Source organism: Micromonospora sp. WMMB235 (assembly GCF_001855515.1).
Lineage (GTDB): Bacteria > Actinomycetota > Actinomycetes > Mycobacteriales > Micromonosporaceae > Micromonospora > Micromonospora aurantiaca.
The window spans coordinates 971,961-1,026,007 of record NZ_MDRX01000001.1; the positions used below are offsets into that span (position 1 = coordinate 971,961).

At 72.4% G+C, this 54,047-nt stretch carries 61 protein-coding genes and 1 riboswitch (2 of these 62 cut by a window edge); of the genes, 36 read left to right on the forward strand and 25 right to left on the reverse strand.

Translation table 11 applies throughout. The features are described 5' to 3' along the window. Both BFV98_RS04070 and BFV98_RS04075 read left to right on the forward strand, forming a co-directional pair. On the forward strand, nucleotides 1-1,028 hold the 3' portion of the coding sequence (locus BFV98_RS04070) for a hemolysin family protein (RefSeq protein ID WP_071094975.1). Its footprint begins 250 nt before the window's first position; 1,028 of the gene's 1,278 nt are visible here — the last part of the coding sequence; the start codon falls outside the window, past its left edge; it ends in the stop codon at nucleotides 1,026-1,028. A gap of 66 nt (nucleotides 1,029-1,094) precedes the next feature. Continuing rightward, entirely contained in the window at nucleotides 1,095-1,277 is a 183-nt protein-coding gene (locus BFV98_RS04075; RefSeq protein WP_013286385.1) for a hypothetical protein, read from the forward strand. A gap of 6 nt (nucleotides 1,278-1,283) precedes the next feature. On the opposite strand, the gene BFV98_RS04080 is transcribed toward BFV98_RS04075, so the two are convergent. Continuing rightward, nucleotides 1,284-1,940 carry a hypothetical protein gene (locus BFV98_RS04080; protein WP_071094977.1) on the reverse strand — a complete coding sequence of 219 codons (657 nt, stop codon included), beginning with the start codon at nucleotides 1,938-1,940 and terminating at the stop codon, nucleotides 1,284-1,286. A 126-nt stretch (nucleotides 1,941-2,066) separates the two neighbouring features. Between BFV98_RS04080 and BFV98_RS04085 the strand changes: the two genes are divergently transcribed. Continuing rightward, the gene (locus BFV98_RS04085) at nucleotides 2,067-2,267 is read left to right on the forward strand and encodes a hypothetical protein (protein WP_013286383.1); all 201 of its coding nucleotides are present in this window, start codon (nucleotides 2,067-2,069) and stop codon (nucleotides 2,265-2,267) included. Here BFV98_RS04085 and BFV98_RS04090 read toward each other — a convergent pair. The 3 genes from BFV98_RS04090 to BFV98_RS04100 all read right to left on the reverse strand — a co-directional run bounded on the left by BFV98_RS04090 (nucleotide 2,264) and on the right by BFV98_RS04100 (nucleotide 3,937). After that, the gene (locus BFV98_RS04090; RefSeq protein WP_071094979.1) at nucleotides 2,264-2,737 is read right to left on the reverse strand and encodes a hypothetical protein; all 474 of its coding nucleotides are present in this window, start codon (nucleotides 2,735-2,737) and stop codon (nucleotides 2,264-2,266) included. The genes BFV98_RS04085 and BFV98_RS04090 overlap by 4 nt on opposite strands. After that, complete coding sequence (locus BFV98_RS04095) at nucleotides 2,734-2,943, reverse strand: hypothetical protein (protein ID WP_013286381.1); 210 nt, start codon at nucleotides 2,941-2,943, stop codon at nucleotides 2,734-2,736. The genes BFV98_RS04090 and BFV98_RS04095 overlap by 4 nt, the downstream gene beginning before the upstream one ends. Nucleotides 2,944-3,091: 148 nt before the next feature. Beyond that, nucleotides 3,092-3,937 carry a universal stress protein gene (locus tag BFV98_RS04100; RefSeq protein WP_071094981.1) on the reverse strand — a complete coding sequence of 282 codons (846 nt, stop codon included), beginning with the start codon at nucleotides 3,935-3,937 and terminating at the stop codon, nucleotides 3,092-3,094. A gap of 128 nt (nucleotides 3,938-4,065) precedes the next feature. Here BFV98_RS04100 and BFV98_RS04105 point away from each other — a divergent pair, with 128 nt between their 5' ends. From BFV98_RS04105 to BFV98_RS04175, 15 genes are all read left to right on the forward strand, one after another. Continuing rightward, the gene (locus BFV98_RS04105) at nucleotides 4,066-4,812 is read left to right on the forward strand and encodes an SAM-dependent methyltransferase (RefSeq protein ID WP_013286379.1); all 747 of its coding nucleotides are present in this window, start codon (nucleotides 4,066-4,068) and stop codon (nucleotides 4,810-4,812) included. Between the two features lie 98 nt (nucleotides 4,813-4,910). Beyond that, complete coding sequence (locus BFV98_RS04110; RefSeq protein WP_030272213.1) at nucleotides 4,911-6,098, forward strand: PP2C family protein-serine/threonine phosphatase; 1,188 nt, start codon at nucleotides 4,911-4,913, stop codon at nucleotides 6,096-6,098. Between the two features lie 48 nt (nucleotides 6,099-6,146). Continuing rightward, nucleotides 6,147-6,617, forward strand: coding sequence for a MarR family transcriptional regulator (locus BFV98_RS04115; RefSeq protein WP_013286377.1), 471 nt, complete (start codon nucleotides 6,147-6,149; stop codon nucleotides 6,615-6,617). A 307-nt stretch (nucleotides 6,618-6,924) separates the two neighbouring features. Continuing rightward, nucleotides 6,925-7,563, forward strand: a complete 639-nt coding sequence (locus tag BFV98_RS04120; protein ID WP_013286376.1) for a CDP-alcohol phosphatidyltransferase family protein — start codon at nucleotides 6,925-6,927, stop codon at nucleotides 7,561-7,563. After that, nucleotides 7,560-8,525, forward strand: coding sequence for a DUF881 domain-containing protein (locus BFV98_RS04125; protein ID WP_013286375.1), 966 nt, complete (start codon nucleotides 7,560-7,562; stop codon nucleotides 8,523-8,525). The genes BFV98_RS04120 and BFV98_RS04125 overlap by 4 nt, the downstream gene beginning before the upstream one ends. Further along, the gene (locus BFV98_RS04130) at nucleotides 8,522-8,854 is read left to right on the forward strand and encodes a small basic family protein (RefSeq protein WP_007071104.1); all 333 of its coding nucleotides are present in this window, start codon (nucleotides 8,522-8,524) and stop codon (nucleotides 8,852-8,854) included. The genes BFV98_RS04125 and BFV98_RS04130 overlap by 4 nt, the downstream gene beginning before the upstream one ends. 10 nt (nucleotides 8,855-8,864) lie before the next feature. After that, the gene (locus BFV98_RS04135; protein ID WP_013286374.1) at nucleotides 8,865-9,803 is read left to right on the forward strand and encodes a DUF881 domain-containing protein; all 939 of its coding nucleotides are present in this window, start codon (nucleotides 8,865-8,867) and stop codon (nucleotides 9,801-9,803) included. Between the two features lie 54 nt (nucleotides 9,804-9,857). Continuing rightward, nucleotides 9,858-10,238, forward strand: coding sequence for a glycine cleavage system protein GcvH (gene gcvH, locus BFV98_RS04140; RefSeq protein ID WP_013286373.1), 381 nt, complete (start codon nucleotides 9,858-9,860; stop codon nucleotides 10,236-10,238). A gap of 216 nt (nucleotides 10,239-10,454) precedes the next feature. After that, nucleotides 10,455-10,907, forward strand: a complete 453-nt coding sequence (locus tag BFV98_RS04145) for an FHA domain-containing protein (RefSeq protein WP_007071101.1) — start codon at nucleotides 10,455-10,457, stop codon at nucleotides 10,905-10,907. A gap of 50 nt (nucleotides 10,908-10,957) precedes the next feature. Then, nucleotides 10,958-11,659: a MerR family transcriptional regulator gene (locus BFV98_RS04150; protein ID WP_174361714.1), complete on the forward strand. Its 702-nt coding sequence runs from the start codon at nucleotides 10,958-10,960 to the stop codon at nucleotides 11,657-11,659. A 211-nt stretch (nucleotides 11,660-11,870) separates the two neighbouring features. Beyond that, entirely contained in the window at nucleotides 11,871-12,335 is a 465-nt protein-coding gene (locus tag BFV98_RS04155; RefSeq protein WP_036311069.1) for a bifunctional nuclease family protein, read from the forward strand. A 216-nt stretch (nucleotides 12,336-12,551) separates the two neighbouring features. After that, nucleotides 12,552-13,145 carry a MerR family transcriptional regulator gene (locus BFV98_RS04160; RefSeq protein WP_083395227.1) on the forward strand — a complete coding sequence of 198 codons (594 nt, stop codon included), beginning with the start codon at nucleotides 12,552-12,554 and terminating at the stop codon, nucleotides 13,143-13,145. A 436-nt stretch (nucleotides 13,146-13,581) separates the two neighbouring features. After that, nucleotides 13,582-13,971: a group 1 truncated hemoglobin gene (locus BFV98_RS04165; protein ID WP_013286369.1), complete on the forward strand. Its 390-nt coding sequence runs from the start codon at nucleotides 13,582-13,584 to the stop codon at nucleotides 13,969-13,971. A 2-nt stretch (nucleotides 13,972-13,973) separates the two neighbouring features. Further along, nucleotides 13,974-15,140, forward strand: a complete 1,167-nt coding sequence (locus tag BFV98_RS04170) for a globin domain-containing protein (RefSeq protein ID WP_071094985.1) — start codon at nucleotides 13,974-13,976, stop codon at nucleotides 15,138-15,140. Next, nucleotides 15,137-15,817 (forward strand): DivIVA domain-containing protein, encoded by a 681-nt coding sequence (locus BFV98_RS04175; protein ID WP_013286367.1) that lies wholly within the window; start codon nucleotides 15,137-15,139, stop codon nucleotides 15,815-15,817. The genes BFV98_RS04170 and BFV98_RS04175 overlap by 4 nt, the downstream gene beginning before the upstream one ends. Before the next feature lie 49 nt (nucleotides 15,818-15,866). On the opposite strand, the gene BFV98_RS04180 is transcribed toward BFV98_RS04175, so the two are convergent. Then, entirely contained in the window at nucleotides 15,867-16,523 is a 657-nt protein-coding gene (locus BFV98_RS04180; RefSeq protein ID WP_013286366.1) for an NAD(P)H-binding protein, read from the reverse strand. 88 nt (nucleotides 16,524-16,611) lie between these two features. On the opposite strand from BFV98_RS04180, the gene BFV98_RS04185 reads away from it, so the two are divergent. Next, complete coding sequence (locus BFV98_RS04185; protein ID WP_030272221.1) at nucleotides 16,612-17,454, forward strand: NAD-dependent protein deacetylase; 843 nt, start codon at nucleotides 16,612-16,614, stop codon at nucleotides 17,452-17,454. Nucleotides 17,455-17,511: 57 nt separating this feature from the next. Then, nucleotides 17,512-17,602, forward strand: a riboswitch (glycine riboswitch). A 73-nt stretch (nucleotides 17,603-17,675) separates the two neighbouring features. Further along, entirely contained in the window at nucleotides 17,676-20,498 is a 2,823-nt protein-coding gene (gene gcvP / locus BFV98_RS04190; RefSeq protein ID WP_071094987.1) for an aminomethyl-transferring glycine dehydrogenase, read from the forward strand. 94 nt (nucleotides 20,499-20,592) lie between these two features. On the opposite strand, the gene BFV98_RS04195 is transcribed toward gcvP, so the two are convergent. Beyond that, nucleotides 20,593-20,793, reverse strand: a complete 201-nt coding sequence (locus BFV98_RS04195; RefSeq protein ID WP_013286363.1) for a DUF5999 family protein — start codon at nucleotides 20,791-20,793, stop codon at nucleotides 20,593-20,595. 123 nt (nucleotides 20,794-20,916) lie between these two features. Here BFV98_RS04195 and BFV98_RS04200 point away from each other — a divergent pair, with 123 nt between their 5' ends. After that, nucleotides 20,917-22,110 (forward strand): chorismate-binding protein, encoded by a 1,194-nt coding sequence (locus BFV98_RS04200; protein WP_071094989.1) that lies wholly within the window; start codon nucleotides 20,917-20,919, stop codon nucleotides 22,108-22,110. 140 nt (nucleotides 22,111-22,250) lie between these two features. Here BFV98_RS04200 and pip read toward each other — a convergent pair whose 3' ends face one another. Further along, nucleotides 22,251-23,201: a prolyl aminopeptidase gene (gene pip, locus BFV98_RS04205; RefSeq protein ID WP_071094990.1), complete on the reverse strand. Its 951-nt coding sequence runs from the start codon at nucleotides 23,199-23,201 to the stop codon at nucleotides 22,251-22,253. A 99-nt stretch (nucleotides 23,202-23,300) separates the two neighbouring features. Here pip and def point away from each other — a divergent pair, with 99 nt between their 5' ends. Next, nucleotides 23,301-23,810, forward strand: a complete 510-nt coding sequence (gene def, locus BFV98_RS04210) for a peptide deformylase (protein ID WP_030272226.1) — start codon at nucleotides 23,301-23,303, stop codon at nucleotides 23,808-23,810. Here the strand turns inward: def and BFV98_RS04215 are convergent. Continuing rightward, nucleotides 23,790-24,593 (reverse strand): GNAT family N-acetyltransferase, encoded by an 804-nt coding sequence (locus BFV98_RS04215; protein WP_071094992.1) that lies wholly within the window; start codon nucleotides 24,591-24,593, stop codon nucleotides 23,790-23,792. The two genes, def and BFV98_RS04215, sit on opposite strands and share 21 nt — an antisense overlap. After that, the gene (locus BFV98_RS04220) at nucleotides 24,578-25,351 is read right to left on the reverse strand and encodes a TSUP family transporter (RefSeq protein WP_176921673.1); all 774 of its coding nucleotides are present in this window, start codon (nucleotides 25,349-25,351) and stop codon (nucleotides 24,578-24,580) included. The genes BFV98_RS04215 and BFV98_RS04220 overlap by 16 nt, the downstream gene beginning before the upstream one ends. A gap of 174 nt (nucleotides 25,352-25,525) precedes the next feature. On the opposite strand from BFV98_RS04220, the gene BFV98_RS04225 reads away from it, so the two are divergent. Beyond that, nucleotides 25,526-26,305, forward strand: a complete 780-nt coding sequence (locus BFV98_RS04225) for an endonuclease/exonuclease/phosphatase family protein (RefSeq protein WP_013476774.1) — start codon at nucleotides 25,526-25,528, stop codon at nucleotides 26,303-26,305. Between the two features lie 4 nt (nucleotides 26,306-26,309). On the opposite strand, the gene BFV98_RS04230 is transcribed toward BFV98_RS04225, so the two are convergent. Both BFV98_RS04230 and BFV98_RS04235 read right to left on the reverse strand, forming a co-directional pair. Continuing rightward, entirely contained in the window at nucleotides 26,310-27,176 is an 867-nt protein-coding gene (locus tag BFV98_RS04230; protein WP_030272232.1) for a bifunctional 5,10-methylenetetrahydrofolate dehydrogenase/5,10-methenyltetrahydrofolate cyclohydrolase, read from the reverse strand. A gap of 93 nt (nucleotides 27,177-27,269) precedes the next feature. Further along, the gene (locus BFV98_RS04235; RefSeq protein WP_071094996.1) at nucleotides 27,270-28,289 is read right to left on the reverse strand and encodes a hypothetical protein; all 1,020 of its coding nucleotides are present in this window, start codon (nucleotides 28,287-28,289) and stop codon (nucleotides 27,270-27,272) included. Between the two features lie 103 nt (nucleotides 28,290-28,392). On the opposite strand from BFV98_RS04235, the gene BFV98_RS04240 reads away from it, so the two are divergent. Beyond that, complete coding sequence (locus tag BFV98_RS04240; protein ID WP_232236708.1) at nucleotides 28,393-29,421, forward strand: beta family protein; 1,029 nt, start codon at nucleotides 28,393-28,395, stop codon at nucleotides 29,419-29,421. Here the strand turns inward: BFV98_RS04240 and BFV98_RS04245 are convergent. Beyond that, nucleotides 29,411-30,397 carry a tyrosine-type recombinase/integrase gene (locus BFV98_RS04245; protein WP_071098742.1) on the reverse strand — a complete coding sequence of 329 codons (987 nt, stop codon included), beginning with the start codon at nucleotides 30,395-30,397 and terminating at the stop codon, nucleotides 29,411-29,413. The genes BFV98_RS04240 and BFV98_RS04245 overlap by 11 nt on opposite strands. A gap of 677 nt (nucleotides 30,398-31,074) precedes the next feature. Here BFV98_RS04245 and BFV98_RS04250 point away from each other — a divergent pair. Beyond that, complete coding sequence (locus tag BFV98_RS04250) at nucleotides 31,075-33,858, forward strand: hypothetical protein (protein WP_143025311.1); 2,784 nt, start codon at nucleotides 31,075-31,077, stop codon at nucleotides 33,856-33,858. 70 nt (nucleotides 33,859-33,928) lie between these two features. On the opposite strand, the gene BFV98_RS04255 is transcribed toward BFV98_RS04250, so the two are convergent. The 5 genes from BFV98_RS04255 to pdxY all read right to left on the reverse strand — a co-directional run bounded on the left by BFV98_RS04255 (nucleotide 33,929) and on the right by pdxY (nucleotide 38,620). After that, complete coding sequence (locus BFV98_RS04255) at nucleotides 33,929-36,304, reverse strand: excinuclease ABC subunit UvrA (RefSeq protein WP_071094998.1); 2,376 nt, start codon at nucleotides 36,302-36,304, stop codon at nucleotides 33,929-33,931. A gap of 26 nt (nucleotides 36,305-36,330) precedes the next feature. Next, the gene (locus BFV98_RS04260; RefSeq protein WP_071095000.1) at nucleotides 36,331-36,780 is read right to left on the reverse strand and encodes a pyridoxamine 5'-phosphate oxidase family protein; all 450 of its coding nucleotides are present in this window, start codon (nucleotides 36,778-36,780) and stop codon (nucleotides 36,331-36,333) included. An 8-nt stretch (nucleotides 36,781-36,788) separates the two neighbouring features. Beyond that, nucleotides 36,789-37,199: a VOC family protein gene (locus BFV98_RS04265; RefSeq protein WP_013286349.1), complete on the reverse strand. Its 411-nt coding sequence runs from the start codon at nucleotides 37,197-37,199 to the stop codon at nucleotides 36,789-36,791. A gap of 5 nt (nucleotides 37,200-37,204) precedes the next feature. Next, complete coding sequence (locus tag BFV98_RS04270; protein WP_013286348.1) at nucleotides 37,205-37,669, reverse strand: helix-turn-helix transcriptional regulator; 465 nt, start codon at nucleotides 37,667-37,669, stop codon at nucleotides 37,205-37,207. Between the two features lie 99 nt (nucleotides 37,670-37,768). Next, the gene (gene pdxY / locus BFV98_RS04275; protein ID WP_013286347.1) at nucleotides 37,769-38,620 is read right to left on the reverse strand and encodes a pyridoxal kinase PdxY; all 852 of its coding nucleotides are present in this window, start codon (nucleotides 38,618-38,620) and stop codon (nucleotides 37,769-37,771) included. A gap of 179 nt (nucleotides 38,621-38,799) precedes the next feature. Between pdxY and BFV98_RS04280 the strand changes: the two genes are divergently transcribed. After that, nucleotides 38,800-40,218: an OFA family MFS transporter gene (locus BFV98_RS04280; RefSeq protein ID WP_013286346.1), complete on the forward strand. Its 1,419-nt coding sequence runs from the start codon at nucleotides 38,800-38,802 to the stop codon at nucleotides 40,216-40,218. Beyond that, on the forward strand, nucleotides 40,215-40,340 hold the full coding sequence (locus tag BFV98_RS32550; protein WP_013286345.1) for a hypothetical protein: 126 nt from the start codon (nucleotides 40,215-40,217) through the stop codon (nucleotides 40,338-40,340). Before BFV98_RS04280 ends, BFV98_RS32550 begins: the two co-directional genes overlap by 4 nt. A gap of 50 nt (nucleotides 40,341-40,390) precedes the next feature. Here BFV98_RS32550 and BFV98_RS04285 read toward each other — a convergent pair whose 3' ends face one another. Then, entirely contained in the window at nucleotides 40,391-41,119 is a 729-nt protein-coding gene (locus tag BFV98_RS04285; RefSeq protein ID WP_013286344.1) for an SDR family NAD(P)-dependent oxidoreductase, read from the reverse strand. A 75-nt stretch (nucleotides 41,120-41,194) separates the two neighbouring features. Here BFV98_RS04285 and BFV98_RS04290 point away from each other — a divergent pair, with 75 nt between their 5' ends. Next, entirely contained in the window at nucleotides 41,195-42,028 is an 834-nt protein-coding gene (locus BFV98_RS04290) for a patatin-like phospholipase family protein (protein WP_013286343.1), read from the forward strand. A 40-nt stretch (nucleotides 42,029-42,068) separates the two neighbouring features. On the opposite strand, the gene BFV98_RS04295 is transcribed toward BFV98_RS04290, so the two are convergent. Together BFV98_RS04295 and BFV98_RS04300 are read right to left on the reverse strand one after the other, a co-directional pair. Beyond that, nucleotides 42,069-43,289 carry an RNA polymerase sigma factor gene (locus tag BFV98_RS04295; protein ID WP_083395229.1) on the reverse strand — a complete coding sequence of 407 codons (1,221 nt, stop codon included), beginning with the start codon at nucleotides 43,287-43,289 and terminating at the stop codon, nucleotides 42,069-42,071. 19 nt (nucleotides 43,290-43,308) lie between these two features. Further along, complete coding sequence (locus BFV98_RS04300) at nucleotides 43,309-43,701, reverse strand: YciI family protein (RefSeq protein ID WP_071095004.1); 393 nt, start codon at nucleotides 43,699-43,701, stop codon at nucleotides 43,309-43,311. A 90-nt stretch (nucleotides 43,702-43,791) separates the two neighbouring features. On the opposite strand from BFV98_RS04300, the gene BFV98_RS04305 reads away from it, so the two are divergent. Together BFV98_RS04305 and BFV98_RS04310 are read left to right on the forward strand one after the other, a co-directional pair. Further along, the gene (locus tag BFV98_RS04305) at nucleotides 43,792-44,256 is read left to right on the forward strand and encodes a peroxiredoxin (protein WP_221488069.1); all 465 of its coding nucleotides are present in this window, start codon (nucleotides 43,792-43,794) and stop codon (nucleotides 44,254-44,256) included. Nucleotides 44,257-44,321: 65 nt separating this feature from the next. Beyond that, nucleotides 44,322-45,008, forward strand: a complete 687-nt coding sequence (locus tag BFV98_RS04310; protein ID WP_071095006.1) for a hypothetical protein — start codon at nucleotides 44,322-44,324, stop codon at nucleotides 45,006-45,008. Nucleotides 45,009-45,078: 70 nt separating this feature from the next. Here the strand turns inward: BFV98_RS04310 and cydB are convergent, their stop codons facing one another. Further along, nucleotides 45,079-46,077: a cytochrome d ubiquinol oxidase subunit II gene (gene cydB, locus BFV98_RS04315; RefSeq protein ID WP_013286337.1), complete on the reverse strand. Its 999-nt coding sequence runs from the start codon at nucleotides 46,075-46,077 to the stop codon at nucleotides 45,079-45,081. Between the two features lie 17 nt (nucleotides 46,078-46,094). Continuing rightward, nucleotides 46,095-47,507 (reverse strand): cytochrome ubiquinol oxidase subunit I, encoded by a 1,413-nt coding sequence (locus tag BFV98_RS04320; protein WP_179945456.1) that lies wholly within the window; start codon nucleotides 47,505-47,507, stop codon nucleotides 46,095-46,097. A 175-nt stretch (nucleotides 47,508-47,682) separates the two neighbouring features. Between BFV98_RS04320 and BFV98_RS04325 the strand changes: the two genes are divergently transcribed. After that, complete coding sequence (locus BFV98_RS04325; RefSeq protein WP_013286335.1) at nucleotides 47,683-48,453, forward strand: 1-acyl-sn-glycerol-3-phosphate acyltransferase; 771 nt, start codon at nucleotides 47,683-47,685, stop codon at nucleotides 48,451-48,453. Nucleotides 48,454-48,517: 64 nt separating this feature from the next. Beyond that, nucleotides 48,518-49,168, forward strand: coding sequence for a flavodoxin family protein (locus BFV98_RS04330; protein WP_071095008.1), 651 nt, complete (start codon nucleotides 48,518-48,520; stop codon nucleotides 49,166-49,168). A gap of 135 nt (nucleotides 49,169-49,303) precedes the next feature. On the opposite strand, the gene BFV98_RS04335 is transcribed toward BFV98_RS04330, so the two are convergent. Both BFV98_RS04335 and BFV98_RS04340 read right to left on the reverse strand, forming a co-directional pair. Next, nucleotides 49,304-49,672: a DUF4180 domain-containing protein gene (locus BFV98_RS04335; RefSeq protein WP_071095010.1), complete on the reverse strand. Its 369-nt coding sequence runs from the start codon at nucleotides 49,670-49,672 to the stop codon at nucleotides 49,304-49,306. Beyond that, the gene (locus BFV98_RS04340) at nucleotides 49,665-50,114 is read right to left on the reverse strand and encodes a helix-turn-helix domain-containing protein (RefSeq protein WP_255367995.1); all 450 of its coding nucleotides are present in this window, start codon (nucleotides 50,112-50,114) and stop codon (nucleotides 49,665-49,667) included. Before BFV98_RS04340 ends, BFV98_RS04335 begins: the two co-directional genes overlap by 8 nt. 88 nt (nucleotides 50,115-50,202) lie before the next feature. Between BFV98_RS04340 and BFV98_RS04345 the strand changes: the two genes are divergently transcribed. The 3 genes from BFV98_RS04345 (at nucleotide 50,203) to BFV98_RS04355 (ending at nucleotide 53,169) form a co-directional block, all read left to right on the forward strand. Further along, the gene (locus BFV98_RS04345) at nucleotides 50,203-50,970 is read left to right on the forward strand and encodes a glycerophosphodiester phosphodiesterase family protein (protein ID WP_071095013.1); all 768 of its coding nucleotides are present in this window, start codon (nucleotides 50,203-50,205) and stop codon (nucleotides 50,968-50,970) included. A gap of 20 nt (nucleotides 50,971-50,990) precedes the next feature. Next, nucleotides 50,991-52,388 (forward strand): MFS transporter, encoded by a 1,398-nt coding sequence (locus tag BFV98_RS04350; RefSeq protein ID WP_013286330.1) that lies wholly within the window; start codon nucleotides 50,991-50,993, stop codon nucleotides 52,386-52,388. Nucleotides 52,389-52,482: 94 nt separating this feature from the next. Beyond that, nucleotides 52,483-53,169 carry a thymidine kinase gene (locus tag BFV98_RS04355; RefSeq protein WP_369830071.1) on the forward strand — a complete coding sequence of 229 codons (687 nt, stop codon included), beginning with the start codon at nucleotides 52,483-52,485 and terminating at the stop codon, nucleotides 53,167-53,169. A gap of 3 nt (nucleotides 53,170-53,172) precedes the next feature. Here BFV98_RS04355 and BFV98_RS04360 read toward each other — a convergent pair whose 3' ends face one another. Further along, nucleotides 53,173-53,631 carry a hypothetical protein gene (locus BFV98_RS04360; protein WP_013286328.1) on the reverse strand — a complete coding sequence of 153 codons (459 nt, stop codon included), beginning with the start codon at nucleotides 53,629-53,631 and terminating at the stop codon, nucleotides 53,173-53,175. Between the two features lie 99 nt (nucleotides 53,632-53,730). Here BFV98_RS04360 and BFV98_RS04365 point away from each other — a divergent pair, with 99 nt between their 5' ends. Next, nucleotides 53,731-54,047 carry the 5' portion of a VOC family protein gene (locus BFV98_RS04365; protein WP_013286327.1) on the forward strand. 55 nt of this gene lie beyond the right edge of the window, so only the first 317 of its 372 coding nucleotides appear in the window; it begins with the start codon at nucleotides 53,731-53,733; its stop codon lies off the right edge, out of view.

A 54,047-nucleotide genomic window follows, 5' to 3' on the forward strand; every position in this document is an offset into this window, starting at 1 on the left:
TCGGCCCGCTGGGTTTCCTGGGCGCGGCCGCCCGCCCGGTGGCGGTGCTCCTGGTGACACTGCTGCTGACGTTCCTCACGCTCGTGGTGGGGGAGCTGGCACCCAAGCGGCTGGCCATGCAGACGGCGGAACGGTGGGCGTTGGTCAGCGCCGCGCCGCTGGACCTGCTCGCCCGGTTGTCCCGGCCGGCGGTGTGGCTGCTCGGCCGCTCCACCGACCTGCTGGTCCGGCTCGCCGGCGGCGACCCGCGCGCCAGCCGGGAGGAGGTGACCGAGGAGGAACTGCGGGAGATGCTGGTCAGCCAGCGCGGCCTGTCCGCCCAGCAGCGGGAGATCCTCGCCGGGGCGTTCGACATCGCCGGCCGTACGCTGCGGGAGATCCTCGTCGCGCGCCGCGACGTGACCACTCTGCCCGCCGACATGCCCGCGGCGGAGGCGATGCGCCGGCTGGCGGCCGGCGGCCGGTCCCGGGCGCCGGTGATCGGACCCGGCGGGCTCGACGACGTACGCGGCACCGTGCACATCCGCGACCTGGTGGACGCCGACGGGGCGCTCGTCGGCGACCGGGCCCGCCCGCCGGTGCTGCTACCAGGCACGCTGCCGGTGGCCGACGCGATGCGGCAGCTGCGCCAGCGGCACGAGCAGCTCGCCCTGGTGGTCGACGAGTACGGCGGCGTGGACGGCCTGGTCACCATGGAGGACCTGCTCGAGGAGGTGGTCGGCGAGCTGTACGACGAGACCGACCGGGACGTGCGCCGCGCCGTGCGGGAGCCGGACGGCGCGCTGCTGCTGCCGGGCGACTTCCCGCTGCACGACCTGCCCGACGTGGGCGTCCGCGTGACGTTCCCGTTGTCCCGGGAGTACACCACGGTGGCCGGGCTGGTGCTGGCCGGCCTGGGCCGGCTCCCCGAGGGGCCGGGGGAGCGGGTGCGGCTGCCCGGCCTCACCGTGGAGGTGGTCGAGGTGGCGGGGCGGGCGATCCGCCGGGTCCGGCTGCGCGGCTCCGCTGTCGGCCGCACGCCGGACTGACACCCGGACGGGGGACAACCGCCCGATACCCGTCCCGGGCCGCGTCGCCGGTCGTACGGTCCGGGCGTGAAGGACCGAGGACTGCGTACGTTCGTCACCGTGCTGGCCGGACTGGCCGTGATCTACTTCGGCTTCTCCGGAAGCCGTGGCAGCGGCGAGGAGGGTGGCGTCTCCGGTGGCGTGGTGCTGCTCGCGCTGCTCGCCTCGCTGCTGGCCTGGAACCTGACCAAGCCCGGCCCGGCCAAGTAGCGACCCTCAGTGGGCCGTGGCGGCGCTGCGACTCACCTCGCCCGCCGACTCCTCGCCCAGGGCCACCCGCACCAGCGCCGACGCCAGCCGGCCGAAGTCGGCCTCGCCGACCAGCCCGACCAGGTCACCGGGGCTCGCCGGCAGGCCCAGCCGCCGCGCCCCGGCGAGCGTGCGCCGGTCGGCGTACGGGCGCACGTCCGGCCACACCGACTGCGCCTCCCGCAGGAAGATGTCCGCACCGGTGGGGCCGATGCCGGGGAACTCGGTGAGCAGCCGGCGCAGCACGGTCCGGTCGGCGCCGGCCTCCTTGTGCAGCCGGCGCAGGTCGCCGTGCCAGCGGTCCAGGCAGAGCCGGGCGCCGGTGCCGAGCATGGTGGCGGTCCGCTCGTCGTAGCGCCGGTAGTGGCCCCGGCCCAGCGCGTCGACCCGGTCCTGCCAGCTCGCCGCCTCCATCGCCTGCGGGGTGCGGTAGCCGGCGGTGAACAGCTCCCGGGCGGCGGCCACCGCCACCGAGGCCCGGATCCGGGTGCTCAGCAGCGTGGTGAGCACCAGCAACTGGTACAGCGGGCCGGGCCGGTCCGCGAGGGCGATGCCGGCCTCCTCCGCGTACGTGCGGTTCTGCCGTTCCAGCAGGGCGCGCGCGACGTTGCGATCGTCTGGCATCCGTCCGGCTTACCCGCCCCGGGCCCGGCCAGACCCCCGGCCGATCCGGAATGCGCCGGGCGGCGGCGGGTACGCGGGTCGGGTGCGCGGTCGACGGCCGTGTGCTCCACCGGGAAGGAGAGACCCGTGGTCAAGCCGCAGCAGGAGGAACTGCGCCGGAACGACCTCGGCGCCACCAGCCAGGACAGCCGCAAGACGGCCACCCAGGCGGGCAGCCGTTCGCGAGGCCGGGGCACGTCGAACGGCGACGCGGGACGCCCGGTCCCCAAGGGACAGGTGTCGCCGTACGGCCCGGCCGGTGAGCCGGTCGCCGACGACGAGAGCTAGCCGCGAGCCGACGTCGGCCGCAGCCGCCGCCAGGTGGCTGCGGCCGACAGCCCGTACGCGAGGTGCGGGATCAGGTCGGAGACCCAGTCGCTGCGCCGCCAGGTACGCGGGTCGGTCACGCCGAGCACCGTCATCGAGCCGTCGGAGGTGGCCATCACCCCGCCGCCGAGCACCACCGTGGCCAGCGGCAACGGGATTCGCCGGCGCGCGGCGAGCAGACCGAAAGCGGCCCCCGCGGCGATGCCGGTGGCGTACCCGAGCAACGGCCCCAGACCGGAGCGGCGGTTCTCCGCCTCGTCGCCGCGGCCCAGGTCGACGTGTGTGACGTCGGCGAGCCGTCCGGCGACCGATTCCGGGGTGCTGCTGGCCGGCCGGGCCCGCAACGCCATGTCGAGGTACGAGACCGCGTTGAGGACGGCGCTGCCGACGGCGCCCGCGATGGCGCCGTCGACAACCGCTGCCGTCCTCACTTCGGGTCACCCGGTTCCCGGTTGCCCTTGGGGCCGTAGGTCCGTTCGCCCCGGACCACACCGCGTTGCCCCCGGTCGTCCTGGAGGATCCGGTTGGCGACCTGGTTCGCCTCCTTGTCCGACGCCCGTCCGGACTGTTCGACGAGGTCGCGAAGGCGTGCTCGCTGCTTGTCGTACGCGTTGCTGCCCGGCCGTGGTCCTGGCATCTCTGCCTCCTCCGGATCGCTGTCGGCTGACCGTAGGCGTCTACCCGCCCGGGCGGGGACCAACCGTTGCGGGCGCATCCCCGCCCGGCCGGAGCGCCGCTCAGGCGGGGGTGTGGACCACCGCTCAGCCGGGCGCGCCGGACGCCGTTCAGTCGGCGGCGCGGACCACCGCGACCGGGCAGGCGGCGCGGTGCAGGATCCCCTGGCTGACCGAGCCGAGCAGCAGCCCGCCCAGCTCGCCCCGGCCCTGCCGGCCCACCACGACCAGTTGAGCCCCGGCCGACGCCGTGGTCAGTGCCGCGACCGGTTTGGCGCGTACCGTCTCGGCGTGCACCGGCAGGTCCGGCCACCGTTCGCCGATCCCGTCGACCGCCTCGGTGAGCACCCGCTCGTCCTCCTCAGCCCCGCCCTTGCGCCCGGGCGGGGCGGGGCGGGCGTGCACCACGTGCAGCGGCGCGCCCCACGCGGACGCGGTCTCGGCGGCGAACTCGACGGCGGCGCGCGACAGCGTGGAGCCGTCCACGCCGACCACGACCGGGCCGTCCGCGCGGGCGGTGCCGCGCGCGATCAGCACCGGGCAGTTGGCGTACGAGGCGACCTGCACCGCGACCGACCCGACCACGAGCGCGGCGAATCCGCCCAGTCCCCGGTCGCCGAGGACGATCAGGGCGGCGGTGGGGGACTCGCCGAGCAGCACCGCGGCGGCCTCCCCGTCGATGATCTCGCCGGTGATGCGCAGGCCGGGCGACTCCGCCTCGGCCGCCGCGACCGCGTCGGAGACCAGTTGCTCGGCCTGGTTGCGCAACCCGGCACCGGGTGGTGACCCGGCCGGCGCGGAGACCGGTACGCGCAGCAGCGGCCAGATGAAACCGTGCACCACCCGCAGCGGGCGGTTGCGCCGCCGCGCCTCCCGGGCCGCCAGACGCACCGCCCGTGTCGCGGGTTCGGAGCCGTCCACCCCGACCACCACCGCGGCCCCGTTCGCCGAGTTCACCCGTACCTCCTCGTGGCCGGCGCCCCCGCGGCCAGTATCGCGGCCCGGGTGGGCGGCCCGGGGCGATACCGCCGGGGTCGCCCGGTGGGTACGCTGGCGTGCAGCACCCAGGGGAGGGAGCCCCGTCGATGGATCAGCCGGACGGACCGAGCACCGCCCGCATGATCGACTACTGGCTCGGCGGCCGGCACCACCGTCCGGTGGACGTCGCCGCGGCCGCCGCTTTCGAGGCGGCGTACGGGCCCTGCGCGGCGATCTTCCGGTCGCTGCGTGGTTTCCTCGGCCGTACCGTGCAGGCGATGGCCGCCGACGGGATCGACGGCTTCCTGGTCTTCGGCGCGGGTGTGCCCACCTGCGGCAACGTGCACGAGGTCGCACCGGAGGCGACAGTGCTCTACACCGACGTGGACCCGGAGACGGTCCGCCTGGGCCGGAGCCTGCTCGCCGGCAGCGACCGGGCCGGGTACGGCTACGGCGACGCCACCGACATCGGGACCGTCGACCGGGCGCAGCTGCACCGGTTCGTGCCGGGCTGGGGGAGACGGCCGGTGGGTGTGGTATTCCTCGGGCTGGCGGCGTTCCTGGACGACGACACGCTCGCCCGTACGCTCGACGAGCTGTACCAGGCGGTGGCGCCGGGCAGCCGGCTGGCGATCGACTTCGACACCGAGGAGCTGGCCGGGCACCCCGAGGCGCTGGCCATGATGGGCCCGGCGTTCCGGATGCGGGCGCCCGAGCGGTTCGCGCCGCTGCTGGGCCGCTGGCAGCCGACCGGCGACGGCATCGTGCCGGTGGCGCGGTGGCGGCCGGCCGGTGAGCCCGAGCCGGTGCCGGACGCGTTCCACGGCGCGCTGGCGTTCCGCACGGCCGGCTGAGCCGGTCCCGTCACGCCCGGCCGAGGCGGGGCGTTCGCCGTCTGGCGGCCTTCGTATGATGTTTGCCCTGTAGCAATAGTCGTCATCGGAGGATGAGCATGCCGGAGGCGTCCGGATCGGTGTCACGTGCCCTGCGCACGGCGCCACCCGACCAACTGGCGGAGACCGCGGACGCGGTGCTGCGCCAGACGCTCGGGGCCGCGCGGGCGGAGGTGTTCGTCGCCGACTACCGCGCCAGCGGACTCTGGCCGGTGCTCGACCCGGACGTGCCCGACGGCGGCCCGCTGCTGGCCCACAGCGTCGCGCAGCGCTGCTTCAGCAGCCAGGAGCCGGTGCTGGACATCGTCGAGGACGGCCGCTGCCGCGCCTACCTGCCGCTGTCGGTGTGGGGGGAGCGGCTCGGCGTGCTGATGGTGGAGCTGCCCGGCGACCCGGACGCGGCCACTGTGGAGGCCGCGCGCGACGCCGCCGGGGAACTGGCAGTGGCGATCCGGGCGGCCGACCGGGAGACCGACCGCTACCGGCGCGCCCGGCGGCGGGAGCGGCTGAGCATGGCTGCCGAGATGCAGTGGGACCTGCTGCCGGGCCGCAGCGTACGGCTCGGTGACGCGCTGCTCGCCGGGCAGCTCGAACCGGCGTACACCGTGGGCGGTGACCACTTCGACTGGTCGGTGGACGGCGACCGGCTCACCCTCACCGTGCTCAACGGCACCGGCAGCGGGCTGGCCGCGTCGATGCTCACGGCGATGACGGTGAACGCCATGCGCAACGCCAGGCGTTCAGGCGGCAGCCTGGTGGAGCAGGCGGAGCTGGCTTCGGACACCATCTACTACCAGCACCGGGGCGACCGGCACGTGGCCACGCTCCTGCTGGAGCTGGACAGCCGCCGGGGCGTGATGCGCGTGGTCGACGCCGGCTCACCGCAACTGCTGCGGCTGCGTGGGGGCCGCGTCACGCCGATCGCGCTGGAGCAGCAGCTGCCGCTGGGCATGTTCGCCGAGACGCGCTACGACGTGCAGGAGTTCACTCTGGAGCCGGGCGATCGCCTCTTCGTCGTCAGCGACGGGGTGTACGCGGCGGAGCCCGACGAGCAGGAGCCGTACGGCGTCCGGGCCATGGCGCGTGCGATGCGGTCGACTCGGCTGCAGCCGGCGACCGAGGCAGTTGGTACGGTGATGCGCGAACTGCACGCGTACCATGCCGACGCGGATCTCCGCGACGACGCGGTCGTCGTCTGCCTGGACTGGCGCGGCCCCAGCCGGTCCGACGACGTGACGGGGCAGTGACCGGGGCTGCGGAGCGAACACGAGCGGGACGATCGCAGGGGACGGCGAGTGGAGCGACCTCCGAATCTTGCCGCGGCCATCGAATCGGCTGCGGAGGCGCTCATCGGTGTGCTCGACTCGGCGACGTCCCGGCACACCGTCGGCGTCTCGCCCACCCAGCTGCGGGTGCTGTCGCTGATCGTGTCGCATCCGGACACCAACGTGAACCGGCTGGCCGAGCTGCTGGACGTGGTCCCCTCGTCGGCGAGCCGGTTGTGCGACCGTCTGGAGGCGGTCGGCCTGCTGCGCCGGGTGGCGGACCCGCGCGACCGGCGGGAGGTGCGGCTGATCCCGACCGCTGCCGCCGACACGCTGCTGCGCGACCTCCAGGAGAGACGGCACCGGGCGGTGCAGGCCGTGCTCGACCGTATGCCCAACCGGGTGCAGCACGAGCTGCTGCTGGCGCTGGTGGCGTTCAGCCAGGCCGCGGCGGCCACCGCCCCGCAGGCCGGCTCGGACTCGACCGCCCGTACCGCCTGATCCCTCGCACCGATGTCCGCCCTGCGTCCCACCGCTCAACTAGTGTCCTAGGATGCCTTAGCGGTTGTGACGGTCACCACCGTGACACCACTGAGCAACGACGCAGCGGGCCACCGGGCGAGAGCGGCGAGCCCGATATAGTGGCAGCGCAACTGGGCGGCCCGTGATCACCACGAGGGCGGGCCGCGTCGGGGAGGTCCCAGCCCGGGATCACAGAGGGCGCCGGCGTCTGACCGGCCGGCAACGCGCACGTCCCTCCAGCGGCCGTTCATCCGGCTGCCGGACCGTGCTGCGAAGGGAGGGTTCGGTGTCGCGTCGGCCGGCTCCAGCGGAGCAACCGGATTCCGGGACCGCCACGGTCGTGGGAGACCGCGTCCTCACGCTGCCCAACCTGATCAGTTTCGTCCGGCTCGTCGGCGTACCGATCTTCCTCTACCTGTTCCTCGTGGTGCGGGCCGACGTCGCCGCCATCGCGGTGCTCGCCGTGGGCGGCACCAGCGACTGGGTGGACGGCTGGATCGCCCGCCGCCTGGGCCAGGTGAGCCGGCTCGGGGAGCTGCTCGACCCGCTGGCCGACCGCCTCTACATCCTCGCCACGCTGCTCGCGTTCACCGCCCGCGAGGTGGTGCCCTGGCAGTTCACCGGCGCGCTGCTGGCCCGGGAGCTGCTCCTGCTGGTGTCCCTCGGGGTGCTGCGCCGGTACGGCTACGGCCCGCCGCCGGTGCACTACGTGGGCAAGACCGCGACGTTCCTGCTCCTGGCGGCGTTCCCCATCCTGCTGCTGGCCGACGCGGTGCCGGACGCCGGCACCGCCGCAGGCGCGATCGGCTGGGGCCTGGCCTGGTGGGGCCTGGTCCTCTACTGGGTCGCCGGCGCGATGTACGTGGTGCAGGCGAGCCGCCTCGTGCGGGCCATGCGGGCGCGGCGTACGGAGGCGGCGGCATGACGACGCCGTCACGGGACGGGGACAAGGAACGCGACCCGTCGACCCGGGTGTACGCCCCGGACTTCCTGACCGAGCTGTTCCGCAATCCGCTGGACCCGGGGTACGGGGACGCGGCGGCGCGCCGGGCGACGGGCTCCATGTCGCGGCTGCGGGAGGTGCTGGGCCGGCCGGTGAGCCTGGTGGTGCTGGCGCTGATCGGTTTCCTGTTCGCGGTGGCGTACCGGGAGACGGTGGCGGAGGAGCCGAGCCGCGCGACGGCGCGGGCGGGTCTGGTCGCCGAGATCAAGGGGCGGGAGGCGGAGACCGACCGGTTGACCGAGCGCGCCGAGCAGTTGCGTGAGGAGGTCGGCCGGCAGCGGGACGCGGCGTTGAGCGGTTCGCAGGCGTCCCGGTTGCGCACGCTGGAGGCGGGCACCGGCCTGGCCCGGGTGCGGGGGGACGGCGTGGTGGTGCGGCTGGCCGACGCGGCGGCGGACCAGGACGGGGTGACCGGCGGGGACGCGGGCCCGTCCCGGGTGCTGTATTCGGATCTGCAGAAGGTCGCGAACGCGTTGTGGGCGGCGGGCGCCGAGGCGGTGGCGGTGAACGGGCAGCGGTTGACGGCGACGTCGACGATCCGTTCGGCGGGTGAGGCGATCCTGGTGGACTACCGGCCGGTGACGGGCCCGTACGAGGTGCAGGCGATCGGGCCGAGGTCGATGCGGGACCGGTTCGACGAGAGCCGGGCGGCGGCGTTGATGCGTGAGGTGGCGCGGACGACGGGTCTGTCGTTCGGGGTGAAGCGGGTCGACGACCTCACCTTGCCGGCGGCGCCGCAGCCGCGGCTACGCTACGCCGAGCCTCCGGCGAGCCCGGGTCCGAGCGGGAGCGCGCGCCCGTCGGGTTCGGGTGGCGCCGGTTCGTCGAGTCCCGGGTCGTCCGGCCCGGGTGGTTCTTCCAGCCCTTCGGGAGGTGGCCGATGATCGCGGTGCTGGCGTTGCTCGCCGGTGTGGTGCTCGGGGTGTATCTGGACCCCACGGTGCCGGCGGCGTTGCAGCCGTATCTGCCGATCGCTGTGGTGGCCGCGTTGGACGCGGTGTTCGGTGGGGTGCGGGCGAAGCTGGACCGGATCTTCGACGACAAGCAGTTCGTGGTGTCGTTCATCTCGAACGTGCTGGTGGCGGGTCTGATCGTGTACCTGGGTGACCAGTTGGGCGTGGGCGGTCAGTTGTCGACCGGTGTGGTGGTCGTGCTCGGGGTGCGCATCTTCGGAAATGTGGCGGCGATCCGCCGGCACCTGTTCCGGGCGTAGGTTTGTGGCGATGAGCGAGGAACACAGGGAGACGGGTACCGGGTGGCCGCGGCCGGGGGAGCCGGCGCGGCCGTCGGGTCCGGCGGGTGAGCCGGATCCGCGCCCGGACGCGCCCGATCCGGACGAGTTGAGCCCGTTGGCGCCGGTGGAGCCGGTGCCGGACGAGGCAGCGGAGCCCGCGGAGCGGGAGGCGGTGCCGGAGTCCGAGCCGGAGCCGGGTGCGGCGGCCGGTGCCGGTGCGCCGTCGGCGGCGCGGCGGTTCTCGTCGGCGGGCGCGATGATCGCGGTGTTGCTGGCGTTGCTGGGTTTCACGCTGGTGGTGCAGTTCAAGACGACGTCGACGGATCCGACGCTCGCGGCGACGCGGGAGGAGGACCTGGTGCGGATCTCGTCGGATCTGGATTCGCGGGAGCGGCGGCTGCGCCAGGAGATCGAGTTGCTGGAGGAGAGCCAGCGGCAGCTGCGGTCGGGTGAGCAGGGCCGGCAGGCGGCGCTGGAGGAGGCGACGCGGCGGGCGGACGAGCTGGGCATCCTGGCGGGTACGTTGCCGGCGGTGGGTCCGGGTCTTGAGGTGCGGTTCTCGGGGCCGGCGAAGGCTGTGTCGTCGACGCGGATCCTGGACGCGGTGCAGGAGCTGCGGGGTGCGGGCGCGGAGGCGATGCAGATCCAGGGCACGGACGGTACGGCGGCGCGGATCATCGCGTCGACGTATTTCGTGGACGGGCCCGACGGTGCGCTGGTGGTGGACGGGCGGCGGTTGACGGGTCCGTTCACGATCATGGTGATCGGTGATCCGGCGACGATGCGTACGGCGTTGAACATTCCCGGCGGGGTGGTCGCATCGGTGCGGGACGGCGGCGGTAACGTGACCTCCGAGGATCGTGAGGTTGTGGAGGTTTCGCAGCTGCACGCGCCGATCAAGCTGGACCACGCCCGGCCGGTCTCGTGACCGGTCGCGGCCGCGCCGGTTTCTCCGGTGCACCGATGACGAAGGACGCAGTTGGTGATTCCTGAGGATCTGCGGTACACCGCCGAGCACGAGTGGGTGGTCGGTGGTGACGGTGGTGTCGTCCGCGTCGGTATCACGCACTTCGCGCAGGACGCCCTGGGTGACATCGTGTTCGTTCAGCTGCCGGAGCCGGGTGCGGTGGTGGCGGCGGGTGAGTCGCTGGGCGAGATCGAGTCGACGAAGAGCGTGTCGGAGATCTACGCGCCGTTGAGCGGCACGGTGGCGGCGCGCAACGAGGCGTTGGCCGACACCCCTGAGGTGATCAACACGGATCCGTACGGTGCGGGGTGGTTGGTGGAGATCACTCCGGACGATCCGGCGGCGGTCGAGGGTCTGCTGACCGCCGATGCGTACCGCGAGCTCACCGAGAGCTGAGTTCGTGCTGTTCCGGGCGGCGGCGAGGTTCCGCGCGTCCGGTTGCCCTGCATTTCGGCGCTGGCTAGGCTCGCCCAGTCGACCGAGAACCAATAGTTTGAGCGTTGCGGAATGCGCCTTCCCGGGCACGGGGAGCCAGCCGCCGGGTGTGGTGTTGCCCGGCGGCCAGACCCGCCATTCCCTGACGCCGACCGAACAGATCCGTGAGGTGGTCCCATGACGCGCCCAGACGACGAGTTCCCCCCGCTCGACGTCACTTCGACGCTCAATCTCGGCTCGCTCGACGAAGTGCTGGAGGGCCCGGACACCGATGTGGTGCCGAGCCGGATGTCCGGCTCGTTGCCGCCGGGTATGGCGTTGCTGGTGGTTCGCCGGGGTCCGAATGCGGGTGCCCGGTTCCTGTTGGACCACGATGTGACGACGAGTGGGCGGCACCCGGACAGTGACATCTTCCTGGACGACGTGACGGTGTCGCGTCGGCACGCGGAGTTCCACCGTGACGGTGGGACGTTCACGGTGCGGGATGTGGGCAGCCTGAACGGCACGTATGTGAATCGTGAGCGGGTCGAGGCGGCGACGCTGAGCAACGGTGACGAGGTGCAGATCGGCAAGTTCCGGGTGGTGTTCATCGCCGGTCCGCGCCCGGAGGAGGAGGCCGGCCGGGGGTGAACGAGCCTGCGGCTTCGACGCCGTCCGGGGCGGCGCGGGCGCCTGCGCTGATGAGTATCGGCGAGGTGCTGGCGCAGTTGCGGCCGGAGTTTCCGGACGTCACGATCTCGAAGTTGCGGTTCCTGGAGGCCGAGGGCCTGGTGGAGCCGCAGCGGACGCCGGCGGGTTATCGGAAGTACGGCTGGGACGATGTGGCGCGGTTGCGGTTCGTGTTGACCGCGCAGCGGGATCAGTACCTGCCGTTGCGGGTGATCCGGGAGCAGTTGGCCCAGTGGGACGGGTCTGGTCCGTCGCCGGGGCGGGGGCGGCCGAATCTGGTGGCTGTGGGTCCGGGTGGTGAGGTTCCGGGCCGGGAGCCGGTGGAGTCGGTCGAGTCGTCGGAGGTGCGGCTGGACCGGGCGGGTCTGATCGCTCGTAGTGGTGTGGACGAGTCGACGCTCGCGGAGTTGGAGCGGCTGGGTGTGCTGGTGTCGGATCCGCCGGGGTGGTACGACGCGGACGCGTTGATCATCGCGAGTGCGGTGGCGGGTCTGGCGGCGTACGGGCTGGAGCCTCGGCATCTGCGGGCGTACCGGTCGGCGGCGGATCGTGAGGTCGGGTTGTTCGCGCAGTTGGTGGCGCCGTTGGCGCGGCAGAGCGATCCGGCGGCGCGGGCCCGGGCGGCGGAGACGGCGCGGGAGTTGCTGGCGTTGTCGCAGCGGTTGCACGCGGCGTTGGTGCGGGTGGGGCTGCGGTCGACGTTGGGCCGGTGAGGTCGGTGCGAGGGGCCGGGTGCGGTGTGCGCCCGGCCCCTCGTCGTGGGTGGGCGCGGAAAGATCTGGTCGGCGGAGCGTGTCGTAGGCTTGCCGGGGTATGCCCGTCCGGCGAGGCGTGGTGCACGTAGCGCGTGGGACTCCCGTGTCCTGGTCCGTGTACCGTGCAGGGAAGGGCGCGGTGCATGGTGACGACGACACGGAGGCGGCGGTGCGCGAGCTGAGCGTGGTCGGAGTTCGGGTGGAGTTGCCGAGCAACCAGCCGATCGTCCTGCTGCGGGAGGTCGAGGGGGACCGCTATCTGCCGATCTGGATCGGCGCGGTCGAGGCGACGGCGATCGCTTATGAGCAGCAGGGGGTCAAGCCGGCCCGGCCGTTGACGCACGATCTTCTGCGGGATGTGCTGACGGCGTTGCAGGCGCCGTTGCGTGCGGTGGAGATCACCGAGTTGAAGGAGAACGTGTTCTACGCGGATCTGCTCCTCGGTGACGGTGTGCGGGTGTCGGCGCGGCCGAGTGACTCCATCGCGTTGGCGTTGCGGGTGGGTGCTCCGATTCGTTGTGCGGAGCAGGTCCTCAGTGAGGCGGGGATCGTGATCCCGGACGAGCAGGAGGACGAGGTGGAGAAGTTCCGGGAGTTCCTGGAGCAGGTGCGTCCGGAGGACTTCGCGGGTTGAGGTGTCCCGGCCGGGTGGCCGGGGTCGGCGCGGCGGTGGTTGTCACGGCAGGTGGCGGCCGGCCGCCGTGTGTTTTTGTTGCCGGGTGGTGGCGCGGCGTGTCGCGGTGTCTTCTGCGGGTGAAGTCCGGGGGGCGGCGTTAGGGTTGCCGTGTCGAGGGGTGCGCGTACGGGGAGTCGGCGCGGCACCGCCACGGGCGCGGGGAGGTTGGTCCGGATGCACGAGCCACGGGATCCTGGTCCGGGTGCGGAACAGCAGGCGGGTGTGGGGGCCGATCCGGCCGGTGACGGCGAGGTCGGCTACCGGGGTGTGACCGCGTGTTCGGCGGTGGGGATCAGTTACCGGCAGTTGGACTACTGGGCGCGTACGGCGCTGGTGGTACCGAGTGTCCGCGACGCGTCTGGTTCGGGGACGTCGCGGTTGTACTCGTTCCGCGACCTGGTGGTGTTGAAGGTCGTGAAGCGGCTGCTGGACGCCGGGGTTTCGTTGCAGAACATCCGCAAGGCGATCGAGGCGTTGCGGTCGCGTGGGGTGGACGATCTGGCGGGCATCACGTTGATCTCCGACGGGACGACCGTGTACGAGTGCCGGTCGCCGGAGGAGGTGGTCGACCTGTTGCAGGGCGGCCAGGGGGTGTTCGGCATCGCGATCGGTGGCGCGTTCAAGGAGATCCAGGGTTCGTTGTCGCATCTGCCGGCGGAGCCGGTGGGTGGGCAGGAGCCGGCCGTGCCGGCGGTGGAGCCGGAGTCGGACTCGGAGTCGGTGGGTGACGAGCTGGCGGCGCGCCGGGCGCGGCGCCGGGCCGGGTGACCTGCGTCGCGTCTCGTTGACGGGATCGCGCCGCGCCCGAAAAAGGGTGTGGCGCGATTCGTGTTTTGGTGACGGGGTGTGGTCCTCGCCTGTGGGCTGAGGTGATCGGACGGTGTGGACCGGGCCGGGTGAGGGTCGGCGCAGGTCACGGCACGTGTGCGCGTGATGTCCGAAAAGGACGGTACGTCGTGCGTGTTGACAGTCTGTGTGTGACCGGCTGCGGTGCGTCCACCGGCTCGGGTCGCGTTGTTGACTGTCCGTGATTGACAGTTCTCGGGATCAGGACAGGGTCGGCGTGAAGTGTCGTTGCGGGCGCGCTATGGTCCGTTCCGGTCGTCGGCGTGTCGAGGTCACGGCGGAACGCTGTGTGACGCCGCGCCGGACGGCGAGCCCCTGCCGCGGCGCTGCCCGCGGACCCCTTGTGGAAGGACCGAGCATGACGGTGACGAGCGAGACCACCCCGATCTCCCACTACGAGCGCATCGGCGGCGCGGCCGCGGTGAAGGCCGCGGTGGAGCTGTTCTACGACAAGGTGCTGGCCGATCCGGATCTGGCCGGCTACTTCGCCGACGTGGACATGGTGGAGCAGCGGCGGCACCTGGCGCTGATGCTGGCGGTCGTGCTCGGCGGTCCCAACGAGTACGCGGGCCGTGGCCTGGAGGAGGCGCACCAGCCGCTGAACATCACCGGTGAGCACTACGCGAAGGTCGGTGAGCATCTGACCGCGACGCTGGTGGAGCTGGGCGTGCCCGCGGACGTGATCGCCGACGTGCAGGTCGTGCTCGGGCAGGTGCGGGAGCAGGTCGTGTCGGCGGGGGACGCCTGAGCGTGGACGTCGCACGGCTCAAGCAGAGCTGGTCCCTGGTCGCCGCGCACGGCGACCAGGTGCCGCTCTACTTCTATTCGACGCTGTTCCTGGCGCATCCGGAGACCCGGCAGATGTTCCCCACGAACATGGCCGGGCAGCGGGACCGTCTGGTGGCCGCGCTGGGGCATGTGGTGTCCCACGTGGACCAGGTGGACCGGCTGGTCGGGTTCCTGCGGGACCTCGGCGCGGATCACCGGAAGTTCGCGGTGCGCGCCGAGCACTACCCGGCGGTCGGTGAGGCGCTGCTGGCGACGTTGCGGCACTTCTGCGGTGAGGCGTGGACCGAGGAGCTGGCGGCCGACTGGGCCGCCGCGTACGGGCTCGTCGCGCAGGTGATGACCGAGGGTGCGCAGGCCGCGGAGTCGAAGTCGCCGCCGTGGTGGGTGGCGGAGGTGCTGACCCACGAGCAGCGCACGTTCGACGTGGCGGTGCTGACCGTACGCCCGCAGTATCTGTTGCCGTTCACGCCCGGCCAGTCGATCGGGGTGTCGCATCCGGCGGTGCGGTCGTGGCGGTACTACTCGCCGGCGAACGCGCCGCGTCCGGACGGCACGGTGGAGCTGCACGTGCGGGCCGCGCCGGGTGGTGTGGTGTCGTCGCGTCTGGTGTACGGGTGCGCGGCCGGTGACCAGATCCACCTGGCGTCGCCGGTGGGCGACCGGTTGACGTTGTGGCAGGCCGGGTCGTCGGATCTGCTGCTGCTGGCCGGTGGGACCGGCTGGGCGCCGGTGAAGGCGCTGGTGGAGCAGGTTGCGGCGGAGGGTTCGGGCCGGCGGGTGGACCTGTACGTGGGTGCCCGTTCGCGGACGGAGTTCTACGACAGCGAGGCGATCGACAAGCTGGCGGCGACGCATCCGTGGCTGCGGGTGTCGTACGTGGCCGGTGCGGATCCGGCCCGGCCGGGCGAGTCGGTGCGCATCGCCGACCGGGTGCTGGCCGACGGGGACTGGCGGTCGCGGCACGTGTACGTGTGCGGCTCGGACGAGATGGTGGGTCATTCGGTGGCGGCGTTGACCGGTGCCGGGTTCCAGCCGGGCCAGGTGCACCACGAGGGTTACGGCAAGCACTGGTACGGCCCGGCGTGGCGGACGATGACGGGGGCTGACGAGTCGGAGGTGAGCCGGTGAGCGCGGGTCCGATCAGCAGTTACGACGCGCAGCAGGTGTCCGGTCCGGTGCAGGTGCGGTTGACCTCGGACCGGGTCCGGCGGTGGGAGTTCGGGTCGGCGGCGTTCACGCGGCGCGGCTACGACCAGACCGATGTGGACCGGTTCCGGTTGCAGGTGGCCGACGAGCTGGATCTGCTGGCGGCGCAGGTGGCGAACCTGCGGGCGGAGAACGAGCGGCTCAACGACCATCTGGAGCTGCACCGGCACGGGGTGATCCCGAGCACGGAGGCGGCGGTGGCGCCGGCGGCGAAGGAGGTCAACCTGTTGTCGGCGGCGCAGCGGGAGGCCGAGCAGATCATCGCGCAGGCCCACGACTATGCCCGCCGGGTCGCCGAGTACGCCCGTACCCAGTACGAGAGTTACATGCGGGCGGCGGCGGAGGAGGCGAAGCGGGAGGCCGAGCGGGCGGTGACGGAGTACCGCAGTACCGCGGGGAGCGGCTTCGACGACTCGGTGGCGACGCGGGAGGCGTTGCGGATCTTCGGCGAGATGATGATCTCGCACATGCAGGCGGCGGCCCGGCACCTCGACGACGGCAGTGAGCAGTTGTCGCGCACGATGGAGCGGATCGCCCGGGAGTTGCCGCAGGGCGGCGGGACCGCGCCGCAGCCGGCGTTGTCGCGGCACCAGCGTTGAGCGGCGTCCCGGCCCGTGGTCACGGCGGGCCGGGACGCGCCGGCGGGTGTCAGGCGGCGACGGCTGCGATCGCGTCGGCGATGGGGGTGTCTCCGCCGACGAGTTCCAGGGTGTGCCCGGCGGTGGCCGGGGCGTACAGCAGGGCGAGCAGCACCCGGGCCACGTCGGCGCGGCTGATCGCGCCGGCTTCGACGTGCCGGGCCAGGGTGATGCGGCCTGCGGGTTCGTCGTCGGTGAGGCGGCCGGGCCGCAGCACCGTCACGTCGAGGTCCCGCGCGGCGACGTCGTCCTCGGCGGCCTTCTTGGCCCGCAGGTACGCCGCCCACACGTCGTCGGTGCCCTCGGCGGGGGCGGTGTCCACGCCCATGGAGGAGACCAGCAGGTAGCGGCGTACCCCGGCTCGTACGGCGGCGTCGGCGAGCAGCACGGCGGCGCCGCGGTCGACGGTGTCCTTGCGGGCGGCGCCGCTGCCGGGTCCGGCGCCGGCGGCGAACACGACAGCGTCGGCGCCGGCCAGGTGGGCGGCGAGGGTGTCGACGTCGGTGTGTTCCAGGTCACACACGACGGGTTCGGCGCCGGCGGCGCGCAGCGCGGCGGCGTGGTCGGGGTTGCGGATCAGTCCGAGCGCGGTGTCTCCGCGTCCGGCCAGTTCCCGCTCCAGCAGTTTGGCGATCTTTCCGTGCCCTCCGGCGATGACGACGCGCATGGGCTCAACCTAGCCCGCCTGGCCGCACCCCGCCGCGCGACCGCCGTACGGGTGGGAGGTGCGGGGTCCGGCGAGGGAGCATGGACGGGTGAGTGAGGCGTTCGAGGAGTTGACGCGGCTGGTGGCCGCCGGTGACGTGGTGGTGCTCAGCGGCGCGGGCCTGTCCACCGAGTCGGGCATTCCGGACTACCGGGGGCCCAGTGGCGCGGCGCGCCGGCACACCCCGATGACGTACCAGGAGTTCACCCGGGATCCGCTGGCCCGGCGGCGGTACTGGGCGCGCAGCCACCTGGGCTGGCAGACCATCGCCCGGGCGGCGCCCAACGACGGGCACCGGGCGGTGGCCCGGCTGCAGGACGCCGGGCTGCTCGGCGGGATCATCACCCAGAACGTCGACGGGCTGCACACCGCCGCCGGCGCCACCGGCGTGATCGAGCTGCACGGCCGCCTCGACGAGGTGACGTGCCTGGACTGCGGTAACGCCACCGGCCGCGACGAGCTGCACCGGCGGCTGTCCGAGGCGAACCCGGGCTTCGACGCGCGGGTGGCGCGCGTCAACCCCGACGGCGACGTGGACCTGCCCGACGAGGCGGTGACCGGGTTCCGCGCCGTCGACTGCGGGGTCTGCGGCACCGGCATGCTGAAACCGGACGTGGTGTTCTTCGGCGAGACGGTTCCCGCGCCCCGCGTCGCGGACTGTTTCGCGCTCGTCGAGCGGGCCCGGGCGCTGCTGGTGCTCGGGTCGTCGTTGACGGTGATGTCGGGGCGGCGGTTCGTGCTGCGGGCGGCCCGCCACGGCATCCCGGTGGCGATCGTCAACCAGGGCGTCACCCGCGGCGACGGGTACGCGGCACTGCGCCTGGACGCGCCGCTGGGCGCGACGCTGTGCGCGCTGGCCGACCGGGTGGCGGCGGCGCCGGCGCCGGTGTGATCAACCCCCGGGACATGAGCCGGAAACACGCCCGCTGGTAGCGTGGGAAGTGCCGGTACCACCCACGTGGGAGAGACCGTCGATCCGACGGCGCCGAAGGGGCAGATTCTCCCCGGAACCTCTCAGGCAAAAGGACCACGTGGGCAGGCGCTGTGGAGCGCGTCAGCGCGACTCAGGGGGAGGCCGACCCGTCGACCTCGCCCCACCAAGGAGCGCAGCGCATGACCGCAGAGCAGTTCGCCGACCGGCACATCGGCCCCGGCCGCGACGACGAACGCCGGATGCTGGACACCGTCGGTTACGGCTCCGTCGACGAGCTGATGGACGCCGCGATCCCCGAGGTGATCCGCTGGCACGGCACCCTGGACCTGCCCGCCCCGGCCAGTGAGCGGGAGGCTGTCGCCGAGCTGCGCGCCCTCGCGTCGCGCAACACCGTCGCCGTGTCCATGATCGGCCTGGGTTACCACGGCACGCACACCCCGGCGGTGATCCGCCGCAACGTGCTGGAGAACCCCGCCTGGTACACCGCGTACACGCCGTACCAGCCGGAGATCAGCCAGGGCCGGCTGGAGGCGCTGCTGAACTTCCAGACCATGGTCACCGACCTGACCGCCCTGGCCACCGCGAACGCCTCGATGCTCGACGAGGGCACCGCCGCGGCCGAGGCGATGACGCTCGCGCGCCGCGCGTCCAAGAGCAAGAGCCCGGTGTACGTGGTCGACGCCGACGCGTTGCCGCAGACCGTCGCGGTGATCGCCAGCCGCGCCGAGCCGCTCGGCATCGAGGTGCGCGTGGTCGACGTCGAGCGTGACGAGCTGCCGGCGGAGTTCTTCGGCCTGCACCTGCAGTACCCGGGCGCCTCCGGCGCGGTCCGCGACCACCGGGCGCTTGTCGACGCGGCGCACGGCGTGGGCGCGCTGGTGACGGTCGCCGCGGATCTGCTGGCGTTGACGCTGCTGCGCCCGCCGGGCGAGATCGGCGCCGACATCGCCGCCGGCACCACCCAGCGGTTCGGCGTACCGATGGGCTTCGGTGGGCCGCACGCCGGTTACCTGGCGGTGCGCTCAGGCCTGGAGCGGATGCTGCCCGGCCGCCTCGTCGGGGTGTCCCGCGACGCCGACGGCAACCCGGCGTACCGGCTGGCGTTGCAGACCCGTGAGCAGCACATCCGCCGGGAGAAGGCGACCAGCAACATCTGCACCGCCCAGGTGCTCCTCGCGGTGATGGCCGGCATGTACGCCGTCTATCACGGCCCGGACGGGCTGCGCGCCATCGCCCGGCGTACCCACGAGGCGGCGGCGCGGCTCGCGGCCGGGCTGCGCGCCGGGGGCGTGCAGGTCGCGGAGGTCGCGTTCTTCGACACCGTCACCGCGACCGTGCCGGGCCGGGCCGCCGAGGTGGTCGCAGCCGCCGCGGCGCGCAACGTGAACCTGCGGCTGGTCGACGCCGACCGGGTCGGCGTCTCCTGCGACGAGACCACCACGCCCGCGCACCTGCAGGCGGTGTGGGGGGCGTTCGGCGTCGACGGGTTCGACGGCGACACCGACGCGGCCCTGCCGGACGGGCTGGCCCGCACGTCGGACTTCCTCACCCACCCGGTGTTCCACAGCCACCACTCGGAGACGGCGATGCTGCGCTACCTGCGCCGCCTGGCCGACTTCGACTACGCGCTGGACCGCGGCATGATCCCGCTGGGGTCGTGCACGATGAAGCTCAACGCCACCACCGAGATGGAACCGATCACCTGGCCGGAGTTCGCGCACCTGCACCCGTTCGCGCCGGACGAGCAGACCGCCGGGTACCGGGAGCTGATCGCGCAGCTGGAGGGCTGGCTGGCCGAGGTGACCGGCTACGACGCGGTCAGCGTGCAACCGAACGCCGGGTCGCAGGGTGAGCTGGCCGGGCTGCTGGCGATCCGCGGCTACCACCGGGAGCGCGGCGAGGGCCACCGCGACGTGTGCCTGATCCCGTCGTCGGCGCACGGCACGAACGCCGCGTCCGCCGTGATGGCCGGCATGCGGGTCGTGGTGGTCGGCTGCGACGCCGACGGCAACGTCGACCTGGTCGACCTCGACGCGAAGATCGACAAGCACCGGGACGCGCTCGCCGCGATCATGGTGACGTACCCGTCGACGCACGGCGTGTACGAGACCGGCATCGCCCAGCTGTGCGCGAAGGTCCACGACGCCGGCGGTCAGGTGTACGTCGACGGCGCGAACCTCAACGCGCTGGTCGGGTTCGCCAAGCCGGGCCGGTTCGGGGCGGACGTGTCGCACCTGAACCTGCACAAGACGTTCTGCATCCCGCACGGCGGCGGCGGCCCGGGTGTGGGCCCGGTGGCGGTGCGCTCGCACCTGGCGCCGTTCCTGCCCGGCGACCCGCTCGGCGCGCGCGCCGACGGGCGGCCGGCGATCTCGGCGGCGAACCACGGGTCGGCGGGGATCCTGCCGATCCCGTGGGCGTACCTGCGGATGATGGGCGCCGACGGGCTGGCCCGCGCGACCGGCGTGGCGGTCCTGGCGGCGAACTACGTCGCGGCGCGGCTGCGGTCGCATTTCCCGGTGCTGTACGCCGGCAACAAGGGTCTGGTCGCGCACGAGTGCATCCTGGACCTGCGTCCGTTGACCAAGGCCACCGGCGTGACCGTGGACGACGTGGCGAAGCGGCTGATCGACTACGGCTTCCACGCGCCGACGATGTCGTTCCCGGTGGCCGGGACGCTGATGGTGGAGCCGACCGAGAGCGAGGACCTGGCCGAGCTGGACCGCTTCTGCGACGCGATGATCGCGATTCGGGCGGAGATCGACAAGGTCGGCTCGGGGGAGTGGCCGGCGGGGGACAATCCGCTGTCCAACGCGCCGCACACCGCGGCGATGGTGTCGGCCGACGAGTGGCCGCACCCGTACCCGCGGTCGGTGGGCGCCTACCCGGCGGGTGTGGACCGGGCGGGCCGGTACTGGCCTCCGGTGCGGCGCATCGACGGCGCGTACGGCGACCGGAACCTGGTCTGCTCGTGCCCCGCGCCGGAGGCGTTCGAGGACTGAGCGGCTGACGCCGGGGCGGTGGGCTCTCGCCGCCCCGGCCGGTGCGCCGGACGGTCATGACCGGCGCGTACGCTCACTGACGCTGCGTGATCGCTCAGGCGACGAGGGCGTGGCGGGCCGGACCCCGGTGCGGGGCGATGGTGCGCCCGTCGGGGAGCAGCTCACCGGTGTCCTCGAAGACGATGACACCGTTGCAGAGCAGGCTCCAGCCCTGCTCAGGGAAGCAGGCGAGTACGCGGGCGGCCTCGCGGTCGGTCGCGTCGGCGGAGGGGCAGGTGGGCTGGTGCTGACACATCGGGTTCTCCGGACTGTGGGGGCACTGTGTCATGGTTCACATGACCAGTGACGCACAGTACCAAGGAAAACTGAGCGGCAACGAGCAAGGATGCGTCTTGTTCACCCAGAATGGGCTGAACGGATGACCCGTAACGGCCCGGACGTCGTGGAAGCGCTCCCACAGGTGGAGGTCGATGCTCCCGGCGCCCCGCGCGGATGCCGCCGCCGGCTCGTCGAGACCGCCCGGCTGCACTGGTCCGTCGGCGACGGCGGCGACCCCGCCGACCTGGCACAACGCTTCCTCGCCGCACACGGCATCGACCGCGGCGACCTCACCCGGCCCGGCCGCCACGACTCCGGCGCCGGAGTGTGCGGCGCCGCGCTGTACCTGTCCGCCGCCGCCGGCGCGTACACCCTCGGCGTGTCGCCCGGCGCGCCCAGCCCCGCACCGGCGCTGCCCGACCTGGTCGTGGTCGTCTACCACCACACCGACCGCCCCGCGGCGCCCCGGCCGCCGGCCCCGGCCCCGTGGCGGCTCGGACCCTGGCAGGACAGCTGGACCCCGGCCGCGCACGCCGCCGCCGTCGCCGCGGTCCGCGACGCCATCGCCCGCGGCGACGTCTACCAGGTCAACATCGTCGGCCACGCCGCTGCCGGCTACACCGGCGACCCGCTGCCCGCGCTGGCCCGCCTCGCCGCGCTACCCGGCGCCCGCTACGGCGGCACCCTGCACGGCCCCGGCTGGGCACTCGGCTGCGCCTCTCCGGAAACCCTCATCGCCGTCGAACACGGCCGGCTGGTCACCCGCCCCATCAAGGGCACCCGCCCGGCCACCCCCGCCGGACGCCGCGACCTGCTCACCTCGGCCAAGGAACGCGCCGAACACGTCATGATCGTCGACCTGGAACGCAACGACCTGGCCCGCGTCGCCCGCACCGGCTCGGTGCGCGTCGACGAGCTGTTCGCCGTACGCCGCTGGTGTGACCTGTGGCAGGCCGAGTCGACGGTGTCGGCGGCGCCCGCCGACGGCCTCGGCCTGGCCGACCTGCTGCGCGCGGTCTGCCCCGGCGGGTCGGTCACCGGCGCGCCCAAACACGCCGCCCTGGCCCACATCGCCGCACTGGAGCCGGTCGGCCGCGGCGCGAGCATGGGGGCGCTCGGCTGGGTCGGACCCGACCGCCTCGACCTGGGCCTGACCATCCGCACCGCCGCCGCCGACGGGAACCTGCTGCACCTGTGGGCCGGGGGAGGCATCACCTGGGACAGCGACCCCGCCGCCGAGGTCGCCGAGGCCGCCGCCAAGGCCGCCCCGATCCGCGCCCTGCTCGCCGGCTGACGGGTCGCCCGGCGGCCCGGCCTTCCCGCTGCGGCCCGGCCTCTCTCGGCGGCCTGGCTTGTCGCGGCGGCTCCGCGGGCCGGTAGCGGCCGTGCGCGGCGCCTCGGGCTACGCGGGCGGTGGCGGCCGTGCGCGGCGGCTCAGCCGGCGGTGGCGAACTCGTCGAGGGCGGCGACGACCCGCTCGCCGATGCCGTGCCCGCCGCCGTGACCGCCGGACTCCACGATCTCCAGCCGCGCGTCCGGCCAGCCCTGGGTCAGCAGCCACGCGATGTCCGGCGGCCCGCTGACGTCCAGCCGGCCCTGCACCAGCACCCCCGGAATGCCCGCCAGGCGGCCCGCGTCGCGCAGCACCTGCCCGTCCGGCTGGAAACCCCGGTTCGCGAAGTAGTGGGTCACCAGCCGGGCGAACCCGTACCGGAACACCGGATCGTCGAACCGGGGATCCGGCGCGAACCCGCCGGCGAGCGACACGTGCACGTCCTCCCAGTCGCACCAGTCCCGCGCCGCCTGCTCCCGCACCGCCGGGTCCGGGTCGTTCACCAGCCGCGCGTACGCCGCCGACAGGTCACCGTCACGGTCGGCCTCGGGCACCCCGCTACGGAACCGCGCCCACTCCTGCGGGAAGACCCGGCCCATGTCCCGGGTCACCCACTCGATCTCCCGGTTCGTGTTGGCGACCACGCTGAACAGCACCAGCGCGCTGACCCGCCCCGGGTGCCGCTGCGCGTACGCCAGCGCCAGCGACGACCCCCACGACGCGCCGCACAGCAGCCACCTGTCGATCCCCAGATGCGCGCGCAGCAGCTCCATGTCGGCCAGCAGATGCCCGGTGGTGTTCACCGACAGGTCAGTGGACGGATCCGACGCCGGGGGAGTGCTGCGCTCACAGCCACGCTGGTCGAACAACACGATCCGGTACGCGGCCGGATCGAACAGCCGCCGCCACGACGCGCCCGCCCCCGAACCGGGCCCACCGTGCACCACGAGCGCCGGCCGCCCGTCCGGATTGCCGCACGTCTCCCAGTACACGCGCTGCCCGTCCCCGACATCCAGCATCCCGTGCGCGTACGGCTCGATCGGCGGATACATGCGGCGGCCTCCCTGCGACAGTGTCCGCACACCCTACGAGCGTCGCCGCCCCGGCGGGTGCCCCCCGCGCAGCGGTAAGCAACGGATAGCCTTCCGGACATGACTATGCGCCCCATCCGGATCATCGGCGACCCCGTGCTGCGCACCCCCAGCGAACCCGTCACCAGCTTCGACGCCGAACTGCGCGCCCTCGTCACCGACCTGATGGACACGCTGCTCGGCGCACCCGGCCGCGCCGGCGTCGCCGCACCCCAGATCGGCGTCAACGCCCAGGTGTTCGTCTACGACGCCGACGGCCACCGCGGCCACATGATCAACCCCACGCTGGAGGTGTCCGACGAACTCCAGGACGACGAGGAGGGCTGCCTGTCCATCCCCGGCCTGTACTTCCCGACGCCGCGCGCGCTGCACGCCACCGCCCACGGCTACGACCAGCACGGCGAGCCGCTCACCGTCACCGGCAGCGGCTTCCTCGCCCGCGCCCTGCAACACGAGACCGACCACCTGCGCGGACGCCTCTACGTCGACACCCTGCGCGGCGACACCCGCCGCCGGGCCCTGCGCGAGATCCGCGCCGGCCGGTTCGACTCACCCAGCCGCGGCCGCTGACGTCAACGCGCACTCGGTGAACCCGGCCACCCGGGAGAACCCCAGCCGCTCGTACAACCGCACCGCCGCCGCGTTGTCCGCCCGCACGTTCAACGTCACATGATCCACAGACGCGCGCAGCCGGACGCACAACGCCGCCACCACACCCGCACCCAGACCACGACCCCGCACGTCCGGATGCGTCGTCACGTTCCCCAGCGCCGCCACCCGCCAGCGCGGCGAGAACACGTGCACCCCCGCCACCGCCACCAGCCGGCCGTGCTCCCGCACCCCCACGTACTGGCCCGTCTCCAGCATCCGCGCATCGAACCAGTTCCCCGGATACGCCACCGCGTACAACGCGGCCAGCTCCGCCGCGTCCGCCGGCCCCAACGGCTCACCCACCGCCGGCACCGCCGCCAGCCGCCCCGGATCCGTCAACGCCATCCGGTGATGCGCCGCCGCCTCCGACACCACGAACCAGCGGCCCAGCGTCGCCTCCAGACCGGGGGACAGGTGCGCCCACATCCGCGCCGGCAACACCGGCGCCGCCTCCGCCAGCAACCCCGCCAGCTCCGCCACCCGCTCCGGCGCCGCGAACGCCAGCAACGTCGGCAACTCCACCCCGTGATACAGCAACACCACCTGGTCGCCACGCCGGAACCACGACGTGTACGGCCAGAAGAAATCGTCCAGATCACCCAACTGGTACGCGTGCAACACCGGATCCCGGCCCAGCAGACCCGCCAGCACCGCCCGGTCGTGCTCCGCCCGCACCGCCACCGCGATCAGCCCGCCGTCCACTGGTCGTAACCCAACCGGGCCACCAGCGCCAGCACCACCACCAGCAGCACCACCCGCACGAACCCGGCGCCCCGCCGCAACGCCATCCGCGCGCCCACAGCCGCCCCCGCCACGTTGCACACCGCCATCGCCGCGCCCAACGCCCACCACACATGCCCGGTCAACCCGAACACCACAAGCGCGCCCAGGTTCGTGCCCGCGTTCACGACCTTCGCCATCGCCGAGGCATGCACGAAATCCGAACCCAGAATCGCGGTGAACGCCAGCACCAGGAACGTGCCGGTACCCGGCCCGATCAACCCGTCGTACAGAGCGATACCCAGACCGGCCACCGCCACCGCCACCACCACCCGCGCCGGGGTCCGCCGCTGCGGCGACGCCACCACACCAAGCGACGGCCGCGCCAGCACGAACACCGCCACCGCCACCAGCACCACGAGCACCACCGGCCGGTACGCGCTACCCGGCACCGCACCCGCCAACGCCGCACCCAACCCCGCCGTCAACACCGCCAACCCGGCCGCCGGACCCGCCACCGCCCAGTCCAGCTTCGTGCGCCGCGCGTACGTCACCGCCGCCGTCGACGTACCGAAGATCGCCGCCAGCTTGTTCGTGCCCAACGCCGTCGCCACCGGCACACCCGGCGCCGCCACCAGCAACGCCGGCAACAACAACAGACCGCCGCCACCCACCACCGCGTCCACCCACCCCGCCAGAAGGGCAGCGGTCAGCAACGTCGTCAACGACAGGGCATCCACCGACGCATTCTGCCCACGCCGCCACCAGCGACGAGACCACCTGTGGCCAGCCTCACCGCCCCCGGCGACGCCGCAACCACACCCCGACCGACCCCACCGCCACGAACACCAGCATCGAACAGCACAGCAGTTTCAGCACCCGGCAAGACTCCCACGACGACGTAGGGTGTCCAGGTGCGCCTGGCCACCTTCAACCTGCTGCACGGCCGATCCCTCACCGACGGGCTCGTCGACCCCGACCGGCTCACCGCCGCCGTCACCGACCTCGACGCCGACGTCCTCGCCCTCCAGGAAGTCGACCGCGACCAGACCCGCAGCGGCAAACTCGACCTCACCGCCGTGGCCGCCCGCGCCCTGCACGCCGACCACCACCGCTTCGCCGCCGCCGTCGTCGGCACCCCCGGCGAACAGTTCCGCCCCCTCACCCACGACGACGACGGCCACGGCGAACCCCTCTACGGCATCGGCCTCATCAGCCGCCACCCCGTCCGCTCCTGGCAGGTCACCCGGCTGCGCGCCGCCCCCGTCCGCTCACCCATCTACGCACCCGGCCCCGGCGGCGGACTCGTCCTGCTCCGCGACGAACCCCGCGTCGTGCTCGCCGCCGTCCTCGACACCCCCCACGGCCCCCTCACCGTCGCCGCCACCCACCTGTCCTTCGTGCCCGGCTGGAACATCTGGCAACTACGCCGCGTCGTGCGCGTCCTGCGCACCCTGCCCGCACCCCGGATCCTGCTCGGCGACCTCAACCTGCCCGCCGGACCCGCCGCCGCGCTCACCCGCTGGCAGCCCCTCGCGCGGCGCCCCACCTACCCGGCCGGGCAACCCCGCGTCCAGCTCGACCACATCCTCGCCGACCGCCACGGGCTCGACCGGCTGCCGGCCGTCACCGCCGTCCACACCCCGCTGGCGACCATCTCCGACCACCGGCCCCTCGTCGTCGACCTCGGCTGACCGCTCAGCCCAGACCGCTCTGCCGCCGCGCCGCCTCCACCGCGTTACGGAACAACATCGCCACCGTCGTCGGACCCACCCCGCCCACACGCGGCGTGATCGCCCCCGCCACCTCGGCACACGACTCGTCCACGTCCGGCAGCAACCGCCGCCCCTCGTACCGCACCCCACCACCGACCACCACCGCACCCGGACGCACATGCTCCGGCCGCACGATCCCCGGCACCCCCGCCGCCGCGATCAGGATCTCCGCCCGCCGCGTATACCGCGGCCAGTCCGCCACCCCCGTGTGCACCACAGTCACCGCCGCGTTCGCCGTCGGCCGCTTCTGCGCCAGCAACATCGCCAACGGCCGACCCAACGTCGCACCCCGGCCCAGGATCACCACCTCCCGGCCCGCCACCGGCACACCGTGGAACGCCAGCAACGCCTCGATCCCCGCCGGCGTACACGGCAACGGACCCGGCAGCCCCAACGCCAGCCGGCCCATGTTCACCGGATGCATCCCGTCCACGTCCTTGTCCGGATCCAGCTCCGCCAACGCCCGGTCGTAGTCCAGGTGACCCGGGATCGGATACTGCACCAGCACGCCGTGCACCGTCTTGTCCGCGTTGAAATCCGCCAGCACCGCATGCAGATCCGCCTGCGACGCCGACGCCGGCAGATGCACGTGCGGCGACACGAACCCCAGCTCCGCCGCCTGACGCTGCTTGATCCGGATGTAGCCCGCGCTCGCGTCGTCGTCACCCACCAGCACCGTCGCCAGCGCCGGCGTCACCCCCGCCGCACGCAGCTCCGCCACCGACGCGGCGACCTCCGACAACACCTGCTCCGCCACCGGGGCACCCGGCAACAACCGCGCAGAAGACATACGACACCTCGCCCGCGGAGGCCCAGGCGGTCGACCCCCGCGACGAGCTCCCCGATGGTTCACCCATCCCCGTGCCGCCAGTCGCGTTCCCCCTCAGCCTGCCACAGCCTCCACCGCCACCGCATCCACCACCGCCTGCCACCCCGGCAACGCCGCCAGCAAACCGTCCGCCCGCCGCCGCCGATCCGCCGCCGACGCCACCCCCAGATCAGCCAGCACCGCCCCGAACGCCCGCTCCCACTCCGGCGCCACCACGCCCGACACCACATGACACCGCGCCCACGTCACCAGCACCCAGAACATCGCCTCCCGATGCCGGCCCGCCTCGATCAGCTCAGCCGCACCGTCGAACACCACCGGACGCCCCGCCGTACCCAGATCCGCCCCGAACGCGAACCCCTCCCGCGGCAACCGCGACACCTCGTCGAACACCACCGCCAACCCGGCCAGATGCTCCCGCACCCGCGCCGCGTCCACACCCACCCCGCCGCCGTCGAGCGTGTCCAGCAGGCCCGCGTACCGATCCGCGAACCCGAACCGCGACAGCACCCGCTCCGCCCGCACGTACCGCCGCCGCACCGTCGGATCCGCCAGACCCGCCACCGCCGGCCACACCGCCAGCAACGACGTCGGAAACACCCACGCCAGCACCTGCTCCGCCACCGGCGCCGAACCGCCCACCGCCCGCAACCCGGCCTCGACGCGCCGCCGCACCCCCGCGCACCGCTCCCGCACCCACACCGGATCCGCGAACCCCGCCGCCACCCGCTCCCGCACCGCGGCCAGCCGCCCCGACGGATCCGCGATCACCCCATCGGTACGGAACATCGGCGCGAACACCCACGACCCCAGCACGTCCTCCGGGCCACCCAACTCCTCCCACGTGACGGTGCTGACCTCCAGCAGCACCCCCCGGTGCACGAACTTGCCCACCTTCACACCGGGCTCCCGGCGTACCAGCAGCACGTCCACGTCCGACCACACCGGCAGCACCGCGTCGTCCGGCAACCCCACAGTCGACCCGCTGAACAACGCCCCCTCGATCGACGGGTCGACGCGCATCCGCTCCCGCACCCACCCGACAGCCACCGCCCGCGCCGCACCCACCCGCATCCGCCGCCCCCAATCAATATGAACACGCATGGTTGTCGATCGGACACAGAACGTGGACCATCGACGTAAGTGACTGTCGTCGAAATCGTGTGGGGCGATGCGAATGACGGGATACCACCCGATCCTCAAGGGGCGCCAAGCCGAACTCCAGGCCGTCAGCCACGTCCCCGACGAACTCGCACCACACATCCTCCCGATTTTCGACCTGCCACCCTCCAAGCACGGTCCGATCACTGACGCGTGCACCTTCAGTCAACGCGCACAGGACAGCATCCCGCGTGACATGGTCATCGCCGTCGACGTGCGCCACCTCCCCGAGCCCACCACCGGCACCCGCCGACCACTCCGGGACATCGCGGACGACCTGCATCCGTGGGGGATCCCCGCGCTGCCCGTCGCCCACCTGAACGACACCCCCGCACAACTGGCCGACGTCCGTTACTCCGCCGCGCCCTACGGTGGCGTTCTCCGGCTCACCGCCGACCACACCGAACCGGACGACACCGAAACCGACGCACGACTGAGCCACGTCCTATCCGCCACCGAACTGCAACCCGAGAACTGCACCCTCGTCATCGACGTCGCCGAGGTGGCATCCGACCGGCACCTCACGACAGCCGAACCCCTCGTCCGCAAACACCTCGTGTGGGCCGGACGCCACCCCTGGAAGGCGGTCGTCGTCGCCGCCGGAGCGATGCCCGCCACGATCTCCCACGTACCAGCCCACACCGCCATCCCGCTCCGCAGGCGGGACTTCGACCTCTGGCAGCGGCTCAAGGACCACGACATCCAGTTCGCTGACTACGGCGTCACTTACCCCGGCGCCGGCTTCGGACCCCGAGGGCCAGCACCCAACATCCGCTACACCCACCAGGACGCCTGGTGGACCTACCGTGCGCCGCGCGACGGCAAGGGCAGCGGCAACACCGGCATCTACGACATCTGCCAGGCCCTTGTAGCCGCCGACCACTGGCCGCGCACCGGGCGTCACTTCTCCTGGGGCGACGAGCAGATCGCCCTGCGCGCCTCCCGCCACGCCGGCCCCGGCACCGCCACCCAATGGATCGCCTGGGCAACGTCGCACCACCTGTCGTACGTCGCCGACCAGCTCGGCCTGACAGCTATCGCTTGACCAACCCCGACAACGCCCGGTTGGTACGGTTCGCCGCCACCGCCGCCCGCTGCTGACCCGCCGTCACCTCGATGTACGTCTGCGACGACGCCAACGACGCGTGCCCCAGCAACCGCATGATCTCCGCCGCGCTCGCCCCGTCCTCCGCCAACCGCGTCGCGAACGTGTGCCGCAACGCGTGCAACCGCGCACCCCGCGGCACCCGGTCACCGATGCCCGCCCGCCGGTAACACGACTCCACCAGGTACTGCAGCCCACCCCGACGCAACGCCTCACCCTGACGATCCACCAGGAACGGCGAATCCGGCCGCACACTGCGCGACCCGAACCGGAACCGCCGGCTGTCCAGGTAACCCGCCAGCACCCGGTCCACGGCGTCCTCGATCGGCACCGTGCGCGGCCGCCCGCCCTTACCCGCCACGTCCACCCGCCGCTCACCGTCGCGCCCGGCCACCGACGACACCCGCAGCGCCAGCAGTTCCGACAGCCGCAACCCCGCGCACAACGCCAGCGCCAGCACCGCCAGGTCGCGCTCCGGCCACGGATCACGCTGCCGGCCCTCCGCCCGGGCCACCGCCGCCAGCAACTCCTCCGGGGTGTCCTCGCCCCGCAGCGGCTTGGGCCGGGGGAGCGGCGTGCGGGGCCGCCCCACCGCCGGCATCGGATTCCCCGGTACGACACCCTCGGCGACCAGGAACGTGAAGAAGCTGTTCCAGGTCGACCAGGCACGATGGACCGACGCGGCGGCACGGGGAGCGGCGAACCGCGCGAACGCCGCGCGCATCACCTTGGGGGAGAGGGTGCTGACCGGTAGGCGCAGGGGAGAGGCGTCACCGTCCGCCGCCACCAGCTCGGCCACAGTGGTCAGATCCCGCCGGTACGCGGCCAGGGTGTGGGGGGAGGGCTTACGGGTGGCCCGGGCGGTCAGGAACTCCTCAATAAGAGCGCCTACCGTTCCGTCCGGTTTGTCATGCATAAGGGATATTATGCATGATTCTCGCGTTCCCGTCAGGAGGCACATCAGGGGAGCGCGGGCGATCAACGCCATGATCAACTCCATCTCGCCGAGATGGCGGTAATCCCAGTGCTCCGATGCAGCCACATCGGCGAACTGGCGGCGGCTCCGGCGATCATGAGGTTGGCCGGGGAGTGCCGTCTAATTTGTCGCCGCTAACTTCATGATCGGCGGACGGTGGGTGGAGCGAGGTGGGATCCGGCGGGGGATGCGCGGGTCGCCTGGTGGGTGGGCCGGCCCGATGATTGGTGCCTGGGCGCAACGGCGGCGACATCGTGTCTGGAGGTGCGAGCCGGCTCGCGGCGAGCTTGCTGCCGCTGCCAGCGCTCGCCAGGTCGAGCACGCGGTCCCGCAGCACGACAGGGGGTGACTGCTTGACCCTCCGGCACCCCGAAGGCCCGCAAAAGCGGTCACCTGCCTCGCGCGGGCACTCGGGGAGCTCCCACCTCAGTGTTACTTGACATAATGTACATTATCGAACCGGGTGGGCCGCGGCGAACCCACGGGCGGAAAGCAAGGGTCGCTAGAGTATGGCCTGCCTTCCGGGCATGACAACCGATCCGCCGTTTTCCAGTTCCCCGCTACCTGGCCACTTAGCCTGGAACCGCAGTTCCGGGCGGTCGTCAGGAGCGTTCTCGATGGACAACCGGCACGATCACGCCGAGCAGAGGAACCCACGCCCCGAGTCCTGGAAGGTCCGGTCCCCCCATCGGATCTTCAGCAAGGCCCGCACCGCGCCCTCGCCCCTGCCGATCCCGAAACCAGCGCCCTGGCTGGTCCTCGGAATCGTCAGCACGGTGGCGCTGCTCCTGGCACTCGACCGCCTAGCTCGGTCCGGCGCCGTCCCGACCGGTCAGAGCGACTGGGAGTTGCTGGAGCCATTCCGTCTCCTCCTGATCGGTGTAGCTCGTGCCTTCGACCGGTCCACTGAGCTGTGGCGACGGATCGGGATACTGTTCCTGTTCCTGGCGGCCTTCGTCGCGTGGCGCAACTTCCGCCGTGAGTGGCTCGCACACCGTCCAGGGGCGGTCGACGTGCGTGACTTCGAGAACGCCGCGGACGCGAACGACACCGGCCGGGCGGCGTACCTGAAGAGCCGGTTCTGCCGTCAACTCGCCACCACCAGCATCTATCCGCCGTACGCGGGCCCGACGACCCTCCCGGCGCAGAACTTCCTCGATGTCCTCGGCGAGGAGCCGGGAACGTTCACGAACCCGTTGGCGGTCCTGCCGAAGTTCATGGCACGGCTCTGGCCCCGGACGGGTTACATGATCAGGGCGACTCTCCAGGAGCGGAAGCAGGAGCCCTGTTACGGCGTCTCGGTCACGGTCACGTCGTTCGCTGGTGCCACAGGCAGCGCGACGACTACGGAGTGGGGCATGACCTGGGAAGACGCCACGTGTAAGGCGGCCTACTGGACGATGGCCAAGATTCTGCCGGTGACTCGCCTGGCTGATGAGGCACCGTGGCGGACGTGGCGACTCCGCGACCTGCCGACCGGGCTGTTCGAGGCGTACAACGAGGCCAAGAAGCGGCACGACGAGCGGCGTCTCGACGACGCGCTCTGGTGGTATCGGGAAGCTCTTCGCCTGGACCCCTTCAACTCCGACATCCGCATGATGGTGGCCAGCGTTCAGGAAGACCTGGGTCTGTTCCTCGCCGCCCTGGACACGTACCACGGGGCGCTCTGCCTCGGTGAGTTGGAGAGCCGCTACACCGCCTCGCTCTGGACCCGCAGACGGGACCGGTGGAGGCACCCCTTCCGCTACCCCGTCTCGATGCTGTGGGCCATCCGCCGTCGCCGGGAGCTCATCCGCCTGCGCTACCAGTACGCGAAGACTCTGGCGTATTCGGAACGCACAGCGGAGGACTGGTTCGCCGTCGATGCCGTCGGAGAGCGGAAGGTTCTCCGCGACCAGATCAAGGATCGGTTGATCGCGGTCTTCGTGGGGCGGTACTGGCCGTTGTTGTCTTCCTTTCGCGATGCGGCGGACCGTGCCGAGGCGCAACAGCAGGTCAAGGAGATGCTCGGTGCCCCGGCCACCGCTCGGGTGCTGCTCAACCTGGCCGCGCTCCAGGAGTTTCACCGGTTGCACGAGGACGCAGCCCTGGCGTGGTTGGTCCGCGGAACCCGCTCCGAGGTGACCAGAGGCCTGCTTCGCTTCGCGCGAGACGTGTGGGCGCCGCTCCGGCTCGCCCGCGCCGTACACGACTTGGCCCAGGACCAGCTGACGGTTGCCGGCGTCGAGGTCGGCTGGTTTGCCGAGCAGAAGCTGATGGCGATGCGGAACCTGCGACGCTGGTGGCCGCGACGGCTGTACCGGCGAGTCGAGACGATGGTGCGGAGCTGGCCTGTCCAGCCGGAGTCGCTTCGCGACGCCGTCATCCGCGCACAGCGTCGTCATCGGCTCGGCCCGGGGCGTCTGGGCTACCTGGACTACTACCAGGCGGCGGCTGCATACGCCTACGGGCTGTACGGCTATCTCCCCGTTCCCCCACCGAGTCCGGCGGCAGGTGTCGCTCCCGCTCCTCCCGGCGAACTCGGTGACGACCAGCGCCAGCGCTTGCTGACCGAGTACGCGGTGATCGAACTCCAGGCCGTGCTGGCCAGCGCTGGCAGCAAGGTCGCCGGGCAGGTCTCGCTCCAGGCCACCACGCAGACCGGTGTGGCCTCACGGCTGCGCAGTTGGATCGCCAGCAGTGACCCGGACTTCGGTCGCCTCCGCGGCAGTGACGACTTTCGGTTCCTTCAACTGGACCTGGACCAGCCGATGCGATCGGTCCTGCGGCGCCCCGAGAACGTCACCCGTATTCGGATCGCCGCGTATGTCAAGAAGCTGCTTCACGACGGGGCGGCGCTGCTGGAGCGAAACTGGCACCAGCGTTGTGAGCCGCCGTGGCGGGCGGATGTCCACGACCTGATCAAGTGGCTCGAGCTGGATGATCGGACATGGCGGCTGCTGGCGAGGATGGCGGAGGACCGCGCTTGGTACTGGCTGCACCGGGCGCAGTTCTGCCGGCTCGTCACCGAGGCGGTGGAGCTCGTGCACCTCGCGGATCTCCGCTTCCCGCCACCTGTGCCGGTGTTCGACGAGTTGGTCATCGAGAAGCCGGACGGCCTGGAGTCGCTGTCTCGACGCGACCAATCCGTCGAAGCCCGGGTGGCTGAGCTGACCCGGCACGTGGACGAGGTCGTCCAGCAGGTCGGCCGGGTGACCGCGACGCTGAGCGCTGCCACCGCTGAGGTCGGCCTGGCGACCTTGAGGCGGGTCGACGCGGAAGGAGAGAGGCCGGGCGTCGAGCGCCTGCGCGCGGTCTGCGGCCGGCGTGCCGCGCACTGGCAGCGGGTAGTCGACATCCTGTCTGATGATCGGCTGCGGGTCGAATTCGTCGACCCGGTGAACATTCAACTTGAGCCCTGAAGGGACGTGCCCGCGCATCCTTGTCGTGGGGCCCTCCGCCGGGCCTCTCCCCTGTGCTGCCGTCCGGCGGTCAGGCGCCGACGTAGTCGGCCAGGTGTTCGCCCGTGAGCGTCGACCGGGCCGCCACGAGATCCGCCGGGGTGCCCTCGTACACGATCCGGCCGCCGTCGTGTCCGGCGCCCGGACCGAGGTCGATGATCCAGTCGGCGTGCGCCATGACGGCCTGGTGGTGCTCGATCACGATGACGGACTTCCCCGTGTCGACGAGCCGGTCGAGCAGGCCGAGCAGTTGGGCGACGTCGGCCAGGTGCAGGCCGGTGGTGGGTTCGTCGAGGACGTACACGCCGCCCTTGTCCCCCATCCGGGTGGCGAGCTTGAGCCGCTGCCGTTCGCCGCCGGACAGCGTGGTGAGGGGCTGACCGAGCGTGAGGTAGCCGAGGCCGACGTCGGCGAGCCGGTCGAGGATGGTGTGGGCGGCCGGGGTGCGGGCCTCGCCGTCGCTGAAGAACGTCTCGGCTTCGTCGACGGACATGGCGAGGACCTCGCTGATGTCGCGTCCGCCGAGGTGGTAGTCGAGGACGGCGGGCTGGAAGCGCTTGCCTTCGCAGTCCTCGCAGGTGCTGGCGACGCCGGCCATCATGCCGAGGTCGGTGTAGATGACGCCGGCGCCGTTGCAGGTCGGGCAGGCGCCTTCGGAGTTGGCGCTGAACAGGGCGGGTTTGACGCCGTTGGCCTTGGCGAAGGCCTTGCGGATGGGGTCGAGCAGGCCGGTGTAGGTGGCGGGGTTGCTGCGGCGGGAGCCGCGGATGGCGGTCTGGTCGACGCTGACGACGTCCTCGCGTTTGGCCAGTGAGCCGTGGATGAGGCTGCTCTTGCCGGAGCCGGCGACGCCGGTGACGACGACCAGGACGCCCAGGGGGATGTCGACGTCGACGTCGCGCAGGTTGTGGGTGCGGGCGCCGCGGATCGGCAGGGTGCCGGTGGGCGTACGCAGCTTGTCCTTGAGGGTGGCGCGGTCGTCGAGGTGGCGGCCGGTGGTGGTGTCGCTGGCGCGCAGGCCGGCGACTGTGCCTTCGTAGCAGATGGTGCCGCCGGCGGTGCCGGCGCCGGGGCCGAGGTCGACGACGTGGTCGGCGATGGCGATGGTCTCGGGTTTGTGTTCGACGACGAGGACGGTGTTGCCCTTGTCGCGGAGTTGGAGCAGGAGGTTGTTCATGCGGGCGATGTCGTGCGGGTGCAGGCCGATTGTGGGTTCGTCGAAGACGTAGGTGACGTCGGTGAGGGACGAGCCGAGGTGGCGGATCATCTTGGTGCGCTGGGCCTCCCCGCCGGAGAGGGTGCCGGCGGGGCGGTCGAGGCTGAGGTAGCCGAGGCCGATCTCGACGAAGGAGTCGAGGGTGTCCCCCAGTGCCTTGAGCAGCGGGCCGACGGAGGGTTGGTGCAGGTCGCGTACCCAGGTGGCGAGGTCGCTGATCTGCATGGCGCAGGCGTCGGCGATGTTGATGCCGTTGATCTTCGAGGAGCGGGCTTCGGGGGCGAGCCGGGTGCCGTCGCAGTCGGGGCAGGTGGTGAACGTGACGGCGCGTTCGACGAAGGCGCGGATGTGGGGCTGCATGGCGTCGACGTCCTTGGCGAGCATCGACTTGCTGATGGCGGGGATGAGGCCGGTGTAGGTGACGTTGATGCCGTCGACCTTGATCTTCGTGGGCTCCTTGTAGAGCAGGTCGTCGAGTTCGCGTCTGGTGTAGTCGCGGATGGGCTTGTCGGGGTCGAACAGGCCGCTGGAGCGGAAGGTGCGGCTGTACCAGCCGTCCATGCTGTAGCCGGGGATGGTGATGGCGCCCTCGTTGAGGGAGAGCTTCTCGTCGTAGAGGACGGTGAGGTCGAAGTCGGTGACGGCGCCGCGGCCCTCGCAGCGGGGGCACATGCCGCCGAGGCGGTTGAAGGTGCCCTTCTTGGTCTGGGTCTTGCCGGGGCCGCGGTCGACGGTGATGGCGCCGGCGGCGCGTACGGAGGGGACGTTGAAGGAGTAGGCGTTGGGTGGGCCGATGTGGGGGTCGCCGAGGCGGCTGAACAGGATGCGCAGCATGGCGTTGACGTCGGTGGCGGTGCCGACCGTGGAGCGGGGGTCGGCGCCCATGCGTTCCTGGTCGACGATGATGGCGGTGGTGAGGCCTTCGAGGATGTCGACCTCGGGGCGGGACAGGGTGGGCATGAAGCCCTGGACGAAGGCGCTGTAGGTCTCGTTGATGAGGCGCTGGGACTCGGCGGCGATGGTGCCGAAGACCAGTGAGCTCTTGCCGGAGCCGGAGACGCCGGTGAACACGGTGAGGCGGCGTTTGGGTATCTCGACGTCGACGTTGCGCAGGTTGTTCTCGCGGGCGCCGTGGACGCGGATGATGTCGTGGCTGTCGGCGTGGTGCAGGCCGGTGGTGGCCTTGCTCATGGTCTCTCCGTCCGGTGGTGCGGGTGTCAGTCGAGCCAGCGGCCGTCGCGCATCAGGGTGCGGCCGGGTAGCTCGTCGGCTTCGCGCCAGGCCTGCATGCGGTGTGGCGTGATGCGGTACCAGCGGTAGGGCGTGGTCAGGGTACGGGGGTCGAAGCCGGTTCGGGTGGCGAAGCGGTCGCTTCGGCCGGTGGGCAGGGCGTCGAGGGCGAGGGTTTCGACATCGCCGTCGATCATGGTGACGTCGCGGGTGGGGCCGAGGCCGACGCGGGCGCGGCCGCCGGCGAGGTTGCGGCCGGTGGGGCTGTCGGCCGGGGTGGCGACGAGCAGTGTGTGGCCGTCCCAGTCGAAGGACAGGGGCACGAGGTACGGGGTGCCGTCGGGTTCGGCGGTGGCGACCCAGCAGTCGACGTCGTTTTCGAGGCGGTGGGTGGTGTCGTTGCGGCGGCGGGCGCGGGTGCGGGGTGCGTCGGTCATGGGGTGGGTCAGCGCCGCTCGTTGATGCGGATGAGGTTGCCGGTGGGGTCGCGGAAGGCGCAGTCGCGGACGCCGTAGGGCTGTTCGGTGGGTTCCTGGACGACGTCGGCGCCGGAGGCCTGGAGGCGGTCGAACAGGCCGTCGAGGTCGTCGGTGGCGAGGGTGAGCGCGCCGTAGCTGCCCTTGGCGATGAGTTCGAGGATGGTGCGGCGTTCGTCGTCGGTGATGCCGGGGTCGGCGGCCGGCGGGTGCAGGACGATGCCGGTCTCGGGCTGGTTGGGTGGGCCGACGGTGAGCCAGCGCATGTTGTTGTAGCCGACGTCGTTGCGCAGTTCGAAGCCGAGGGTGTCGCGGTAGAAGGCGAGGGCGGCGTCGGCGTCGGTGTGGGGCAGGAAGGCGTAGTGAATGGTGATCGTCATGGTGGTCACGCTAGTGGTGGTCGGCCGGTGCGGGCTTCTCGATTCCTGATCGGTCGGGTCGCCTGTTTGGTCAGGCACGGGGGTGGTTCGGCGGTGTCGGGTGCGTGGCGGGCGCGGTAGGCGCTGGGTGGTTCGCCGACGAGTTCGGTGAAGCGGGTGCTGAAGGTGCCCAGGGACTGGCAGCCGACGGCGAAGCAGACGTCGGTGACGCTGAGGTCGCCGCGGCGCAGCAGGGCCATGGCGCGTTCGATGCGGCGGGTCATGAGGTACGCGTACGGGGATTCGCCGTAGGTCTGACGGAACTGCCGGCTGAGGTGGCCGGCGGACATGTGTTCGCCGCGGGCGAGGGCTTCGACGTCGAGTGGTTTGGCGTATTCGCGGTCGATGCGGTCGCGGACGCGGCGCAGCCGGGTGAGGTCGCGCAGCCGTTGGGCGAACGCGGGGTCGTCGGTTGCCGGGTGCGGTGGCACGTCCGCATCCTGCCTGGTGGGCGGTGGGGTCGTCCACCTGTTCGAGCGGCGAGTCGCCGCGCGGGTGCACCCGCGCGGCAGGTGCACCCGCGCTGTCGGTCAGCGCAGCCGGCGGGCGGTGAAGCGGGTGGGTGGGTCGGCGATGGCGTCCTGGGCGGCGACGAGTTGCAGTTCGCGGGTACCGGCTTCGAGGGTCGCCTCGAGTACCGCGTAGATCGAGTTGGTGGTGCGTTCCAGTGCGGTCTTCGGTGAGCCGGTGGTGGCGAGGTGGGCGAGGTAGAGGGCGGCGGTGACGTCGCCGCCGCCGTTGGGGGCGATCGGCAGCAGCGGGGTGGTGACGGCCCAGGCGCCGTCGTCGGAGACGGCGACGACTTCCAGGTGGCCGGCGGGCAGGTCGCCGTGCAGGACGCTGGTGACCAGGACGTGCCGGGGGCCGGTGGCGCGGACGGTGTCGACGGCGGCGAGCAGGTCGTCGACGGTGTCGGTGGTGCGGCCGGCGAGGAATTCCAGCTCGAACTGGTTGGGGGTGACGATGTCGGCGCGCGGGACGACTGTGTCGCGGAGGTATTCGGGGATGCCGGGGCGGACGAACATGCCGCGGCCGACGTCGCCCATGACCGGGTCGCAGCAGTAGAGGGCGGCCGGGTTGGCGGCCTTGACGCGGGCGACGGCGTCGAGGATGACGGCGCCGACGGCGGGGTCGCCCTGGTAGCCGGAGAGGACGGCGTCGGCGGTGCCGAGCACGCCGCGGTCCTCGATGCCGGCGATGACGTCGGCGACGTCGGTGGGGGCGAGCAGGGGGCCGCGCCAGGCGCCGTAGCCGGTGTGGTTGGAGAAGTGCACGGTCAGGACCGGCCAGACCTCGTGGCGGAGGCGTTGCAGCGGGAACACGGCGGCGGAGTTGCCGACGTGGCCGTAGGCGACCGACGACTGGATGGACAGGATCTTCACCCGGTCATCGTCGCATCCCGGGCCGGGGATGACTGCCGGTGGTGGGGTGATGACGGGCCGGGACGGCGGGGACCGTTCGGCGCAGCGTTTCGGCCGTCCGGCGCGGGGCGGGTTTGGGTGCAGCGTGCGGCAGGGGCATGAACCGGGGTGTTCTCGCCATCCGGACGGAGGAAGCACTGATGCTTTCCGCACTCGATCGTCGGCACACCGTCGCGCCGCCGGGGTACAGCCGTTGGCTGATTCCTCCGGCGGCGCTGGCGATCCATCTGTGCATCGGGCAGGTCTACGCCACGAGCGTGTACAAGAACTCCCTGATCGCGCATTTCGACACCGGTCAGACGGCGATCGGGGTGATCTTCAGTATCGCGATCGTGATGCTGGGGTTGTCGGCCGCGGTGGCCGGTACGTGGGTGGAGGCGAACGGGCCGCGTAAGGCGATGTTCGTCTCGGCGTGTTTCTGGGCGGCGGGGTTCCTGGTGGGGGCGCTGGGTATCGCGACCGGGCAGCTGTGGTTGCTGTATCTGGGGTACGGGGTGCTGGGCGGGATCGGTCTGGGGATCGGGTACATCTCCCCCGTCTCCACGTTGATCAAGTGGTTCCCGGACCGGCCGGGTCTGGCGACCGGCTTGGCGATCATGGGGTTCGGTGGCGGGGCGATGGTGGCCTCTCCCCTGTCCCGGCAGCTGCTGTCGTTCTACGACCCGGCCTACGACCCGGCGAACAGCGGTTCCACGGCGTCGGGGCCGGCGCTGGTGTGGTTGTTCGTGACGCTCGGCGTCGGCTACTTCGTGATCATGATGTTCGGGGTGTTCAACGTGCGGGTGCCGGCGGCGGACTGGCGGCCGGCCGGGTTCGACCCGGCTCGGGTGGCGGACAAGCCGCTGGTGACGACAGCGAACGTGTCGGCGGCCAACGCGGTCAGGACGCGGTCGTTCTGGCTGCTGTGGGTGGTGCTGTTCTGCAACGTGACGGCGGGTATCGGGATCCTGGAGCAGGCCAGCCCGATGATCCAGGACTTCTTCCGCGAGGGTGGCACGTCGGCGGTGTCGGTGGCGGCGGCCGGCGGGTTCGTGGGGCTGTTGTCGCTGTTCAACATGGCGGGTCGGTTCGTGTGGTCGTCCACGTCGGATGTGATCGGCCGCAAGCCGATCTACATGGTGTACCTGGGTGTGGGCATGGTGCTGTACCTGCTGCTGGCGCTGGTGGGGCAGACCGCGACGGCGTTGTTCGTGCTGCTGGCGTGCGTGATCCTGTCGTTCTACGGCGGCGGGTTCGCCACCGTGCCGGCGTACCTGCGGGACCTGTTCGGCACGTTCGAGGTGGGCGCGATCCACGGCCGGCTGCTGACCGCGTGGTCGGCGGCGGGCGTGGCCGGGCCGCTGATCGTCAACGCGTTCCTCGACGCGCAGGGCGAGCCGGGCACGTTGACCGCGGCGGCGTACCGGCCGGCGCTGTTCACGATGGTCGGCGTGCTGGCGGTGGGTCTGGTGGCGAACCTGCTGGTGCGGCCGGTGCCGCAGCGTTACCACGAGCCCGCGTCCGGGCGGGACGAGACGGGACCGGGGCAGCCGGTGACGGCGGAGAGGAGCGGATCGTGAACGAGCGGACCGGTGGCGGGCAGCGGGCCCGTCTGGTGGTGTCGTGGCTGGTGGTGTCGGCGCTGCTGGGCTACGGCGTGGTGCAGACGCTGATCACGGCGGCGAAGCTGTTCACCCAGTAGGAGACGCGACGCGGCGGCCCGGGGGTGGAGATCCCCGGGCCGCCGCCGGGTCAGAGACCGCCGCCGACGCGCAGGACCGCGCCCGTTGTGTACGAGGCGTCCGGGCCGAGCAGGTACGCGATCGCGCCGGCGACCTCCTCGGGTTCCCCTGCGCGGCCCATCGGGATCCGGCCCGCGGCGGTGTCGGGCCGGTCGGGCACGCCGGAGCGGGCGTGGATGGTGGTGCGGATGATCCCGGGGGCGACGGCGTTGACGCGGACACCGTGCGGCGCGAGTTCCTTGGCCAGCCCGACGGTGAGCGTGTCGGTGGCGGCCTTGACGGCGGCGTAGTGCACGTACTCGCCGGGTGAGCCGAGCGTCGCGGCCACGGAGGAGACGTTGACGATGGCGCCGCCGCGGGTGAGCCGCCGGGCCGCCTGCTGGGCGCACAGCACGTACCCGATGAGGTTGACGTCGACGACCTCGCGCAGGTCGTCGACGCGCAGGTCGGTGAACGGGCCGATCGGGCTGGTGACGCCGGCGTTGTTGACCAGGCCGGTGAGCGGGCCGAGCCGGTCGGCGGCGTCGAAGATGCGGCGTACCTGGTCGGGGTCGGTGGTGTCGGCGGCGACGGTGACCGCGCGGCGGCCGGCGGCGCGCACGTCGGCAGCCACGGATTCGGCGGCGGTGTGGTCGGTGCGGTAGCCGATGACCAGGTCGTGGCCGTCGGCGGCGAGCCGGCGGGCGGTGGCCGCGCCGATGCCGCGTCCTCCCCCGGTGACGATGGTGACGGAGGTCAATGCCCTTCTCCCCTGCCTTGCGGTGGGGGCGACGTTACCGTGGGCGGGACCATCCGGGGTGGAGAGGACTGTCACATGGGGCGCGCGTTGGTGCTGGGTGGCGGCGGGGTGACCGGGGTGGCCTGGGAGCTGGGTCTGCTGGCCGGGCTGGCCGGGCACGGCCTGCGGTTGGACGAGGCGGACCTGGTGGTGGGTACGTCGGCCGGGTCGGTGGTGGGGGCGCAGGTGCGTTCGGGTACGCCGCCGGAGCGGTTGTACGAGGCGCAGCTGCGGCCGCCCCGCGACGAGGTGCCGGCCCGGCTCGGGACGGGCGTGCTGTTGCGCTGGGCGTGGGCCGGTGGGCGGGGCCGGGACGCGGCGCGGGCCCGGGCACGTATCGGCGCGATGGCGTTGTCGGCGCGTACCCCGTCGGAGCAGTCACGGCGGGCGGTGATCGCGGCGCGGCTGCCGTCGCCGGACTGGCCGGCGGCGCGGCTGCTGGTCACCGCCGTGGACGCGGCCTCCGGCGAGTTCGTGGTGTTCGACGCGGACAGCGGGGTGCCGCTGGTGGACGCGGTCGGCGCGAGTTGCGCGGTGCCGGGGGTGTGGCCGCCGGTCACAGTCGGCGGCCGGCGCTACGTCGACGGCGGGGTCCGCTCGCCGGTGAACGCGGACCTGGCGGCCGGGTGCGGGCAGGTGGTGGTCCTGGCGCCGACGCGCGCGGCGGTGGGGCCGATGCCGCGGCTGTCGGCGCAGGTGGCGGCGCTGCGGGAGGCGGGGGCGCGGGTGGCAGTGGTATCGCCGGACCGGGCGGCGCGGACGGCGATCGGCCGCAACGTGCTGGACCCGGCGCGGCGGGCGGCGTCGGCGCGGGCCGGGTTCGCCCAGGCCGACGCGGTGGCCGACGAGGTGGCCGCGGTGTGGCGCTGACCGGGCGTGCAGCACGGCGCGGCCTGACCGGCGCCGCAGCTCAGGAGACGCCGGTCAGGCGGCTCAGGCGCCGGTTGAGGTAGCGCTGTTCGGGCAGGCTTCCGGTCAGCCGCGCGGCCAGCCGGTAGTGCTCGGCGGCGGCCTGTGGGTCGCCGTGGAGTTCCAGCAGGTGCGCGCGGACGGCGTGCAGCCGGTGGTGGCCGCGCATCGCCGGGTCGGCCAGCAGCGGGTCGAGCAGCGCCAGCCCGACGGCGGGGCCGTGCGCCATGGCCACCGCGACGGCCTGGTTGAGCGTGACGAACGGGCTGGGGGCGACCCGGCTCAGCATGTCGTAGAGGACGCTGATCTGCAGCCAGTCGGTGTCCGGGAAGGCCGGTGCCTCGGCGTGCACGGCGGCGATGGCCGCCTGGAGCTGGTAGCGGCCCACCGGGCCGTGGGGCAGGGCCCGGCCGAGCAGCGTGACGCCCTCGTCGATGAGGTCGCCGCGCCAGCGGGAGCGGTCCTGGTCGGCCAGCGGCACGAGGTCACCGGCGGCGTCGGTGCGGGCGGGCGACCGGGCGTGGGTGAGCAGCATCAGCGCCAGCGCGCCGGTGACCTCGTGGTGGTCGGGCAGCGCGGCGTGGACCTGGCGGGTGAGCCGGATCGCCTCCTCGGCGAGTTCCACGTCGAGGAGCTGGTCGCCGGAGGTGCGGGTGTAGCCCTCGCTGAACACCAGGTGGCACACGTCCAGCACGGCGGCCACCCGGCCGGGCAGAGCGTCCGGCGGCGGCATGGTGAACCGGGCGCCCGCCTCGCGCAGCGTCGCGCGGGCCCGGCTCAGCCGCTGCGTCATGGTCCGGGCCGGCACCAGGTAGGCGGCGGCGATCTGCTCCACGCGCAGTCCCGCGACCGCGCGCAGGGTCAGCGCGACCTGGGAGGGGCGGCTCAGCGCCGGGTGGCAGCACAGGAACAGCAGCCGCAGCGTGTCGTCGGCGCCGGTCACGGGCGTGTCGTCGACGGGCGGTACGACGCCGGCGCCGGGTTGCCGGGCCGCGTCGAGCCGCTCGCGGCGGGTGCGGGCCTCCTCGGCGCGCATCCGGTCGATCAGCCGCCGCGCGGCGACCTGGATGAGCCAGGCCCGCGGTTCGTCGGGCACGCCGGTGAGCGGCCACCGGGCGGCGGCCGCCTCCGCCGCGTCCTGCAGGGCGTCCTCGCAGGCGTCGGGTTGCCCGTAGCGGCGCAGCAGCGCGGCGCGGACGTGCGGCGCCTCCCGGCGCCACACGTCCGCGAGGGGCGGGGCGTTACTGATCGGACCCGCCCGGCCACATCAGGGGCCGCAGCTCGACGGTCTCCCCCGGGCCGGCGAACTTCGCGGCGACGGCGTTGGCGCGGGCCTGGTCTTCTACGTCGATGAGGAAGAAACCGGCGAGGTGTTCCTTGGCCTCGGAGTACGGGCCGTCGGTCGCCAGCGGCGCGCCGTCGCGCCACCGGTAGAGCCGGGCGGTGCGGGGGTCGCCGAGCGCCTCGCCGACGACCAGTTCCCCGTTGGCGTGCAGCTCGGTCATCACCTGCTCGAAGTCGGCGTTGAGCCGGTCGCGTACCTCGGCGGGCAGCTCCTGGTGGGCGGCGAGGTATTCGGAGGTGGGGTGGCCCCACGGCTCCGGGTTGGAGTGGATCATGATCACGTACTTCACTGTCGGTCCTTCGCGTCGTGCGGCGGTGCCTCCCCGCCGCTCGGCGGGTACGACGGAGCGGGATCGCCGATGTCTACATATCCTCGCGTCATGAGTGACGCGGTGGGTGTCGGTGACCTGGTCGAGGATTTCACGCTGCCGGACGAGACGGGTACGCCACGGCGGCTGTCGGAGTTCCTGGCCGCCGGTCCGGTGGTGCTGTTCTTCTACCCGGCGGCGATGACGCGGGGCTGCACGGCGGAGAGCTGCCACTTCCGGGATCTGGCGGCGGAGTTCGCGGCGGTGGGCGCGTCTCGGGTGGGGATCAGCCGGGATCCGGTGCAGCGGCAGGCGGAGTTCTCCCGCCGGCACGGGTTCGACTATCCGCTGCTGTCCGACGTCGACGGCGAGGTGGCGCGGGCGTTCGGGGTGCGGCGGCGGCTGCCGCTGGGCGCGCTGAGCACCCGGCGGATGACGTTCGTGATCGGCACGGACCGGCGGGTGCTCGCAGTGGTGCACAGCGAGCTGAGCATGAACGAGCACGCCGACGCGGCGCTGCGGGCCCTCGGGGGCTGATCATCGCGGTGTCGCAGCCGGCTGGTATCAAGGCTGCGTCAAACAGGTGTACGGAAGAGGGCGTGATGGCGGGTCAGGGTTTGTCCACTGACGAGATTCAGGGGATCCGGGAGGCGCTGGCCGCGGGCCGCAAGCCCCGGGTGGTGTTCACCGAGGCGGCCGGGCAGATGGCCGGGCAGCTCGGGCAGGTGGTGGAGCTGACCGACCCGGCGGCGTCGGAGGAGTTCGTGGTGGTGCGGTTCGGCCGCGACGAGCTGCCGTTCTCCCCCGCCGACGTGGCGATCGCCCCGAAGGGTGCCGGGCGGCGTCCGGCCGCCGAGGCGAAGCCGGAACCGGAGCAGCCGCCGGCCGCGCCGGAGCCGGAGTTCGTGCTGGACACGCCGCGGGTGCCGGCGCCGCGGCGGGAGGAGCCGAAGGCCGAGCAGCCGCAGGCGGAGCCGAAGCCGGCGAAGCGGGTCGTGAAGGCCGCCAAGCCGAAGACCCCGCCGGGGCTGACCGTGACGCTGGCCTACGCCGAGGGCGAGTGGACGGTGGCCGCGCAGCAGGGCACGAAGGCGCTGGCCCGGCCGTACGTGGTGAAGCCGGCCGAGGCGCTGCGGATGGTGGCGCTGGTCGACGTTCCCGGGGTGCAGGAGGCGGTGGAGCAGATCCTGGCCGCCGAGCGGGCCGAGGCCGAGCAGCAGGCGGAGAAGCTGCGCGCCGAGCTGGCCGAGATCGAGGCGCGGCTGGCGGAGCTGCGCGAGGCGCGCTGACCCCGGAACGCCCCGCGGGGCCGGTGCGACCCCCTCGCACCGGCCCCGCTCCCCTGCGCCCACAGGTCGATCAGTGTTGCGGAATGTTCTGTACCCCGATCCGGCGGCGGAACACCCAGTACGTCCAACCTTGGTACGCCAGCACGATCGGCGTGAACACCACAGCCACCCAGGTCATGATCTTCAAGGTGTACGGGGTGGACGCGGCGTTGGTGGCGGTCAGCGTGCCCGCCGCGTCGAGGGTGGACGGCATCACGTTCGGGAACAGCGCGGCGAACAGCGTCGCCACGGCCAGCGCGATCGCCACGGCGGTGCCGGTGAACGCCCAGCCCTCCCGGCGTACCTTGGCCGCGGCCAGACCGCCGAGCAGGGCGAGGGCGGCGCCGACGGCGAGCACGACGGCGGCGGCGCTGGAGCGGATGCTCAGCGACCAGCTCAGGAACGCCACGGCGGCCACGGCGGTGCCGACGCCGAGCTTCACGGCGAGGGCGCCGGCGCGCTCCCGGATGTCACCGGTGGTCTTGAGCGCCAGGAACACCGCGCCGTGGGTGAGGAACAGCCCCAGCGTGGTCAGGCCGCCGAGCAGCGCGTACGGGTTGAGCAGGTCGAGCAGGCCGCCGACGTACTCGTGGTCGGCGTCCAGCGGCACGCCGCGGAAGATGTTGGCGAACGCCACGCCCCACAGCACGGCCGGGATCGCCGAGCCCCAGAAGATGGCCTGGTCCCAGCGGCGCTTCCAGGACGCCTCGGGCCGCTTGTGGCGGTACTCGAAGGCGACGCCGCGGGCGATCAGGGCCAGCAGGATGAGCAGCAGCGGCAGGTAGAAGCCGGAGAACAGGGTGGCGTACCACTCGGGGAAGGCGGCGAACATGGCGCCGCCGGCGGTGATCAGCCACACCTCGTTGCCGTCCCAGACCGGGCCGATGGTGTTGATCAGGACGCGGCGCTGCCTGTCGTCGCGGCCGAGCACCGGCAGCAGCATCCCGACGCCGAAGTCGAAGCCTTCGAGGATGAAGTAGCCGGTGAAGAGCACTGCTACGAGGAGAAACCAGACGGTCGTCAGTTCCACGGTTGGGCTCCGGGGTGTCAGTAGGCGAACGCCAGCGGGCGCTCGGCATCGTCGGTGTCGTCGTCGTCGGACTGGGGGGTGACGTCCGGTACGCCGGCGCGGGCGTAGCGGACCAGCAGTTTGAACTCGACCACCGCGAGGACGGCGTAGATGAGGGTGAACGCGGTGAACGAGGTGAGCACCTCGGTCAGGGAGACGCTGCGGGACACGCCGTCGCGGGTGAGCATCTCGCCGAAGACGATCCACGGCTGGCGGCCCATCTCGGTGAAGATCCAGCCGAAGGAGTTGGCCAGCAGCGGCAGCACGGGCATGACCAGGCCGGCCCGCAGCAGCCACTTGCTGGTCGGGGTGCGGCCCTTGCGCTGGCTCCACAGCACCAGCAGCGCGATCGCGGCGGCGGCCAGCCCGAAGCCGATCATGAAGCGGAAGCTCCAGTAGGTGACCGGGATGATCGGGGCGTAGTTGCCGGGGCCGTACTGGCTGGCGTACTGGGCCTGCAGGTCGTTGATGCCCTGCACGGTGCCGTTGGGGTCGCCGGTGCCGAGGAACGACAGCAGGTACGGGATCTTGACGGCGAACAGCTCGCGGCTGCCGTCGAGGCTGCCGACGGTGAACACGGAGAACGAGGCGGGGCTCTCGGTGGTGTAGAGGCCCTCGGCGGCGGCCATCTTCATCGGCTGCACCTCGGTCATGATCTTGCCCTGGATGTCGCCGGTGAGGATGACCAGCGCCGAGGAGATCAGGACGACCCAGGAGCCGAGCTTGGTGGCGAAGCGGTATGCGCCGGTGTCGGCGCTGTCGCGGTTGCGCATCACGTGCCACAGGCCGACGGTGACCATCAGCGACCCGGCGACCAGGAACGCGCCGGCCAGGGTGTGCGGGAAGGTCACCAGGGCGACCTTGTTGGTGAGCACGGCGACGAAGTCCGTCAGCTCGGCCCGGCCACTGTCCGGGTTGATCCGGAACCCGACCGGGTTCTGCATGAACGAGTTGGCGGCGAGGATGAAGTACGCCGACAGGTTGGTGCCGATCGCGGCGGCCCAGATCGCGGCCAGGTGCAGGCGCTTGGGCAGCCGGTCCCAGCCGAAGATCCACAGGCCGATGAACGTGGACTCCAGGAAGAACGCCACCAGGGCCTCGATGGCCAGCGGCGCGCCGAAGATGTCACCGACGAAGCGGGAGTAGTCACTCCAGTTCATGCCGAACTGGAACTCCTGCACGATGCCGGTGACCACACCCATCGCGAAGTTGATCAGAAAGAGCTTGCCGTAGAACTTGGTGAGTTTGAGGTACCGCTCGTTGCCGGTGCGGTGCCACATGGTCTGGAGGATCGCCACCAGCACGGACAGGCCGATGGTCAACGGCACGAACAAGAAGTGGTAGACGGTGGTGACACCGAACTGCCAGCGGGCGACGTCCAACGCGTCCACCTGAAACCCCCAGCTGCGCATACTACGAGACGTAGTAGATACTACTCGGCGTCGTAGCGAAAGCAGCAGGGCCGCAGGGCCCCACCCGGCCCGGGACCAATGACCCTGATCACCTTGCCGGAGGACCCCCACCGGCTCCCCGACCCGTGCCCGCACGTGGGAACATCCAGCACTGATGAACAGCACCCCCTGGCGCGCGCCGCTGCTGTGGCGGAGCGCGCAGACGCTCGCCCGCGCCGTCGTCGGGCTGGTCGGCCGGCTGGAGGTCACCGGCGACGTGCCCGACGCGCTGCGCCACGGCCCGCTGGTCCTGGCCGCCAACCACATCAGCCCGTTCGACCCGGTGGTGCTCGCCGCCGCCTGCCGGGTCCGGCGCGTCGCGCCCCGGATCATGGCCACCGGCGGTCTGTTCCGCGCCCCGGTGATCGGGTCGCTGATGCGCCGCGCCGGGCACATCCGCGTCGACCGGGGCACCTCCGCGGTGCACCGGTCACTGGAGGTCGCCGCCGAGGCCGTGGCCGGCGGCTCGGTGGTGGTGGTCTACCCGGAGGGACGCATCGGGCTCGACCCGGGCATGTGGCCCGAGCGGGGCAAGACCGGCGCCGCCCGGCTCGCCTTCGCCAGCGGCGCCGCCGTGGTCCCGGTCGCCCAGTGGGGCTCGCACGAGGTGCTCCCCTACCGGGCGCCCAAGGGCATGCTGCGCGCGACAGCCCGGGCGATCGTCCGCCGGCCCGCCATCCGGGTGCACTTCGGCGCCCCGGTGCCGCTGGACGACCTGCGGTCGGGCTCCCCCGGCGCGGCCCGGCAGGCCACCGACCGGATCATCGACGCGATCACCGACGACCTGGTGCCGCTGCGCCCCGACGAGCCGGACCGGCCGCGCCACGTCGACCCGGGCCGGCCGGTCGACACCGCCCGCGCCCACCGTCGCCACCGCGCCGGCTGACGCATCCCGGCGCCGGTGGCGGGTATCAAGTCCTCGCGCCCCTTCAGGTGGAGAGGACCTGGTCATGACCGCTGTCCGAGCACTCGTTCTCAACTGCACCCTGAAGCGCTCCCCGGCGAAGTCCAGTTCACAGGTGCTCGGTCAGGAGGTGCTCGACGCGCTGGCCGAGCAGGGCGTCGACGGCGAGATCGTCCGGGTGGTCGACCACGACGTGCGCTTCGGGGTCTCCGTCGACGAGGGCGACGGCGACGGCTGGCCCGGCATCCGCGCCAAGCTGCTCGCCGCCCAGATCCTGATCATCGCCACGCCGATCTGGCTCGGTCAGCCCTCGTCGGTGACCAAGATGGTCCTCGAACGGTTGGACGCCGAGCTGTCCGAGACCGACGACCAGGGCCGCCTGCGCACCTACGGCAAGGTCGGCGGGGTGGCCGTGGTCGGCAACGAGGACGGCGCGCACCACACCATCGCCGAGGTGCAGCAGGCCCTCAACGAGGTGGGGTTCACCTGCCCGGCCGCCGGGGCCACCTACTGGGTCGGGGAGGCGCTGCACAAGACCGACTACGTCGACGCCCGCCCCAAACCCGACACGACCGGCCGCACCACCGCCGCGCTGGCGCTCAACAGCGCCCACCTGGCCCGGCTGCTCGCGGACCGGCCCTACCCGCCACCCGGAACCCGCGACGCAGGCACCGGCCCCAGCAGCCAGTCCGCCTGACCCGTCGCCCCCTGCCCGCACCCGACGCCGCGGCCCGCTACCCCGCCGTCGATCTTGCAATTGGTGCCCCGGCAAACCCGGCCAAACGCCCCCGACGAGGGCCGCAAGTGCAAGATCAGCGAGGCGAGGGCGGGGTCAGGGGGTGGTGCGCAGCCGGTCGTCGAGTGCGGCCAGGTCCGGGACGAACCACACCTGGTCGTGCCGGTTCGACTCGGCCACCAGCGCGCGCAACGCGCCGCTGCGCTCCAGGTGGACGGAGATGTCACCGACGATCGCCAGGCGCAGCCGGTAGTTGACGAACTTCTGCATCACGTCACCGGCGAAGCGGGTGCCGAGCGTGAAGAAGTCGGGGTCGAGCCGCTCGGCCGGCACCGCGACCACAGTCGCGCCGAGGAACGCCGCGCCGATCAGGTCCAGCGCGTCGCGCTCGGTGGCGATCGGCGGGCCGTCCGGGTCGCAGACCAGCACCTGCTCGCCGGCGCGCTCCTGCATCAGGTCAGCCACGGCCGCGCTCCCCGCCGCCGAGCAGGCCGTTGCCGCCGTCGAGCACCCCGTCGAGCAGGCGCAGCAGGTCGGCGGTGGCGGTGAGATCGCCCAGGATCATGATGGTCATGCGGTGCCGCTCCTCGTCGTGGACCGTCTGCACGCGCAGCGGACGGTCCGGGTCGTGGTGGGTGTTCACACCGGCCAGCACCAGCGTGGCGAGCCGGTCGACGGCGGCCCGGTCGACGCCGTCGAGCCGCACGACGCTCGACACCTCCGCCCCCGGCGCCGAGGGCGGCGCCGGCCGGCCGGTCAGCGCGTCCAGGTCCGCGCGGGTGATCCGGTACTGCTTGCCGATCCGCGTGGCCCGCAGCCGCCCGGAGCGGATGTAGCCGCGCACGGTGCGCACGTGCAGGCCGAGCAGGTCAGCGACCTGCTCCACCGAGTACATGTCGTTACTCATCGCACCCTATCTTAGCGATGATGGGGAACGATAGGTAATTTCACCGCCCGGCCATGTCTGCGCCACCCGGGCCGGGCATACTGCCCGCGTGCAGCCCCGTCACGGCTACCTCGACGCGCCCGCGCCGCTGGCGTTCGCCCACCGCGGCGGCGCGGCCGACGGCGACGAGAACACCGCCGCCGCGTTCGCCCGTGCCGTCGCCCTGGGTTACCGGTACGTGGAGACCGACGTGCACGCCACCGCCGACGGCGTACCGGTGGTCTTCCATGACCCGACGCTGCGCCGGGTCACCGGCGAGCCGGGTCGCATCGCGGATCTGCGCTGGGCCGACCTGGCCTCGGTACGCGTCGGCGGCGCCGCCCTGGTGCCCCGCCTGGACGAGGTGCTCGGCGCCTGGCCTCAGGTGCGGTTCAACATCGACGTGAAGTCCGACGGCGGCGTGGCGCCTACCGTCGCCACGGTCACCCGGGTCCGCGCGGGCGGGCGGGTGCTGCTCGCCTCGTTCAGCGACGCCCGGCTGGCCCGGCTGCGGACGCTGGCCGGGCCGAAGGTCGCCACCAGCCTCGGCATGCGCGGCGTGGCCCGGCTGCGGCTGGCCTCGCTGCACGGACGGCCGCTACGGCTGCCCCCGTCGGTGGTGGCCGCGCAGGTGCCCGTCGCCTTCGGGCGGGTGCCGGTGGCCGACCGGCGGTTCCTCGCGTACTGCCACCGGATCGGGTTGCAGGTGCACGTCTGGACGATCGACGATCCCGCCCAGATGCACCACTTACTTGATCTTGGTGTGGATGGCATCATGACCGATCACGTCAGCGTGCTCCGTGACGTCTATCGCAGTCGCGGCCACTGGGCCGCCTGAGCCCCCGAGGACGACCCCCGATGGCCGATACGGTCACCCCCGCCGTCGCCGACCCCGCCGGACCGGGCAGCACCCGCCGCGAGCGCACCGGCTGGTACTTCTACGACTGGGCGAACTCCGCGTTCCAGACCACAGTCATCACGGTCTTCCTCGGGCCGTTCCTCACCACGGTCACCGAACTCGCCGCCGGTTGCGAGCTGGGCGCGGACAGCTGCGACGGCGCGGTGTACCCGCTGGGCATCAAGGTCGCCGCCGGATCGTTCTACCCGTACCTGATCTCGCTGTCGGTCTTCCTCACCGTGTTCGTGCTGCCGGTGATCGGCGCGATCGCCGACCGGTCGGCGCACAAGAAGCGGCTGCTCGCCGCCGCGGCGTTCACCGGCGCCGGCGCGACAATCGCGTTCGCGTTCGTCACCGGCGAGCGCTACCTGCTCGGCGGCGCGCTGTTCCTGATCGCGAACATCTCCTTCGGCGCCGCCGTGGTCGTCTACAACTCGTTCCTGCCGCAACTCGGCGGTCCCGACGAGCGCGACGGCATCTCCAGCCGCGGCTGGGCCATCGGCTACCTCGGCGGCGGCCTGCTGCTCGCGCTGAACCTGGTCGCGGTCACCATGCTCAGCGAGGAGGGCAACGCCCAGCGCACGCTGGACCTGGCCCGCTGGTCGATCGTTTCCGCAGGCGTGTGGTGGGCCGCGTTCACCCTGGTGCCGCTGCGCTGGCTGCGGGAACACCCGACCGAGGCGGCCCGCCGGGGCGGCAGCGGCGTCAACGTGCTCACCGACGGGTTCCGGCAGCTCGGGCGCACCCTGCGGGAGATCAAGACGTACCCGCTGACGCTGTACTTCCTGCTCGCGTTCCTGGTCTTCAACGACGGCATCCAGACCGTCATCACCCTCGCCAGCCAGTACGGCACCGAGGAACTGCGGCTGGAGCAGAGCACGCTGATCGTGACGATCCTGCTGGTGCAGTTCCTCGCCTTCGGCGGCGCGCTCGCCCTCGGCGCGCTCGCCAAACGCATCGGTGCCTGGAAGACCGTGCTGCTGTCGCTGGTGCTCTGGACCGGTGTGATCATCGCCGCGTTCCGGCTGCCGGCCGAGGCGCCCGTGCCGTTCATGATCCTCGGCGGCTGCATCGGCCTGGTGCTCGGCGGCAGCCAGGCGCTGAGCCGGTCGCTGTTCAGCCAGCTCATCCCGGCCGGCAAGGAGGGCGAGTACTACGGCTTCTACGAGATCAGCGACAAGGGCACCAGCTGGCTCGGCCCGCTGGCGTTCGGCCTGGTCTTCCAGCTGACCTCGTCGTACCGGGTGGGCCTGGTGTCGCTGCTGATCTTCTTCGTGGTCGGCTTCGCGCTGCTGGCCGCCGTGCCGATGCGCCGGGCCATCATCGCCGCCGGGAACACCCCGCCCCGGGTGCTCTGACCCGCCGCGCCCCCGTGGATCATCGGGGGCCTGATCAGGCGGCGTCGATGGACTAGGCTGCCCCGACGTGACCGACGACGCCGCCCCCACCTGCCTGGCCCGCCCCCTGCCGGGGCCCGGCGACGACCGGGCCGCCGGCTGCGCCGCCGCCCGCGGCGTCGACGGCCGGCCGCTGCACGCCGCCGCGCTCAAGTTCTTCTGGGGGCCGATGGACTGCGGCAAGTCCACCATGGCGTTGCAGATGAACCACAACCACGCCCGGCAGGGCCGCCGCGGCCTGGTCACCACCCGCATCGACCGCTCGCTGGGCCCGCAGGTCACCACCCGCATCGGCCTGGCCCACGAGGCCGTCGAGGTCACCGACGACCTCGACCTGCGCGTCCTGGTCCGCGACGCGTGGGCCGAGGGGGTACGCGTGGACTACCTGATCTGCGACGAGGCCTCGTTCTACAACCTCGAACACATCGAGCAGATGGCCGAGCTGGTCGACCGGTTCGACGTCGACGTCTACGCCTTCGGCCTGGCGACCGACTTCCGCTCCTGCCTGTTCCCCGCGGCGCAGCGGCTGTTCGAACTGGCCGACGAGGTGGCCCGCATCCAGGTCGAGGTGCTGTGCTGGTGCGGCCGGGAAGGGCTGCTCAACGCCCGCGTGGTCGGCGGCCGGGTGGTCCGCGAGGGCGCGCAGGTCGTCATCGGCGACACCGTGGACACCGCCGACGTGCGCTATCAGGTGCTGTGCCGGCGCCACTACCGCTCCGGGGACCTCGGCCCGCGCGGCTGAGCGTCAGAACGGGTCTCCGCACACCCGCCAGCCGCCGCCCTCCGGCACCACAGGCAGCTCCCGCTCCTCGCTGCCGCCGCCGTCCCGGTTGATCCGCACGAGCACCGTGCCGCGCGGCCGGCCCGATCGGGTCGCCACCGACACGTCGACGATCTCGTAGCCGCTGACCTGCGGAGGCGTCCGAACCCAACTGCCGAAGCCCGACTTGCTCCACCTGCCCCGGGCCTCGGCGCACAGCCGCTCGTACGCCGCGTCGGTGTCACCGGCCGCGACGTCGCGGAAGAACCCGTCGGCGGTCTCCCGCACCGGCCCGTCGGCCTGGAACACCACCTGCGCGTTCCACGCCGCCAGCCCGGCCACCCCGATCAGGCAGGTGCCCACGCCGAGACCGGCGATCAGCACGCCCGCGCGTAGCGGGCGGCGACGCCGGGCCGTGTGGTGCCACTCCCGCTGCCTGCCCATCACTGTCGACGGTAGGCAACCGGACGGTGACGCGCAGCCGGTTGCGACGCGCGCTCGTACCGGACAGCAAACGGCGGGCATCGGCGGCAGACTGTCCGCATGACAGCTCATGCCGACATCGCCATGATCAGTATCGACAGCTCCGACCCGGCCGCGCACGCCGCCTTCTACGCCAAGGCGCTGGGATGGGAGATAACCCACAGCGAGGCCGAGTACGCCATGATCGTCAAGGACGGCCCGGCGATCGGGTTCGGCCTGGTGCCCGGCTACACGCCGCCGGCGTGGCCGGACGAGAGCGGCGACAAGCGTTACCACCTGGACCTCTACGTCGACGACGTGGCGGTCGCGGAGAAGGACCTGGTGGCGGCCGGCGCGACCCGGCCCGAGTTCCAGCCCGGCGGCGAGCGGTGGACCGT

What these genes read in the sequence shown, in the direction of transcription:
- BFV98_RS04080 (WP_071094977.1), bottom strand. Translation starts at nt 1,940, where the DNA reads ATGCCAGACGATCGCAACGTCGCGCGCGCCCTGCTGGAACGGCAGAAC.
- BFV98_RS04095 (WP_013286381.1), bottom strand. Translation starts at nt 2,943, where the DNA reads ATGCCAGGACCACGGCCGGGCAGCAACGCGTACGACAAGCAGCGAGCA.
- BFV98_RS04105 (WP_013286379.1), top strand. Translation starts at nt 4,066, where the DNA reads ATGGATCAGCCGGACGGACCGAGCACCGCCCGCATGATCGACTACTGG.
- BFV98_RS04110 (WP_030272213.1), top strand. Translation starts at nt 4,911, where the DNA reads ATGCCGGAGGCGTCCGGATCGGTGTCACGTGCCCTGCGCACGGCGCCA.
- BFV98_RS04125 (WP_013286375.1), top strand. Translation starts at nt 7,560, where the DNA reads ATGACGACGCCGTCACGGGACGGGGACAAGGAACGCGACCCGTCGACC.
- BFV98_RS04130 (WP_007071104.1), top strand. Translation starts at nt 8,522, where the DNA reads ATGATCGCGGTGCTGGCGTTGCTCGCCGGTGTGGTGCTCGGGGTGTAT.
- BFV98_RS04135 (WP_013286374.1), top strand. Translation starts at nt 8,865, where the DNA reads ATGAGCGAGGAACACAGGGAGACGGGTACCGGGTGGCCGCGGCCGGGG.
- BFV98_RS04145 (WP_007071101.1), top strand. Translation starts at nt 10,455, where the DNA reads ATGACGCGCCCAGACGACGAGTTCCCCCCGCTCGACGTCACTTCGACG.
- BFV98_RS04150 (WP_174361714.1), top strand. Translation starts at nt 10,958, where the DNA reads ATGAGTATCGGCGAGGTGCTGGCGCAGTTGCGGCCGGAGTTTCCGGAC.
- BFV98_RS04160 (WP_083395227.1), top strand. Translation starts at nt 12,552, where the DNA reads ATGCACGAGCCACGGGATCCTGGTCCGGGTGCGGAACAGCAGGCGGGT.
- BFV98_RS04165 (WP_013286369.1), top strand. Translation starts at nt 13,582, where the DNA reads ATGACGGTGACGAGCGAGACCACCCCGATCTCCCACTACGAGCGCATC.
- BFV98_RS04180 (WP_013286366.1), bottom strand. Translation starts at nt 16,523, where the DNA reads ATGCGCGTCGTCATCGCCGGAGGGCACGGAAAGATCGCCAAACTGCTG.
- gcvP (WP_071094987.1), top strand. Translation starts at nt 17,676, where the DNA reads ATGACCGCAGAGCAGTTCGCCGACCGGCACATCGGCCCCGGCCGCGAC.
- BFV98_RS04195 (WP_013286363.1), bottom strand. Translation starts at nt 20,793, where the DNA reads ATGTGTCAGCACCAGCCCACCTGCCCCTCCGCCGACGCGACCGACCGC.
- BFV98_RS04200 (WP_071094989.1), top strand. Translation starts at nt 20,917, where the DNA reads ATGACCCGTAACGGCCCGGACGTCGTGGAAGCGCTCCCACAGGTGGAG.
- pip (WP_071094990.1), bottom strand. Translation starts at nt 23,201, where the DNA reads ATGTATCCGCCGATCGAGCCGTACGCGCACGGGATGCTGGATGTCGGG.
- def (WP_030272226.1), top strand. Translation starts at nt 23,301, where the DNA reads ATGACTATGCGCCCCATCCGGATCATCGGCGACCCCGTGCTGCGCACC.
- BFV98_RS04230 (WP_030272232.1), bottom strand. Translation starts at nt 27,176, where the DNA reads ATGTCTTCTGCGCGGTTGTTGCCGGGTGCCCCGGTGGCGGAGCAGGTG.
- BFV98_RS04235 (WP_071094996.1), bottom strand. Translation starts at nt 28,289, where the DNA reads ATGCGGGTGGGTGCGGCGCGGGCGGTGGCTGTCGGGTGGGTGCGGGAG.
- BFV98_RS04240 (WP_232236708.1), top strand. Translation starts at nt 28,393, where the DNA reads ATGACGGGATACCACCCGATCCTCAAGGGGCGCCAAGCCGAACTCCAG.
- BFV98_RS04245 (WP_071098742.1), bottom strand. Translation starts at nt 30,397, where the DNA reads ATGCATGACAAACCGGACGGAACGGTAGGCGCTCTTATTGAGGAGTTC.
- BFV98_RS04250 (WP_143025311.1), top strand. Translation starts at nt 31,075, where the DNA reads ATGGACAACCGGCACGATCACGCCGAGCAGAGGAACCCACGCCCCGAG.
- BFV98_RS04255 (WP_071094998.1), bottom strand. Translation starts at nt 36,304, where the DNA reads ATGAGCAAGGCCACCACCGGCCTGCACCACGCCGACAGCCACGACATC.
- BFV98_RS04260 (WP_071095000.1), bottom strand. Translation starts at nt 36,780, where the DNA reads ATGACCGACGCACCCCGCACCCGCGCCCGCCGCCGCAACGACACCACC.
- BFV98_RS04265 (WP_013286349.1), bottom strand. Translation starts at nt 37,199, where the DNA reads ATGACGATCACCATTCACTACGCCTTCCTGCCCCACACCGACGCCGAC.
- BFV98_RS04280 (WP_013286346.1), top strand. Translation starts at nt 38,800, where the DNA reads ATGCTTTCCGCACTCGATCGTCGGCACACCGTCGCGCCGCCGGGGTAC.
- BFV98_RS04290 (WP_013286343.1), top strand. Translation starts at nt 41,195, where the DNA reads ATGGGGCGCGCGTTGGTGCTGGGTGGCGGCGGGGTGACCGGGGTGGCC.
- BFV98_RS04305 (WP_221488069.1), top strand. Translation starts at nt 43,792, where the DNA reads ATGAGTGACGCGGTGGGTGTCGGTGACCTGGTCGAGGATTTCACGCTG.
- BFV98_RS04310 (WP_071095006.1), top strand. Translation starts at nt 44,322, where the DNA reads ATGGCGGGTCAGGGTTTGTCCACTGACGAGATTCAGGGGATCCGGGAG.
- BFV98_RS04325 (WP_013286335.1), top strand. Translation starts at nt 47,683, where the DNA reads ATGAACAGCACCCCCTGGCGCGCGCCGCTGCTGTGGCGGAGCGCGCAG.
- BFV98_RS04330 (WP_071095008.1), top strand. Translation starts at nt 48,518, where the DNA reads ATGACCGCTGTCCGAGCACTCGTTCTCAACTGCACCCTGAAGCGCTCC.
- BFV98_RS04340 (WP_255367995.1), bottom strand. Translation starts at nt 50,114, where the DNA reads ATGAGTAACGACATGTACTCGGTGGAGCAGGTCGCTGACCTGCTCGGC.
- BFV98_RS04350 (WP_013286330.1), top strand. Translation starts at nt 50,991, where the DNA reads ATGGCCGATACGGTCACCCCCGCCGTCGCCGACCCCGCCGGACCGGGC.
- BFV98_RS04360 (WP_013286328.1), bottom strand. Translation starts at nt 53,631, where the DNA reads ATGGGCAGGCAGCGGGAGTGGCACCACACGGCCCGGCGTCGCCGCCCG.